This window comes from Micromonospora sp. PRAS1, from assembly GCF_059553435.1.
In genome coordinates, this window is the sequence record NZ_JCANNB010000017.1 from 1 (window position 1) to 57,671 (window position 57,671).

The window sequence follows — 57,671 nt, forward strand, 5'->3', positions numbered from 1 at the left end:
ACGGACGCTCAACAACCGCAACAGCCTCGGGCTCAGGAGCCTGCTCCAACACCACGTGCGCATTCGTGCCACTGACCCCGAACGACGAGACACCGGCGCGGCGCGGACGGTCCACCTCCGGCCAGGGACGGCGCTCGGTGACCAGACGGACTTCACCTGAGGACCAGTCGACGTGGCTGCTGGGCTCGTCCACGTGCAGCGTGGCGGGCAGGACGCCGTGCCGCATCGCCAGCACCATCTTGATCACCCCGGCGACGCCGGCGGCGGCCTGCGTGTGACCCAGGTTCGACTTCACCGAGCCCAGCCAGAGCGGCCGGTCGGCCGGACGGCCCTTGCCGTACGTGGCGAGCAGGGCCTGCGCCTCGATCGGGTCACCAAGCGTGGTGCCGGTGCCGTGCGCCTCGACCGCGTCCACGTCGGCGGTGCCCAGCTCACCGACGGCCAGGGCCTGCCGGATGACCCGCTGCTGCGACGGCCCGTTCGGTGCGGTGAGGCCACTGCTGGCCCCGTCGGAGTTGACCGCGGTACCACGAATGACGGCGAGGATGCGGCGGCCGTTGGCGACCGCGTCGGAAAGCCGCTCGACCAGCAGCATGCCGACGCCCTCGGACCAGCCGGTGCCGTCGGCGGCGGAGGCGAACGCCTTGCAGCGTCCGTCGACCGACAGCGCCCGCTGCCGGCTGAACTCGACGAAGGCGTCCGGAGTGGACATGAAGGTGACGCCTCCGGCGAGAGCCAGCGAGGACTCACCCGAGCGCACCGACTGCACCGCCCAGTGCAACGCCACAAGCGACGACGAGCAGGCGGTGTCCACCGTGACGGCCGGCCCCTCCAGGCCCAGGACGTACGAGATCCGGCCCGAGGCCACCGCCGCCGAGCTGCCGTTGCCGAGGTGACCGTCGAGATCGGCTGGCGGGTTGCTCAGCCGGGTCGCGTAGTCGTGGTAGATGACGCCGGCGAAGACGCCGGTACGACTGCCCCGCAGCACGGTGGGGTCGATGCCGGCGTCCTCGACGGCCTCCCACGCCGTCTCCAGCAGCAAGCGCTGCTGCGGGTCCATTGCCAGTGCCTCCCGGGGGCTGATCCCGAAGAAGGCCGGGTCGAAGTCCATCGCGCCGGTGAGGAATCCGCCGGATCGGGTGTAGCTGGCACCCGGCTGGTCCGGGTCGGGGTGGTATAGCGCCGACAGATCCCAGCCCCGGTCGGTCGGCATCCCGGTGATGGCGTCCTCGCCGGCCTGTAGCAGACGCCACAGGTCGGCGGGGTTCTCGACGCCGCCGGGGAACCGGCACGCCATGCCGACGATGGCCACCGGTTCGCTGTCGCGCTGCTCCCGCTCGCGCAGCGCGCGCCGGGTGTTCCGCAGGTCCGTGGTGGCGCGCTTGAGATAGCCGAGCAGCTTTTCCTCGTTGTTCACCAGTTACCCTTCAGTGCTGCCGAGGTCATGACCAGCGAGACGGTGGATGCGGAACCGGCGGTGCCGGTGACGGGCAGAGCGTGACCGCTCAGCCGAGCGGGGCGACGCCAGCGGCCCGGCTGTGGTGCCCCGCGACGAGCGCCTCCAGATCGGCCACCAGGTCGGCCGGGGTGGTCGCGCTGCGGGCGGTCTTCTGGAGGTCCGCGGCAGCGGCGGCGAACGACGGCTCGTCCAGGAGCCGCAGCAGTCCCGCGCGCAGTCGCTCGGCGGTCAGTTCCTCCTGCGGTACGACCAGGGCGGCGCCGCGCTCGGCGTACTTGCTGGCCTGGATCGCCTCGTCCCACGACCAACCGGGAATGACCAGCTGCGGCACCCCGTGCATGAGCGCGTTGAGGCGGGTGCCCCCACCGCCGTGGTGCACGATCGCCGAGCAGCTCGGCAGCAGGGCGTCCATCGGGACGAAGTCGACGGCGCGGACGTTCTCCGGAACCGTGACACCTTCCAGGACGTCCCCGGGGATGGTGGCAACCACCTCGACGTCGAGACCGTCCACGGCCTCCAGGACGGTGGAGACGTTGATGCCCTCGCCCCAGTGGTCGTCGATCTCGCGCAGGGACAGGCCCAGGGTGATGCAGACCCGCCGACGGTTGACGGGCTCGGTGAGCCACTGCGGGATCACCGAGGGGCCGTTGTACAGCACCGGGCTGATCGACCGGTAGTCGTGCTCCACCGGGAACCGCATCCACTCGGGGCTCGGGTCGATGCTGAACTCCCCGAACATCAGTTCGCGGGCGAACGGGGTGTCGTGCCGGGCCAGCTTGCGGGTGAGCATCTCGACCATCGGGTCAGCCAGCGGGTCCTCGCGGACCGCGGCCGGCTGCTGGGGCAGGCCGTCGCTGAAGATGCGGTGGATGCGGGCCGTCTGGTCCAGCCCGAACAGGAACCGGACCTGCGGCACCCCGAGGACCTGCGCGACGATCGGGCCGGCGTAGGTGGTGGCGTCCCAGACCACCACGTCCGGCTTCCACCAGCGGGCGAAGCGGAGCATGTCGTCGACCATCGGGTCGTTGGCCAGGTAGTCGTACGCCGCCACCGGACCCTGGCACCACACGCGCAGGACGTTACGGGCGTAGTCCCAGGTGAGCCGCTCGGGCCGGATCTCGGTGATGTCGTACTCGGAGCCGTGCACGGTGTCGCCGTACTCGGCCTGCCGGGCGTCCTCGACCATGTCGAGTTGCTTGCCGACCGCGACTGCGGGCAGCCCCGCGCCGGTGATGTCCGGGACGAGCTCGGGTCCACTCGCGACCACCACCTCGTGGCCCGCGGCACGCAGTGCCTGCGCCAGCGGAACCATCAGGTAGAGGTGGGTGTTGGCGGCGAGCGTGGTGAGAAGGACGCGCATGGGGTCTCCCAGGGACATGGCGATGCCATCAGAAGTTGGTTTGGCAGCGACGTTAGCCAGGCGTGACCTGCGCTCGGGACCCCTAAGGACCCCTACCCACCCCATGCGTACGGGGGAACGCACGAGGTGGGTAGGGAGCTTGCCGTGAGGCGGTGTGCAGTTGTGGTGGCCGGGGCCGGAGGGCTCAGACGTGCACCTCGTCCTCGCTCCGTTCGGTCGGGTCGGGTACCCGTACCCGGCGCAGGACGAGCAGGGCGGCGACGGCCATCACGCCGACCATGCAGGCGGCGGTGAGGGCGATGGCTTGGGCGCTCTCCACGAAGGCGGCGTCGGCCACTGCGACCAGTTGCCCGGCGACCTCGGGCACGGCGGCGGCGATCTCCTTGGCGGCGGCGATGGTCTCCGCGGAGGCGGCGGTCAGCTCGGGGGGCAGGCCGGCCGGGGCGTTCTCGAGGAACTGGTTACGGTAGACCGCGCCGCCGATGCTTCCCAGCACGGCGATGCCCAGGGCGCCACCGAACTCGGTGCAGGTCTCGGACAACGCCGAGGCGGCGCCGGCCCGCTCCGGTGGGGCCGCCGCGACGACCATGTCCACCACCATGGTCACCACGAAGCCGATCCCCGCGGCCGCGACCATGTTGCCGGCAATGACGATCGCCAGGGTGTCGGTGCCGAGCTGGAGCAGGATGAGGAAGCCGACACCGGCCAGCACCAGGCCGAAGACGAGGACGTACACCTGCCGCACCCAGCGGACCACGACCGGACCGAGCGTGGCGCCGACGGCCGAGGCCACCGCGCCGGTCAGGGCCCACAGGCCGGCCCGGAACGGGCTCATGCCGAGCACGATCTGGAGGTACTGGGTGGTGAACAGGGTGACACCGGCCATCGCCACGAAGATCGACAGGTTCGTCAGCAGGGCGGTGCTGAAGGCGGCGTTACGGAACAGCCGCACGTCGATCATGGGATCGGCCCGGCGGCGCTGCCGCTGTACGAAGATGATGCCGAACAGGACACCGGCCAGGATCGTGGCCACCGCGACCACGCTCAGGCTGCCGTCTTCCGCGATGGTCTTGATGCCGTAGATCACCGGAAGCACGGTGAGCAGCGACAACAGCGAGCTGAGCAGGTCGAACCGGCCGGCCTGCGGCGCCTTGAACTCGGGCAGCAACAGCATGCCGACGACGAGTAGCAGCACCATGATCGGCGCGTTGATGATGAAGACCGATCCCCACCAGAAGTTCTCCAGCAGGGCGCCGCCGACCAGCGGCCCGAGCACCATGCCGGCCGACACGCTGGCCGTCCAGACCCCGATGGCGGATCGGCGCTGGTTGTCGTCGTGGAACATGTTCCGGATCAGCGACAGCGTGGAGGGCATCAGCGTGGCGCCACCGATGCCCTGGAGCGCCCGCGCCATGATCAGCATCTCGGCCGTGTTGGCGTAGGCGGCCACGACGGATGCCCCACCGAACGCCACGGCGCCGAACATCAGCAGCTTTCTACGGCCGATCCGGTCGCCGAGGGTGCCCATGGTGAGCAGCAGGCCGGAGAGAAGGAAGGCGTAGATGTCCAAGATCCAGAGCAGCTGACTGCTGGTCGGACTCAGATCCGCGGTCAACGCCGGCAGGGCGATGAACAAGACAGAGACATCGATGGAAATCAGCAAGACGGGCAGCGTCAACACGGCGAGTCCGAGCCACTCGCGTGAACCTGCCCGGTTGGTCGGTCCGGCCATGCGGCAACTATACAAGCGTCTTACTCATACGTACATATAGCCTCAGCCGCGGTGCCCGGCGGTGCGGCGGCGCAGGCCGCGCGCACCGCCGGGCACGGCTACCGTTCGCAGGCCGCGGAGGGCTCCTTGAGCACCACATCGGCCTGGAGCACGGCGGACAGATCGGTGCGCCGGGTCACGTCGAGCTTGCGATAGGCCCTGGTCAGGTGCTGCTCGACGGTGCTGACCGTGACGAACAGCTTGCGGGCGATCTCCCGGTTCGTCTGGCCGGCCGCGGCCAGCACCACCACCCGACGCTCAGCGCTGCTCAGCCCGGCCGCCGCTCCGTTGGGCGGGGCGGACCACTCTTCTTCCGGCTGCGCGACGGCGCCGAGCGGCGTGGGTCGCACCGGACCGCCCGGGTCGAAGGCATGACACCGGTTGGCGATGCGGTCGGCGGTACGCAGCACCATCCGGGCCCGGGTGGAGTCACCCACGGCATTGAGCGCCTGACTGAGGTCGGCCAGTGCGTGCGCCAGCTCCAGCCGGTCACCCGACTCCTTCAGTGCCCGGACCGCCTCGTTGAGCAGCGCCGGTTTCTTGCGTTCGTCGCTGGCCGCCGCCAGCAGCCGCAGCGCGACCCCGCGGGTGCGGCTCGCCCCGGGACCCAGCCGGGCGAGTTGCTCCTGCGCGAGCCGCCCGGCCTGCCGCTCCTCCCCCAGCTGCAGGCAGGCGCTGGCCGCCTCGGCGCGCCAGGCCACCAGACCGGGCACGTCGAATCCCCAGCGGCTCATCAGATCCCCGCAGGTACGGAAGTCGCGCAGCGCCGCGCGATGCGACCCGTTGGCCAGGTGGAAGCGACCGCGTGCGTGCAGGTAGTGCAGGCCGAGCGGGGTGTCGAACACGATCGCCGGTACGGTCATGCGCAGGTAGTCGACGGCCTCCCCGAGCTTGCCGGCCGCGGTGGTGGCACGCAGCATGGTGCCCAGCGGCAGCGCGACGAAGACGCCCCAGGCGGACGGCTCCATCAGCTTGAACGCGTCGAGGACGCACTGCTCGGCCCGGGGCAGTTCGCCCTGCCGCACGGCGATCTCGCCGCGAACCGCAGTGAACAGCGCCTGCCAGGTGGTGGCCTGCCGGCGCTGCGCCTCCTCGATCAGCGGATCGCACCACTGGGCCGCGGTCTCCAACTGATCGCCGAAGACCAGCGTGAGCAGCGCGACGGTCAACGGGCCGACGGTGATGTCGGCGAGGCTCGTCTGCTGCAACAGCTGCTCGGCCTCGCGCAGGATGCCTTCGCCGACACCGAGTGAGCCGACGCTCAGCAGAATGGCCCGGGTGTGCTGCTGAGTGGTGAGCAGACGGTGCGGATCCGACGCCGACGTGTCCGGGCCGGCGAACCGGGCGGCGTGCGCCGGGTAGCAGAGGTTGTACCAGAGCCGGGCGAACTCCAGGTCCTGCCGGGTCGCGTCGTCCTGGTCGGCCCGCGACCGGGCGGTGGCGAAGAGCTCGGCCGCCTCGTCGACCCGCCCGAACCAGAGCAGGTGCGCCAGGGGCAGCAACGCGGCACCGCCCGGAAGCCGGCCCTCGGCGACGTCGGCCACCATCGCGTCCAGGTGCCGCGCCGCAGTCGCCGCGGGATCGTGCCGCCACTCCAGGCGGGCCAGCAGTTGCCGGACGGCGGCCCGGTCGGTCGGATCACCGTCCACCTGCTCCGCCCAGCGCAGGCAGGCGAGTGCGAATTCGAGATCGCCGTCCGGCACCGCCCGCTCGGCGGCCTGCCGCAGCACGGGCAGTACCCACTCCCCCTCCGTGTAGCCGGCGGCGAGCACGTGCCGGGCGATCTGGCCTGGGGGTGCTCCGCAGCGGTGCAGGAACCGGGCCGCCTCCCGGTGCAGGGCAATCCGCTCCGCCGAGGTCATGCTGTTGACGACGGCGGCGGCGCACCGGGCGTCCGGGTAACGGCCGTTGGCGAGCAGACCGGTGCGCTCCAACGCGTTCACGGCTTCCCGGACACCGGCCGCGTCGAGTTCGAGGAACCGACCGGCCTCCTCGACGGTGGTGGCGCCGGGCAGAATCGCCAGAGCCCGGGCGACGTCACGCAGTACGGCGTCGGCGCGGAACAGGACGCCCATCACGGCGTGGGCGAAGTTGTCCCGTACCACCAGCCGGACCGGTCCGGCTGGACTCGCCTGCCGGGCGTCCTGGATCAGGGCCTTGGCCAACAGCGGGTTACCGCCGCTGATCCGGTGGACGTCCGCGCTGATCTCGTCGGCGACCCGCTCGCCGAACTCCTGCGTCAGCAGCTCCGTGACCCCGGCCGGGGAGAGGCAGCCGACCCGCAACCAGGCGTAGCCCGGCTGGCCCAGCAGGTCCCGGCGCAGCGGTGGATAGGCCCGTTCGGTGGAGTTGTCGCCGGCCAGCACCAGGAACACTGGCGCCGTGGCGAGCCTCCGGACGAGATAGGACACACACTGCCAGGAAGCCTCGTCGACGTGGTGCGTGTCGTCGATGGTGATCAGCAGCGGGCCGGTCTCGGCCAGCCGCAGCAGCGTCAGGGCCAGCCCGCGCACCTTGGCCGCCGTCGCCTGCCGGATGGCTCCGACGTCGGCGCCGTAGACCGACCAGGCTCGGGAGACGTCGGCCAGCACGGCGTCCACCCGTTGCAGCTCGGCCAGCGGAAGATCCGCATGGTGGAAGAGCTGGCCGATCACCCCGGTCGGCAGGTCCCGTTCAGCCTCCGACGCCGTCGCGCCCAGATGCCGCCCACCCGAGTGCACGACGTGTTCCACCACCGTGCGCAGCAGTTCCGTCTTACCGCTGGCCACGGAACCCGTGATCAGCGCCGTACGGCCGCGCCCGGAAGCGCTTTCGGCCGCTAGCCTCCGCAGTAGCGCTATTTGGTCTTGGCGCTCTACGAGGGTCATTTCGACACACCACCCCGCTTAATTTAGTAACGACGTGGAACACGAATTCCCAATCGCCCGAGCACCAGCAGCGCCGAACCGAACAGCCTACTTTAGAAATGGGTCCCGACCATTTCTGCAGCTATTCCGAGTGATTGGATGCCCTGTTCCTGCGGTCTGTTGGGGGCAGTATGCCATTGATCTTTGCGACGGCGCAACGTGGAGCCAAACCCGCAGACCCGCATCGTTATTCAACCTGAAGACGGACGTTGAGGACGCCGACCACCAAAGCCCAAGGACTGGAACATTCGGTCATAACGTTAACAAAAGTCGGAGCTATTAAGCCGGAGAGTAACAGCGATTTATACGCTGAGCAGAGCTCTTCCGTTGCAGATGTTGTTTTATACGTACGTACGTGCACGAAACTGCGGGTAGCAACGCAACCTGAGAAAATGTTGAGAGCCCCCGGCCGTGTTTCGCCAATGTGTCGTGTCTCCGACTGGGTGGAAGCGGTCCCAGCCGCCGCCACCGCACATCCGGCCAGCACAAATGCGCTGACGCGTAGCGGGATCCGTCCACGTCTGCCGCCGGCATGAGCGGACGCGCGCGACCCGCCCGCCGGGGCCGGGCGACCGCCGCTTATCCGGCTGCCGGGTCGGGGCGACCCGGGAAGTCGCCGCAGGCGGGTGAGGCGGAGTCAGGCGCCCCGGCGCAGCGGTTCCCACCAGGCCCGGTTCGCGCGATACCACGCCACAGTGGCCGCCAGCCCTTCGGCGAAGTCAACCGCCGGCACGTAACCGAGTTCGGTAGTCGTCCGGCCGATGTCGAGCGAGTACCGCCGGTCGTGCGCCTTGCGGTCCGGCACGTACTCCACCATGTCCCAGCCCGCCCCGCAGGCCTCCAGCAGCCGGGCGGTCAACTCCTTGTTCGTCAGCTCGGTGCCGCCGCCGACGTGGTACACCCCGCCGGGGCGACCGCGCTCGGCGGCCAGCGCCACGCCGGCGCAGTGGTCGTCGACGTGCAGCCAGTCGCGCACGTTGCCACCGTCGCCGTAGAGCGGTACGCGCCGGCCGTCGAGCAGATTCGTGACGAACAGCGGGACGACCTTCTCCGGGAACTGGTACGGGCCGTACGTGTTCGAGCCGCGGGTGATCACCACCGGCAGTCCGTGGGTCCGGTGATAGGCCCGAGCCAGCAGGTCGGATCCTGCCTTCGCGGCGGAGTACGGCGAGTTGGGCTCCAGCGGCCGGTCCTCCGTCCAGGAGCCGGAGTCGATCGAGCCGTACACCTCGTCGGTGGAGACGTGCACGAATCTGCTGACTCCTCCGGCCGTCGCGGCCTCAAGCAGTACCGAGGTGCCGAGCAGGTTGGTGGTCACGAACGGCGCGGCGCCCTCGATCGACCGGTCCACGTGCGACTCGGCCGCGAAGTGCACGACGAGATCGTGACCGGGCAGCACCTCGCCGACCAGATCCGCGTCGCAGATGTCGCCCACCACCACCCGCAGCCGGGGCGAGTCGGCGACCGGCGCCAGGTTCGCCAGGTTCCCGGCGTAGGTCAGCTTGTCGAGAACGGTGACGTCCGCACCCGCCAGGCCGGGGTAGCCGTCGGCCAGCAGCCGGCGGACGAAGTTGGACCCGATGAAACCCGCGCCTCCAGTGACCAGAATCCTCACGGCCGCAGCCTATGGCGTGCCGGGCGGCCGATCCGGTCGCGGACCCAAGACAGGGGTGCCCGGCACCGAGAACAGGGGTCGACGGGGAAAAGCAGGGGAAGCCGGGCGGCTGATCCGGCGGATACGCTCCCGCCGTGCGGGGAGTGCTTCTGGCCGGCGGGACAGGATCCCGACTCTGGCCCATAACACAGGCCATTTCCAAACAACTCATGCCAGTCTTCGACAAGCCAATGATCTACTACCCGATGTCCACGCTGGTCATGGCGGGCATGAGCGAGATCATGATCATCACCCGGCCGGAGGACCAGCACCAGTTCCGGCAGCTGCTCGGTGACGGCAGCCAGTGGGGCCTGCGGTTGGAGTACGGGGTGCAACCCCGACCCGAAGGCATCGCCCAGGCCTTCCTCATCGCCGAGGAGTTCCTCGCCGGTGACTCGGTGGCGCTGATCCTCGGCGACAACATCTTCCACGGCGGCGGGCTCGGCCGGATGCTGCAGATGCAGACCAAGGTCGAAGGTGGCGTCATCTTCGCCTATCCGGTGGCGAATCCGGAGGAGTTCGGCGTGGTCGAGTTCGACGAGAACGGCACGGCGATCAGCCTGGCGGAGAAACCGGCCGAGCCGAAGTCCCGGTACGCCGTGCCGGGGCTCTACTTCTACGACGCCGAGGTCGTGAAGATCGCCACCACGTTGCAGCCCTCGGCCCGGGGCGAGCTGGAGATCACCGCCGTCAGCGAGGAGTACCTGCGCCGGGGACGCCTGCACGTCCGGGTCCTCGACCGGGGTACCGCCTGGCTGGACACCGGCACGTTCAACTCGATGGTGGCGGCCGCCGAGTACGTCCGGGTCATCGAGGAGCGCCAGGGCTTGAAGATCGGCTGCCTGGAGGAGGCCGCCTGGCGCGCCGGCCTCATCGACGACGACGACCTGCGCCGGCTCGCGAAGCCGCTGCGCAAGAGCGGCTACGGCGACTACCTGCTGCGGCTGCTCGACTGGACGGAGCCGTCCTATCCGGAGCCGGTGATGTGGCACCAGCAGTGACCCGTGGCCGATGCCTTACCTGCCGCTGACGAAGCCCATCGAACCCCCGAGGAGGTCTCGCATGAACGACTTCGCGCATCCACCACTGACCCCGGAAAGCGGAAACCCGGAGGCCGGTGTGACCGCCACGGCGGACCCGGACGACCTGGACGTCGTACTCGAGGGCGGTCCGGCCGACCTGCCGACCGCGCTGCGCCGACGTCGGGCCACCCGCACCACCGACCGGATCAAGGTGATGTTCCGCGGCGGGTACGAGCATTTCCACCGGGATGCCGGTGCCCCGGCGACGGCACCGGTCGTCTACCGCTGGGCCGGCCGGACCCGGATCGCCGAGTAACGACACGAGGAAGACGGTGACGACAGTGCTCTCTGAGCCAACCAACAGGTGGATCCAACGGCTCACGCCGCAGGCGACGGGCCGAATCCGGCTCGTCTGCTTCCCGCACGCGGGCGGAGCCGCCACCTATTACCTGCCGCTGTCCCGGGCGCTGCCGCCGGACATCGACGTCCTGGCGATCCAGTATCCGGGCCGGCAGGACCGCCGCAACGAGCCGAGCCGCACCTCCATCCCTCAGCTCGCCGACGAGATCGACACCGTCCTCCGGGCACACCTGCACGGTCCGTACGCCTTCTTCGGCCACAGCATGGGTGCGGTGATCGCACACGAGGTCACGCAGCGGCGGCGCGTCGCCGGGCTCCCGCTGCCGGAGCGGCTCTTCGTCTCCGGGCGGCGGGCGCCGTCACAACCCCAGTTCCGGCCCGAGTCCCCCCGCACCGACGGGGGGATCCTGGCGGAGCTGCGCGAGGCCGGTGGCACCCACCCCATGTTCCTCGAGGACGAGGAGCTGCGCGCCGAGCTGTTGCGGATCATGCACGCCGACTACCGCGCCATCGACACGTACCGGTGGACGCCGCAACCGCCGGTGGAGTGCCCGATCACCGCGCTCACCGGTGACGACGATGCGCAGGCCCCGGTGCCCGCGGTGGCCAGCTGGTCCGCGCACACCGCCGGCGGGTTCGATCTGGAGGTCTTCGAGGGCGGCCACTTCTATCTCGACAGGCATCGGCAGCGGGTGGCCGACCTGATCGCCGACGCGCTGCGGACGGTGCCAGCCGGAGCAGCCGGTGAGGCCAGGCTCGGCTGACGACGGCAGCCGCCGATCGCGACGACGCTGCTTCGTCGAGGCGCCGGGCCCGGGTGACTTCCCGGGTCCGGCGCCTCGACGTACCCAGGTCGGCGCCATCCTGCTCCCCCGGGCCGCCGCCATCGAGTTGGCCCGCAGCCGCACCGCCACCGGCAGCGACCGGCCGTAGGCCGCGCCTGGCACCCACACGGCCCGACGCCGACGCAGGCTGAGGATCGTCGATGTTGCCGGAGCGGGTCCCGCCGTGCTGGAATGGCTCCTATCGCCGCAGCGCGGGGGCAACCGCGCTGAGAACGGCGAGCATGGGAGCAGCGCAGTGCCGGCAGCGCGTCGCTTTGGCAGACGATCGCGCGCCGCATCGCCGGGCCATCTTCACGACGACGGGCAGGCGTCCCCGCCGTCCGTTTCCTCCGGTACGTGTCTCCGCGACGAGCGACGGGTTCGACGTCCGGCACGCCGGAGGCGTCCGATGCGATCTGCCAGTGCACCAGAACCGGCGACGAGGTGAGAAGCGATCATGATTTCCCGGGAGAGTTTCGCGGGGTGGTACCGGAACCGTTTCGTGTGGGTGGCGGTGATCCTGCTGGCGGTGTCGGTCGGCGCGATCGTACTGGTCAACTCGGCCGGGCCGGAGACGAAGCCGGCGGATCTGCACGGGCAGTTGGTCAGCCGGATGCGCAGCACGCTCGAGCAGGCCGACCCGGGGCAGCACAACCACGCCGGGCACGGGATCCAGCAGGTCGGCACCGAGGAGACGAAACCACCGGTGATCTGCGGCGTCCACGTCTACGGCTACGAGCCGGCCGAGGTCACCGAACTCGCCGACGTGCAGACGGTCTACGGCTTCCACCTCTGCGGTGTCGCCGAGCAGAAGCGCCCCTGGGACGTGGCGGTCAAGCTGGCCGGCCCGGTGATCGTGGACATGTCCAGTGAGCCGCCGGGCATCCAGGTGGTCGAGGCGACCGAGGACGTCAGGTTCATCGACCGGCTGCACCAGATGTTCCCGGAGAAGTACGCGGCCCTGGCGGCCCAGGAGGCGTTGGGCGCGTCGGAGATGGCCGACCTGCGTCGCCGGTACGACGCCGCGGCCGGGCTCTGACGGCATGCCCGAGGCGGCGGGACGGCCGCACCCGCGCAATCGTTCAAGACCTCGGTGCCGAGGCTGACATAGCCTGCCGCCATGACACTCGACGGCAAGATCGCCCTGGTCCCCGGCGGCTCCCGCGGTATCGGTCGGGCGATAGTGGAACGGCTGGTCCGAGCGGGCGCCCAGGTGTACTTCACCCACCGGAGGGAGCCGCCGGCCTCCGATGCGGTAGGCATCCGGACCGACCACCAGGATGTCGCCAGTGTCGAGGCGATGTTCGCGGCGGTCGGCGACCGCCTCGACATCCTCGTCAACAACGCCGCAGTTATGCACACGGACCGGTGGCTGCGGGCCCTGCTGGACTGAGGCTCGACGGGATGGTCGCACGCCGCCGGGCGAAGGGCCCAGTACCTTTGCGCGTCCACGGGGCCGCACGCCGCTGACTCCGCAGCCCCGTGCGGGTACGCTCGCGGTCGCGTCCGGTACACACTCGACCGTGGCAGTCGCGCCGCGTCCACCGTCGTGGGCGAGGCAGAAGGGGCGGAACAGGGATGAGGAACCACCTCGATCGAGACGTGCCGTCACGCGCAACCGTGTACCAGGCCTCGTCGACCCAGCGCCGCTTGATCATGATGCGGCACGCGCCGGGCGGCGTGCCTGCCCAGATCGTCGGCACCCACCTGTTGATCCGTGGGCCGCTGGACGTCGAACGGCTTCGCGACGCGCTTATCGAACTCACCCGTCGGCACACCATCCTCCGCACCAACTACGCGTTCTCCGAGACCGGCGAGGTGCTCGCGGTCGTCCATCAGGACGAGGGTCCGGGGGTGTTCACGGTCGCGCCGCAGACCGGGATGTCCGACGAGCGCGACATCCGCAAGCACGTGAACAACGCGCTGCACGAGGCTGTCGACCGGTTCACCTCGCCGGATCGCCACTCGATGCTCCAGGCGATCCTGATCCCGCACACGGAGGACGTGCACAGCCTCCTCCTGATCATCGATCACATCGCGCTCGACGAGCGCTCGAAGGCGATCCTCCAGCGTGAACTGGCCCAGCTCTACGCCGGGCGGGCGGCAGATCTCGCCGAACCGCAGCCCTACGATCCGTCCGCCGTGCGGAACACGTTTCCGAGCGTCGAGGAAACCCCGGAGATCCTCGATCTCCTCACGCCGCTGCCGCCACGGTTCCTGACCAGCCTCGACCCGCAGGCCGATCCGGAGGCGTTCCGGCCGGTGGTGGCCACGCGCATGCTCGGTACGGAGATCCACGACCGGATGGGCGGCACGGCCCGCCGGCTGCGCTGTACCCGCTTCGTCATCCACGTCACCGCCCTGATCTGGGCGTTCAAGCAGTTCTCCGGGACCGACGACATCGGCATCGTCACGGCCGTGGACACCCGGCTGCGGCCGGCGGACTTCGACACCGTCGGCTTCTTCCAGAATCTCGTCCTGATCCGCTCGCGCTCGCCCCGTTCGGCAGGACTGGAGCGGACCCTCGAGGAGTGCCGGTCGGCCGTGCGCGACTCGCTTTGGCGGCGGGACTACCCCATCGCGTCGCTGGTCTCCCACGCCGCCGCGGAGCGCGAAGGGGTCCCCTGTCGCAATCCGCTCTACCAGGTCGCGTTCGCGTACGCGCGGGAGGACGTCGATCTGGGCTGGGCGCTCGACGGAGTCGACGTGGAGTCGGTGGAACTCGAGTATCCGCAGGCCGCCTCCGAGCTGCTCGTCCACGTCACCGAGTCGGGATCGGACACGAAGGGGCTGCTGCTCGGCGCGGCGGGCGCGCTCGGACCGGACGACCTCGACCGGCTGCTGACCCTGTGGCGGGACACCGTCGGCGAACTCACGGGGGACGCTTCGGCCGAGCATCGTGAGGCTGCTGCCGCGCGGTGAAGCGCGGCAGCACCGGCATCGCCGCTCTCACCTCGACGGCGCGGAGCTTGACTGGTCGACGCTCAGGTAGCCGTCGCGCTGTGCGTTGTACAGCTTCGCGTACAGCGGCACGTCGAGCAGCTGTTCGTGCGGGCCCACCGCGGCCACCCGCCCCTGCTGCAGGAGGATCACCTCGTCGGCGGCGGGTGCCAGCGACATCCGGTGGGTGACGATGACGACGATCCCGGCCCGCTGTCGCGCGACGGCACGGGCCCGGGCCATCAGCCGGTCGAGCAGCAGTTCCTCGGCGATCGGGTCGATGGCCGCGGTCGGCTCGTCGAAGAGCAGCAGCGCGGCGTCCGCGCGGAGGAAGCCTCGGGCGAGCGCCACCCGCTGCCATTGGCCGCCGGAGAGGCGACGTCCGTTCGTCATGCTGCTACCCAGCGGCAGCTCGGGACCGCCGTCCCGGACGAGTTGTCCGAGCCCCACGTCGTGCACCGCGTTTTCGACGTCGGTGTCGGTGAACCGGTCGTCGCCGAGCCGGACCGCGTCGCGCAGTTCGAACTCCAACTCGGCGAAGTCCTGGGTGATGTACGTGGTGCCGGGTGACTGCCCGTGCGTCGGGTCCCGGTCGGCCGTACCCACGCTGCTGAGGCGAATCCGGCCGGACGAGGGCGCGATCAGGCCGCTCAACACGTTCACCAGGGTCGTCTTGCCGCTCCCGTTCGCGCCGACGAGGGCGTAGATGCGGCCCTCGACGAGCCGCAGGGAGATCTCCTCGATCGCCGCCGTCCGGGCACCTGGGTGGCGATAGGAGACGTCCTGCAGCTCGATGGCGGAGATCTCGCCGGCCGGCCGGTGCCCGGTCGGGTCGCGGCGCAGCCGCGTGCGTACCCGATCGAGGGCGCGGACCACGCGGATCGAATCCGCGCACGAGGCGAGATAGCGGGCCAGCGCGCCGACAAGCGACGTGGTCGTCGAGAGCAGCAGCAGCGCGGCCAGGGTCGTGGCCAGGCCGGCGGTGCCGTCGGCGAGGGCGCGCACCAGACCCGCCACGCCGACCGCGAGCGCCGCGCTCGTCAGCACGACGCCGAGCATCGTCCATCGGGCGCCTCGCCACAGGCCCGCCGTCCGCGTCGTCTCCGCTGCCGTGGCGGCGGCGCGGTGCTCGTCCAGGAGGAATTGCCTGCCCCGGGAGAGGAGCAGTTCGTCGGTGTGTTTCTCGTCGGTGCCGAGGTTGGCGAGTTCGGCGCTGACGCGGGCGTTCGCCGCGGCGGCCTGGTGGGCTGCCCCGACCGCCGCGTCACGCCGACGGACACAGAGGTACGCGCCCACGGCGGCGAGCGGCATGAGCAGGAGCCACGGCGTGGCCAGCACCGTGATGACCACTGTGATGGCCAGTCGGACGGTGGTGCCGAGGATGAGACCGACCACGTCGGCGCCCTCGGTGAGCCGGGCCTGCTCGGAGCGGACGATGTGCAGGTCGTCGACGAACGGACGCTCCGAGAAGTGCTCGATGGACCTGGCGTCGTAGAGCGCGCGCTGCACGTCCTCGTCGATGAGCCGGTTCGTCTGGTCGATCAGCACCGCCGATACGGCGAGCGAGTAGCGGCCGAGCAGCACCTGCGCGACCAGGGCCAGACAGGCCAGGCCGAGGAAGAGCCCGCTCCACCGGGATTCCCCGGCGATCCATTGCGCCACCATGATCGCGATCGCCAGGGACGCGGCGACGGTGGCGATGGGCCGCACCGTGAAGGCCAGGATGGTGACCCGTGCGGCACGCCGATCCGCCCGGAAGGAGAGGCGTAGCAGCTCGCGCAACGCGGCCCAGAAGGTCACCTGGCCACGCTCCCCTCGCTAGGCGTCCGGTAGCGGTCGGCCTGGGCGTGGAACATCCTGGCGTACGTGCCGTCGTCGTCCATGAGCGTCTCGTGCGTGCCGCGTTCGCTGATCACACCGTCGTGGAGGACCAGGATCTCGGCCGCTCGACGGACGCCCGCGAAGCGGTGCGACACCATCACCGTCGTCCGACCCGGGCCGGCGAGTTCGCCGAGTTCGGCGAAGAACCGTGCCTCGGCCGCTGCGTCGAGTGCGGCCGTCGGCTCGTCCAGCACCAGCACCCGCCGGTCGTCGTCCACCATCCCGGTGAGCGCGCGTGCCGTCGCGAGGCGTTGCCACTGCCCGCCGGAGAGGCCACTTCCCTCGCCCATCGCGGCAGTGAGGCGTGGCGCGTCCGGGCTGAACAACTCCGGGTCGAGGTCATCGAGTAGGGCGCGTACCCGCGGTTCGCGTACCCCGGCGCTGCCCGCGCGGCCCAGCGTCACGTTGTCGTGCGCGCTGGCCGGGTAGCGGACGTACTGCTGGCCGAGGAAGGCGAACGAGTCGCGCCAGGCGACGCGGAGCGCCTCGGTGGAGACCTCGACGCCGTCGCAGAGAATCCGGCCGGCGTTCGGAGTGAGCAGCCCGACGAGCAGTTTCAGCAGGGTGGACTTGCCGGCTCCGTTCGCGCCGACGATCGCCAGGCTCCGCCCGAGCTCCACCTCGAAGCTCAGCTCGGAGAAGACCGGCTCGGCGGCGCCGGGATAGCGGAAGGTGACCCGTTCGAAACGGATCCGGCTGCCCGGTGCCGCGCGGGGCGCACCGGTGTCGGTGACGACCGGACGTGCCGGGGGCGATGTCGCGCGGCGAACCCGGTCGAACACCTCGGCCCCCATCGCGGAGTAGACCACATCCATGGTGACGCCGAAGACGAGCATCAGCGCCACCAGCGAGGCCACCGCCATCACCAGCTGGCCCGGTGCCAGACCGGCCCGCAACAACACGAACAGGGCGAATGCCATCGCGGTCACCGCGAAGGCCAACGCCACCAGCAACGGCGGCCCGAGCCGGGTGGCCGGTCGGGCGGCGTGCGCGGCCATGCGGAACTTGCCGATCACCCAGTCGGCCGCGTGGAAGAGAATCACCTCGCGAGCCGTGCGGCGATGAAACGCCAGGCCGGCGAGGTACACCGCGCGGGCGCTTTCCCGGTCCGCCGAGTACGCCGCCGACTGCTCGGCCGCGTAGTCCTTCTCCATGGTCGCCGAGAGCACCAGGAACGCGACGAAGACCGGTACGCCGGCGAGCGGCTCGACGAACACGAGCACGAGGCCGGGTATCACCGCCTGCGCGCGCAACAGCACGTACCGCACAGTCGACACGACAAGTCGCCGCAGCGGCGGTGCGGCGCCGACGGCGTCCAGCGCCTCCCGCAGGGCTGGCGATGTGGCGCCGGGGTCGGACAGCCGCGCCCGGATCAGGGCCCGCTCCGACTTCTCCTGTATCCGGCCCCCGTACCGGTCGGCGAGGACGTCGATCGCCACGTTGCAGAGCTGGTCGACGAAGAAGAGGATCACGAACATCGCGCCGGCCAGCACGACCGCCGACGAGCCGCTGGCCGCGCCGCCCAGGACGAGACCGATCGCCACGATCGACGCGGCCGGGACCGTCGCCGCAGCCAGCAGGAGCAGGATGATGCCGAGCGTGAACCCGGGGAGCAGTCTCCAGCCCAGGGCGAAGAGACTCCACCGCAGCCGCCGGCCGATCGTGGCACCGAATGCGCGTGCGGAACTCACCTGGCGAGTCCGCTCACGACCTCGTCGACGATCGAGTCGAGGGAGTCCGCCATCAGCAGGTCCAGCGGGTCCAGGCTCACTCCCCACCGCTTGTCGATGACGCCGGCGACGGCGACCAGGTCGACCGAGTCGATCCCGAAGTCGAGCAGCCCGACCGTCATCAGCTGGTCGTCGCTGAGATCGGCGAAGTCTCCGCGCTGCCGGACCACCTCGATCAGTCCGCTGGCGATCTCCTGGCGTCCGGGCCCGGATGCTGCCGTGCCGTCGCCCGGGTGGGCAGCTCGGCCGGCACCGGAGTCGGCTGCCGCGGGTGCCGGGGTCGGGGCGGGCCGCGCGGCACCGCCGAGGGTGAGCGCGGAGTGCGCCCGGCCGGTGCTGTCGCGCCCGTCGCCGGTCTCGCCCTGCGGCGCGCGTTCGCCGGAGATCACCAGGTGCACGCTCGTGCCGCTCGCTCCAAATCCACTGATGCCGACCCTAGGGCTGTCCGACTCGAACGCGACGGGCTGCGCGGACGGCTGGGCGATCCATTCCCGGGCGTCGGCATTGAGTTCCGTGAAGTGCACCGTCGGCGGCATCCAGCCGCGCCTGACGCCGAGAAGCACGTTCACCAGGGACGCGATGCCCGCAGCCGTGTCCAGGTGACCCAGCGCCGGCTTCACCGAACCCACCGGAAGAGGTGCCCGACGCGTGCCGAACACCTCGTGCAGCGCGCCCAGTTCCACGAGGTCACCCACCGTCGTTCCGGTACCGTGCCCCTCGACGTAGGCGATGTCGTCCGGCCCGACGCCCGCGTCGTCCATGGCCCGCCGGATGACCCGTACCTGCCCGTCGAAGGCCGGTGCCGCGTAGCTGGCCCGCTGCGCGCCGTCGCTGGCGGAGTAGATCCCCTCGATGACGCCGTGGATCGTGTTGCCGTCGGTGACGGCGTCGTCGTAGCGCCGGAGCACGAACACTCCCCCGCCGCTTCCGCCGACGGTGCCGTCGGCGCGGGCGTCGAACGCCCGGCACACCCCAGTCGGCGAGAGGATTCCGCCGCGCTCCCACTGGTAACCGCGACGGTCGGGAAAGTACAGCGCGGCGGCACCGGCGAGGACGGTGTCGGTCCGCCCGCTGCGCAGCAGGAGCACCGCGTGCTCCACCGCCGCCAGCGCGGTGGAACACGCGGTCTGTACGTTCACGCTCGGACCGATCAGCCCCAGCCGGTAGGAGACCCGGCCGACGCAGTGGTCACTGCTGTTGCCGACGAGGATCTCCGGGAAGGCGGCCTGGTCCCGCAGCGCCCGGTCGCGCTGCAACCGGGTGGTGAAGTACGAGTCGAGCGACTGGCCGGCGTACAGGCCCATGCCGATGCCACCGACCACGCCGATCTCGCGGCCCCGGACGCTTCCCGGGCTCATACCGGCGTCGTGCAGTGCCCCGATGCAGCAGTCGAGGAAGAGCAGGTGCTGCGGATCCGTGATCGCGATCTCGTGCGGGGTGAGTCCGGTCAGGTGACGTGCGGTGTCGGGGGTCCACGCGGCCCGGGCCGAGCGCGTGACGTAGCCGTCGCGGCTGAAGTCCTCCTCCGGAACTCCGGCGGCGAGCAGCTCGGCACGGGAGACGTCCGCCACGGCGCTCGTCGCCGACCTCAGAAACGAGTCGATCTCGGCACGCTCGCACCCGGCCGGTAGCCGGACGTCGTACCCGACGATCGCGATTCGGCCGCTCACCCGGCACTTCCCTTCCGGCGGTCGTCGACGTGGTCCGCGAGTGCCGCGAGGTTCGCGAAGCGCATCAGCTCCAGCACGCCGATCCGCTGGCCGGTGTGCTCGGCGGCAGCGCGGGCGAAGTTCGGCAGGTCGACCGAGGTCAGCCCCATGTCGAACCAGCTCACGTCGGGTCGTACGGCTTCCGCGCCCAGGAACGGACGCAGTACGAGCGCGAGCTCGCTGGTGGTCGGTGACCACCCGGTCTCGGCGGCGTTCCCGGTGGGCGGGGCAGCGACCGCGGGCGGCGACAACTGGGCGGCGGCGTCGCGGCGCGGGAGGATCGTGGTGTCCTCACGCAGCCCGAGCAGTACGGAACGGGCCGGCTGGGCCAGCAGGCACGACGCGATGTCCATGACGCTTACCTCTTCCAGCCCCAGGGCCTGCGCGACGGCCACCTCCGCCTCGTCGGCCTGCCGGGCCTCGCGCACCGAGGGCACCGACACGACGGTGACCGGGAGCAGGGCGGCCTGTCCCGCGATCACTTCGGCGGCGGCGCAGGCCGCCGAATAGGTTTCGACACCCGTGCCGGCGATGTGCGCGTTGACCGAGGAGACGACCGCGAGCTGGGCGTCCAGGGCGTGCGCGAGTTCCACCGCGGTGCGTACCCCGTCGGTCTTCGGACCCAGGAGCCGGTCGAGCGCCTCCTGGGGCGCGGGCCTCGGCTGCCCCGCCAGGTGGACGACCAGGGTCTGCTCCGAGGGTGCCCATCCGATACCCGCCAGCAGCTCGCTCACGGCCGTGGCCGAGCCGAGGTCGACGAAGACCCGGGTGTTCCCGTCCGCCGGGGTGCTGCCCGTCCGGGCGCGGTGTCCGACAAGCGTGACGCGGACGCCACGGGCGGCCAGTTCGGCGCCGAGCGCCTCGCCGAGTCGCCCCGTGCCGCCGAGCAGCACGACGTGGGCCGCGCGTGGGACGTCGGTGTCGATCGTGATCGGATCCAGGACGCGGTGCCAGCGGTCACCGCGCGGACCGACGAAGAGGTCCGCGACGGCCGAGCGGGTCTGCGCCGCCCGCGTCGACTCCTGCGCCAGGACGGCTTCGAGTGCCTGCTCGTCCACGACGGGGTGGGTCCAGACGGTCTGCACGGAGCGCGCGCCCGCGCCGCGCGCGATCGCGCGGAGGAACGCCGCCACCGGATGTGACCGGGGCAACCGCCGGGCGTCCGCCTCGTGGGCCTCGACGACGATCACGACGTCCTGCCCCCGCAACCGGTCCGGCTCAGCCGCCTGGCGCCAGTGCTCCAGCATCTCGTGCAGGTACGACGGCGGATAGCTGGCCACCGCGGAATGGTGCAACCCGCGCCCGCGCAGCACGGTCGGCTTACCCGGATCTCCGGCCCAAGCTTCGGCCCCGGCCCAGGCCCCGCCCCCGGCTTCGGCCCCGGCCCAGGCCCAGCCCCCGGCTTCGGCTTCGGCCCCGCCCCCGGTCCAGGCTTCGACTTCGGCCGGTTCCGGCCGGGCGACCCACTGCAACTGCCACAGTGGAGGCGGGTCGGGGTTGACGAACCGCTGCACCAGTTTGGCCTTGCGGACCTTGCCGATGCTGGTCCGTTCGATGGCGGCGGGCGGGATGTCGATCACCTGTGCGACCGGTACACCGATGATCGTCTCGATGCGGCGTTTGACCGCGGCACGCACCGTCGACGCGTCCCCGTCGACCGCGCAGAACAGGGCGATCTGATCGCGTTCGACACTGCCGGCACGGTAGGAGGCGACCACGCAGGTGCCCGCGACGACGCCGTCGAGTTGCTCGACTTCGGCCTCCAGGTCGGCGGAGTTCCAGGTCACGCCGTTCGCGACGATCCTGGTGCCGTCTCTGCCGACGAAGTGCACGCCGTTGTCGTCGATGCGGGCGAGGTCTCCGGTGCGGAACCACCCGTCGGCGCTCCTGGCGAGGTCCCCGCCCACCAGATAGCGCTCCAGCACCGGCGAGCCACGAACCTCCAGGTGCCCGACTCCGAGCCCGTCCTCCGCGACGTCGGCCGCCGCCACGATCCGGACCTGCACACCGGGGAGCGGAAAGCCGACGGAGACGGTCGGCGACACGTCGGCGAGCGGGTCGTAGTGCGGCGAGTACAGCACTCCGGAGCAGGTCTCCGCCATCCCCCAGGCCGGCGCGATGGTGCCCTTGGGCAGGCCCAGCCGGCCCAACGTCTCCTCGAAGCGCGCGCAGTCCTTGGCGGAGACGGCCTCGCCGCCGTTGAGACAGAACCGGATGCTCGTCAGGTCGACCCGGCCGTCGGCGGGGATGTCCTGCGCCACGTTGGCCAGCATCCGGTAGGCGAAGTTGGGCGACCAGACCGCGCTGACCCGGTGCTCGGTGACGAGCCGGAACCACTCGCGGGGATCGGTGAGGATGCGCTCGGTGGCAACGGAAAGGTGCTTGGCCGCGATCACGGCGTCGCGAACGTGGGCCATCAGGATGCCGCCGACGTGCGAGAGCGGCATCCAGTTGAAGCCGACGGTGGTGGCGTCGAGTTCGTTGACGGCCACGGCGCCGAGCGCCATGTCGACGATCCCCCGGTGCCGCTGCGTCACCACTTTGGGCGTGCCCGTGCTGCCCGACGTCATCAGGTGGATCCGCGATCGCGGGCCGTCGTCGGACGCTTCGGGACCGGCACCTTCGCGCTGGCCCGCCGGGTCCAGGTCGAGCGGGACCGGGTCGACACCCCACCCCGGCGCCGCGGTGATGACCCGGAATCGGGCACCCCGGGCATGGACGAGTGCGCGTACCGGGGCGTTCTCGGCGAGGGCCGCCAACCAGTCGCCGTTCGCCGCGCGGTCGTCGAGGAGTTCGGCCGGCACCAGCAACGGTTCGATACCGGCGACGACGCTGCTCCAGAAGAGCGCGAGCAACTCCGACGGTTCGGTCGCGGCCACGACCGCGACCGAACCGCGGTCGAGACCCGTACGACGGAGTTCGTCGGCGATCCGGTGGATCCGGGCCCGGAAGGATCGCCAGGTCTCCTCCCGCTGCGTGCCGTCGGAGTCGATCGTGGCAACGGTGGTCGTGCCGGCCGCGGCCCTGTCGAGCACGCCCGACAGGCTCTGCGGCGTGCCCTCGGTGCGCACCGTGGCGAGTGGCTGGCCCGAGAGCTCGGATATGACGCGGTGCTGGTTCTGCATCTTTATCGACTAACCACCGGACGTCCGTCGCGCAGGATCTCGAACTGCGTCTGCGGATTGTTCGCCGGGCTGACGACCTTGTCGCCCCACGGGTCGATCGCGATCCGGTTCATGCCGTCCGGGGCGTACTCGACGACGAGCGCCTTGCGGGTCCAGTTCCGGAAGTTACCTCCGGTCATGTGCGGGAGCAGACCCGCGAAGACCACGATGGAGCCGGCCCGCATCGGCAGCGGAATCATGCCGGCCGGGTCCTCGGCGAAGACCCGGTTGCCGAACTCGCCCTTCTCGTGCACCAGCGGTCCCACCCGGTGCCCGCCGGGAAGCACCCACATGCATCCCGACTCCTCGTCCGCGTCGGTGAGCGCGATCCAGGCGGTGACGATCTGCCCGGGCTTGTCGACGAACGTGTAGCCGGTGTCCTGGTGCCACGGGAAGGCCAGACAGGAATTCGGGCTCTTGTAGACCGACTGGTCCCAGTAAAGCCGCACGTTCGGCCCGATCAGGTCGTACATCATGTGTTGCAGCAGCGGCAGCGCGATCAGCTCGCGCAGCGGCGTCGAATGCCGCGCGAGCTGCACGTTGAACGACACCTTGCCGGCCTGGGTGATGTTGTTCCTGCCGCCGGCGTTCTTCGCGACCTGCACCCGCTCCGCTTCGAAGCGATCCAGGTCGGCGACCACATCGGCGAGGAAGGCCTTGCTCAGCACGTCCTCGACCACCACATATCCGTCGCGGTCGTACGCCTCGGCCTCGGCGTCACTGAGCACCCGCTTCCCGCTGCCGATCGACCGCCACAGGAAGCCTTCGTTGAGCGGGTGACGCCGGAACGACGGCCAGAGCGAGGATTCCAGCCCGAGCCGCTCCTGGCAGAACAGCGCCCAGTCCGCACGGGTGTCGTTGACGATCGGCCCCCGTCCGGTCGCGGTGGACACGGCGAGGTTGGCGTCCACGATCGCCGGCGCGCTGTCGGGGATCAGCCCGTCCGCGAAGCCGTACTGGGCGGCCAGCCGCGCGTCCGGCTCCACCCAGGCAGCGAACTCGCGGAGCGTACCGACCGTTGTCTTGACTTCCTGAACCATCTCTCCACCCCTCGATCGAAGCAACCTGACGTGTCTCAGATGCGCGCCCGCACCGCGTCGCTCAGCTGCCCCACCGTCGGATTGTCGAAGATCAACGCCACCTCGAGTTCGGTACGCAACTCCTGATTGAGGATCGCCATGATGCGGATCGCGTCGATCGAATCGCCGCCGAGATCGAAGAAGTCGTCGTCGTCCTCGAACTGGGCGGACCCGTCCAGCACCCGCTTCCAGATCCCCCGCACCAGTTCGGGGACATAGCTGTGGATGTCCGCGTCCGTCGGCCGGCGACCGTCACCGTCGTGCTCCGGGTCCACCTCACCCACGTACTCGTCGACCAGGGCGCGAAGCGCCGCCATGACCTCGACCCGCTGGTCGGCGCGGAGCGCGCGGAGCACATGCGACAGCGCCGCGTCGAGTTCCTCAGCCGACGACGGGGTGAGGGCGAGCTTCTCCTGCGGGCCCACGGCCGCCCAGCGGCTCAATGCGAAGACCGTGCCGGAGCCGTCGGATGCTCGGCCGGACCGGCCCGATCCGGCGATGACGAGCGCACCGGCGGCATCCGCCTGGCGAACCCGGCCCGCGACGCCCACCATCCCGGCGACCAGCAACGCGACGGTGGCGTCGAAGGCGCTCTCGACGTCGACCACCACCGACTCGGCGCCGAGCGACTCCGGCTCCTCCGCCGCAAGGATCCGCGCGGAGGAGCGTGCCTTTGCCACCACCAGGTCGAGCGGACAGGCCCGGCCATCGAGTCGCACCTGCTCGGCACCGCGGTCGCCAGGTGCCGCGCAGAGGCCGCGGACGAGCCGGGCGAGCGCCTGCGCCGGGACGCGCTCAGCGCGCTCCACGCCGTCGTTCGCGCGGGCCGGCCCGTCGCCGGCCTCGACCGCCTCCGGGACGAACCGCTCCGCGAGGCCACGGAGCAACCGCACGAGCAACAGTTCGCCCTGGTCCTGCGGGAGGAACGCCTGCGCCGCGTCGATGGACAACTCGACGTCGCCGCCCGGCCGCTGGGTGAAGGTCACCGCGAGCGGGAACCGGACCACGTCGGTGGGCATCGACACCTCGTCGACCTGGTGACCGCGGAGCGCGAACGATTCGAGGTTGTCCCACGACACCGACACCGTTGGCGTCTGCACCCGCCGGGTCACGTTGTTAAACACCTGCCGGAAGGTGAGCGAGGCGTGTTCGACCCCCGACATGATGGCGCCCTTCACCGAGGGGTGCGGCCCCTCGCCGACCATCGGCCCCAGCCAGAACGGCACCAGCACGGCACCGCTGCCGTACTCCACCACGGACGGCTGCGCGGGGAACGCGTACAGGTGGTGCCGGCCGAGCGTGTCGTCGATGATCTCCGCGGCCGCGCGGAGGGCTTCGGCGAAGGGCGTCGAGCGTTCGGTCCGGGCGTACGCCGCGAGGCCCGCGCGTAGGCCCGAGGCGAGCCGGCCCGACACCCGGTATCCGCGCCGATCCAGGGTCCGCGCGTCGAAACCGGCGTCGAAGACCTCGTCCGGCAGGGTGTCCAGCCACCGGTTCCAGTACGTGCGGTCCCGTTCCCTGGCGTCCTGATCGAACTGCGCCACCGGCGGAATCGACTGCACCTGGACCGGTTCGCCCTCGTAGCGCGCGGCGACGGCGTCGAGCAGTTCGGCGAAGCGCATCCCGTCCAGGACGATGTGCGAGACGCGCAGGTTGACGAAGACGCCGTGCTCCGCTCGCTGGCAGGTCATCCGTACGGCACAGCGGGCCACCGGGTCCAGCGGCTCGGCGGACGACCGTACCTTGACGGCCGCCGCGAATGCCGCTACCGACTCCGCGACGCCGTCGATCAGCTGCCAGCTCTGTCGATGCGCTGCGCCGAACGGCTCCACCCACCCGTCAGCGCCGTCCGGATTGATGCGAAGGCGGTAAGCAGGCTGCGCCGCAATCGTGTCGAGATAGGCGCGCTCCAGCCGGCCGAGATCGGTTTCCGGGGCGATGAGAAAGGTGCGGTCGATGACGTACGCTTCGCGCGTCTCGGCGCTGATCTGGCAGGCGGCCCAGATCTCGCGGGCGGCCCGGCTGATCGAGACGGGAAAGCTCGTGGCTGCCACCGCCGCCGCAGCTGCCGTGGCCGGTGCCGGTGCCGTGGCCGCCTGCGGGTCCGCCGATGACGGCGCTTCGGCGGGGGTGTTCGCCAGCCGGTCGCTGAGCCGGCCGAGCGCCTGCACCGTGTCGGTCCACGCCTGCCCGGGCGGCAGGAAGTCGACCAGACACGCGATCTCCGTGACGCCGAGCCGGGCCAGCGCGCCGGTCAGATCCGACCACGCCTCCTCGGGGCCGACGAGGGACAGCCCACCGCGCAGCCGGTTCGCGGCGGCCTTCATCCGCGGTTTCCAGGTCTGGAGGGAGATGAGTTCGGGGTTGTCGTGCGTGCTGCGGAAGGTGGCGAACATGTAGCGCTCCAGCGCTTCCATGTTCCGCTCCTCCGCCGCCGCGTCGGTGGAGACCGCGGCGTGCAGCAGAACGGTGACGTCTCCGCCGTCCGACGGGAGGCCGCCGTCGCGTCGTCCCTGCCGGTAGCGGTCAAGATTGGCGGTGAGCTGAGCCAGGTCCTGCTGGATCAGGTTGGTGAGCACACCGCGTCCGGCGCGGCCCGCCTCGTAGAACGAATCGGGCGATCCCACGCAGGCCTGCCAGAGTCGAAGCTCGCTCAGCGGGCGCGGGTGCAGCCGTACTTCCGCCTGCTCGCCGGAGTTGCCGTCGATCGCGACGGCCTCGCCCCGCCAGAGCCGTTCCAGTTGGGCGATACGCGTGCGGAAGAGTTCCCGGCGTTCGGCATGCGGCGCGTCGGAGAGCACGAAGTCGCGCTTCATCCAGCCGGAGGCCACGCCGAGCGCGACCCGCCCACCGGAGGCGACGTCGACCATCGCCCAGTCCTCCGCCACCGAGATCGCCGAGTGCAGCGGCAGCACGCTGCTGCCGGCCCGGATCCCGATCCGCGAGGTGCGCATCGCGACCATCGCGCCGAGCACCGCCGGGTTCGGCGAGAACCCGGCGAAGTCGTCGAAGTGCCGCTCGGGCAGCCAGACGTTCTCCAGGCCCTCGGCCTCGGCGAGTTCGACCAGGTCGAGCAGGCGGGAGTAGATGTCGTGCTCGCCGTTGCCCGCGAAGCCGAAAAGGGCCAGACTCACCGCCGGGGACCGCCGGTCTCCCCGCTGGGCGTCCGCGTCGTCGCCGTGCACGAGCCGCTGGGTCGCGCCGACGACCGCCTCGACAACCGCCTGCCGGACGTCCGCGGTGTGGGCGGGCGACAGGAAGCAGTTTCCGGTCTCCGGGACGAGCACGCCCTCGGCGATCATCATCCGCCGGAATTCGTGGAACGCCTTTCCGCCGTACGCGAAGCTCGTCGAGCCGGCCGGGACGAACCGGAAGAAGGAGCCGGTGCCCAGTACCCGGACGCCGACACCGGAGGTTTCCAGAATCCGGGCGATCTCCGCCCGCAGGTCGTCGCCGGCCGCGTTGAGTTCGGCGAGGACGGCTTCTCCGTCCTTGGCGAGGTGCTGGAGGACGGCCCGAGCCGCAGCCATCGACAGTGGATGCTTGGCGTAGGTGCCGCCGGTGAACGAGACGCGGTCCGGGTCGGCACGTACCTCGTCGGTCCAGGGTCCCCCGTCGATCAGGTCCATGATCTCGGCACGGCCCGCCACGGCGGCCAGGGGCAGGCCCGCAGCGAGCGTCTTGCCGTAGGTGGCGAGGTCCGCGCGGACACCGTAGATCTCTTGGAAGCCCCGAAGGTGGAACCGGAACCCGGTGAGCACCTCGTCGAACACGAGCAGGGCGCCGGCCTGCTCGGTGAGGCTGCGCGCCAGTCGCGCGAAGGCCCCGAGGTCGATGTCCGGTGACTGGTTCAGTCGGGGCTCCATCACCACGGCGGCGACCTCGTCACCGTGCGCGGCCATGAAATCGGTCAGGTGCTGCTCGCTCACGGGCAGCACCCGGACGTCGTCCGCGGCACCCGGGGACACGCCAGGGAAGGACGGGGTCGCCAGGTGCTCCCGGCGCTTACCGGGGCGCGGGCTGAAGAGCGTCGAGTCGGAGTGACCGTGATAGGCGCCCTGCAGCAGGACGACGAGCGAGCGGCCGGTGTAGGCGCGGGCGAGACGGATCGCGGTGAACACCGCCTCGGTCCCGGTGACACAGAAGTTCACCCGGTCCATCTGCGTCAGCTCGCAGAGCAGCCGTGCCACCTCCACGGTCTGCGTGACCTCGGCACCGATGTGGAGTCCCCGCTCGATCTGCTGTTCGACGGCTTCGCGGACCGGAGCGGGATTGTGGCCGAGGAGGTGTGCGCCGTACCCCATCGTGAGGTCGACGAGCTTGCGGCCGTCGACGTCCCACACGTGCGCGCCGCTCGATCGGGTGATCCAGATCGGATAGGAGGCCGCGCGCTCCTCGTGCTCGCGCTGGGCGATCTTCCGGTTGTTGCAGAGATGTCCCTGGCTCCGCCGGCTGAGGGCACGCGAGGCTGCGGTGGCCGTCGCGTAGTCCTTCCCCCGGTCCCGCTGGTGCTCCGGCTCCACCGCCGGTGCGACCGTCACCGCCGGCGCGGTCGTTGCCGGGGTCGGCACCGAGAGCGTGGCCGTTGCCGGGGTCGGCACCGCCGGCGCGACCGTCACCGGCGTGGTCGGCGCCGGCTCGACGGCACGGGCGGGGCTCGGCGTGGCGGGCGCGGACAGCGCCGCAGCGTCCACCCGGGCGGGCTGCACGGCAACGTCACCGGAAGCTCCGAACTCGGAGATCCACCGCGCGACCGCACGGACCGTCACGACGGTCTCCAGCAACTGCTGAACCGAAAGGTCGACCCCGAATCGCGACTTCACCTCCCGCGACAACTCCACCAACACCAACGAATCAGCGCCCAGATCCAACAACGGGACCCCACGGTCCACCGACCCCGGATCCAACTCCAACAACCGCTCAACCAGACCGGCAACCGCGTCCTCGACATCGCCGCCACTCGGCGTGGCGGGCGCGGACAGCGCGGCGGCGTCCACCCGGGCGGGCCGCACCGCAGCGTCACCGGAAGCCCCGAACTCGGAGATCCACCGCGCGACCGCACGGACCGTCACGACGGTCTCCAGCAACTGCTGAACCGAAAGATCGACCCCGAATCGCGACTTCACCTCCCGCGACAACTCCACCAACACCAACGAATCAGCGCCCAGATCCAACAACGGGACCCCACGGTCCACCGACCCCGGATCCAACTCCAACAACCGCTCGACCAGACCGGCAACCGCGTCCTCGACCCGCAATCGAACCCCTCCATTCGCCTACGCGCAGAAGCGTGAGCCGCCGAAGGCGCGATTCAGGCCGCTCACAGATGGTGAAGTCACCCGCCGCCCCCGCGCAGCGAATGGGCTTCACGTTAGCACTCGACACTGGCCCACGGAACGCCTCGCCAACAGTTGCCGGATGCATCACGCGCTGTTCTGGCGTAGCCTCTGGACAGTGACGAGGAACTGACTGCGGGAGCCATGTCCGATAATGCACAGGTGATGCTGATACGGCCTAGATCATGCCGCTGCCTTCATCACGGCAACCTCGTCCGAGGAGTTGACAAACCAAACGGCGCACCGTTCACAGCACTCGGGAAACGATTGCGTGGGCATTTGTTCCGGACAGGCCAAAAGCGCTGACGCCGACGCTAGAAATGGTGTCCGGACAGGCGAACTCGCCGAGCGTGGGTCGGATGTTGTGGTCCGCCCAGGGAATCAGTTCGCTGGGTTGCCCCGGGTTCTTCGTGGCGGGTGGACGCTGCTGTTCGAGAACCTCGAGGGCGACGACCAGCGAGAGCAGACCCGAAGCGGCCTCAAGATGCCCGAACTGGGGTTTGTTGGAGCCGATGAGCAGCGGAGCGGTGCGATCCGCGGTGCGATAGGCCGCCGCGAGGGCGGCGACTTCGATGGGGTCACCGAGGGGGGTTCCCGTGCCGTGCGCTTCGACGTAGCCGATATCGCTGCCGGGCAGGCCGCTCATCCGCAGCGCGCGTTCGATGACGTCGCGCTGGGCGTGCAGGTTGGGGACGGTCAGGCCGGCTGTGCGGCCGTCGTGGTTCACCGCGCAATGCACCCGACCGAGCGAATGCGTCCCCGGCCGTTCGGGCGCGAGCACCACTGCCACGACGCCCTCGCCCAGGGTGAATCCGTCGGCCTCCGCCTCGAAGGCGCGGCAGGAGTCGGAGGGCGACAGCGCCCCGGTGGCCGAGCGGATCAACTTCCCGAAGTCGCTTCGCACCAGGTGGCTCGCGATGACGAGGGAGAGATCGGCATCGCCGCTGAGCAGAGCAGTGATCCCGTGCCGGAGCGCGACGAGCCCCGACGAGCAGGTCGTGTCGACCTGCCAGCTGGGACCGTGCAGGTCGAACGTGTAGGAGACCCGGCCGGCGGCCGCGCCACGGGCGTTGCCGATGCCGAGATACGAACGGTTGGCATCGGGGATCTGGTCCACGTCGAGCGTGTGGACGAAGTCCGACTCACTCATCCCGACGAAGACACCGGTCTGGCTACCCGCAAGGTCCTTGGGCGATATTCCCGCGTCCGCCAATGCACGCTCGGCACAGTCGAGAATCAGTAGCTGCTGCGGATCCATGACGCGGGCCTGACGTGGCGCGATCCGGAACCGCGTCAGATCGGTACGCAGTTCGTCGTCAGGAAACATCCTGACTCGCTCACACTGATCCTCGTTTTCGAATAGCGCCACCCCGAGATCTTTCCGGCTCCGCATGCCTCCGGGAAGAAACAGCGAGGCTCCGACGACGTGTACGTTCAACCTTTTCCCCTCTATCTGTTGCCCCGAGCGGTCGCCGGGTGACCGATCCCGGCGCCGTTCTCAGTCCTCGACACGCCGCACCAATATCGCGGAGTCGACGGCCCGGCCGGCGAACGCGAGTTTGTTCGCGTCCAGCTTTCCACTCAGCGTCAGTGGAATGCTTTCCAGTACGGTGAAAGCGCGCGGTATCGCCGACACGGGCAGCGCCTTCCTGAGGAAGTTCCGCAACGATTTCGAATCCGGCGGTCTGGCCGGATCTGCGACGACGAGGTACGCGCCGAGCCCAGTGTCCTCGTGATGGACGACTACTGCGTCACGCACATCCGGATAGCCGCGCAGCGCGGATTCCACCTCGCCGAGCTCGATCCGCTGCCCGTGCAGCTTGATCTGGCGGTCCTTGCGCCCGAGGAACTCGATGTCGCCGCTGGCGAGCCGGCGCACCGTGTCGCCCGTCCGGTAGGCGATCGCAGGCGGTACGCCGGCACCGGGTGGCCGGAACTCCAGCGGGAGCGGTACGAACCGTACGCGCGTCTCGTCACGTGACCCCAGATAGCCCAGCGCCACGCACTCCCCCCAGACCAGCAGTTCTCCTGTCTCGCCCGGCCGCACCGCCCGGAGCTGCGCGTCCACCACTTCGACCGAGACTCCGTCGATCGGCTTGCCGATCGGCACGTGAGCGCTCGCGCGGTGCTCCGTTCGGAATGGATCGACCGGGTAGGTCAGCACACCGATGGTGGTCTCGGACGGACCATAGTGGTTGAGCACCTCACAGGTGCCGACCTTCGTCACCCGGTCGACGAGGTCCCAGGAGAGCCGCTCACCACCGAAAATCATCAGCTTGCTGGGCAGAACATCGCCCGCTGCGGCGTCCAGGTGCACCGAGATGTGCGACGGTGTCGACTTGAGCACGTCGATCGAATGGGTACGCAGGTAGTTTCCGAACGCCAGCGGGTCCATCATGGTGGGCTTGTCCACGAGATGGACTGCGTCGCCCGAGACGAGCGCCGGAAAGATCGCCGTGTGACCGAGATCGGTCGCGAAGCTGGTCACGCTGGCGCACGACAACGGACGGCCCGCCGGTCTGACCCGGGCCAGCACGGAACCGAGAAACCGGGTGTAGTTGTCGAGCGCCCGGTAGGGCACGGCCACCGACTTGGGCGCACCGGTCGTACCTGAGGTGAAGACGATGTATGCGGCGTCATCGGCATCCGGCGAGCCCAGCTCGGGGCCGGCGGCCACCTCGGCGAGGGCCGGTGCCCGCAACGTCGGCACGCCGGCCCCGGTGGCCGCCTCATCCGCGTCCGCCTCGACGACGAGCCACGCCGCGAGGGAGGCCCGGATCTGGGCGCGCCGCCGGTCAGCCGGGTCGTCGACGTCGACGATCACGAACGGCGCCCTGAGCCACATCGCCGCGAGGGCGGTGACGACCTGGCGGATGCCGCGACGGAGTGCGATGGCGACGATGTCGCCGTCGAGAACTCCGCGACGCCGCAGCTCATCCGCTGTGGAGCCGACATGCTTGACGAGTTCGCGGTAGGTGAGCGCCCCGTCCCCAGCCACCAGCGCGGGACGCTGAGGGTACCGCTGAGCATTCCGCACCAGCATCTGGGTGATCCAGGTCATCGCCATGAACCTACCGTCGGGTCAGCTGCACCGCTACTGCGCCCCGGGCCGCGCGGCCTCCGTGCCTCCGGCGTCGACACCCCGGCCGGCCGACCTCTTTCGCAGATGCTTCGTCGCAGGCCCCGGTGCCACCGAACGTGAGTAGCCTGCCCTGACAAGGAACTCGGAAGCATGAAGGAGACTCCGTGTACGACCCGGCTCGCGGCTTCCCTCACGTGGTCGTCGAACTCGCCTACGCGGACCCCGATCGTGCTGTCGACTGGCTGGTACGGGTCTTCGGGTTCCGCCTGCTGCTCCGGCAGCCGGCCGCCGGGGCCATCCGACACGCCGATCTGGACACCGGCGGTGGGATCGTCATGGTCCGGCGTACCGACGAGCCCTACCCGGTCACCTGCACCGGCGGGCACACCTGCAAGCAGATCATCGTCTGGGTCCCGGACGTCGACGAGCACTTCGTGCGCTCCACGGCGGCGGGCGCCGACATCGTGCAGCCCTTGCGGGACAAACCGTGGGGACTGCGCCAGTACCTGGTCCGTGACCTGGAAGGTCATCTGTGGGAGTTCACGCGACACCTTCGTGACGTACCGCCACGCGAGTGGGGGGCGGTGGCTGTCACCTAGCCGTTTCCCGCGCAGCACCCGGCACGGGCACCACACCGTCGGCTTCTTCGGCTTCCGGTTCGAGCGGAGTGCGTCGCAGCGCGTGGCCGGACGCGCTGTCCGTCACGACAGTGCTCAGCCGCCGCGACCACAACGGGATCACATCATGCTCTCCTCGCACACGGTCATCGTCCTGCACGCCCACCCGGACGACGAGGCAATCTTCACCGGGCTGACCATGCGCCGGCTGGCCGACGCCGGCGCCCGCGTCATCCTCGTCATGGCCACCGATGGTGCCGCCGGTGTCCCACACGTGCCGTTGTCCCGCGGTGAGAGCCTGCGCAGCCGCCGTCTCGCCGAACTCGAACGCGCGTGTGACCTGCTCGGCGTAGCCAGCTTGGAGGTGCTGGGCTACGCCGATTCCGGTGCGCACGGCGGTCCCTACCGGGCCGGCACCCTCGGCGCGGCGTCCGCCCCGAAGGTCGCCCGGCAGGTGGCTCGGATCGCCAGCCGAGAGGGTGCGAGCACGGTGGTTCACTATGATCCCGGCGGCATCTACCGGCACGTCGACCACGTTCAGGTGCACCGGGTGGGCGCTCTGGTCACCCACCGCCTTCAGCTGGCGGGATACCAGGCCACCGTGGATGCCTCGGCGCTGCGTGCGGGGCCGCGTCACGTGTTGCAGCGGGCTGCCGGCGACCTGACGGACGTGGGGGTCCCGGCGTCCCGGATCTCGCTCGCCGTCGATGCGGAAGGCGCCGACCTGCTCGCGAAGATGGCCGCGATGGCCACCCACGCCAGCCAGGTCGGGGCTGCGGACCTCGACCCCGCATGCTTCGCCGCCGCCTACGGCCGGGAATGGTTCGTCCGCGAGGGCCGCACCGGCGCCCTGGACGCCCTCCTCGCCGCGCCCGCCGGACCGGCAGAGGCCGTGCACCGCAGCCTTCAACTCGACCGTACGGCAAGCTGAGGCGCTGCGGTCAGCGCCGGCCCGCACTGGTCACAGGCCGCTGGCGTTTCTGATGATGGCCTCGGCGGAGGCCGCGTACGCCAGCATGTAGCCCCGACCCCACACGGTCCGGATCGCCAGGTCGATCGGTAGGAGCCGACGACGCAACCGCATGATGTGCAGGTCGAGCGAGTTCCTGTTCAGCGCGGGCGTCTTGATGGCGAGGCACTGCACGAACTCGATGCGGTACACGACCTCGCCGAAGCGTTCGATGAGCAGCCGCATCAGCTCGGCCTGGGTGTTGGAGATGACGATCGAGTGACGGCCGAAGGTCAACGTCCCGGTGGAGTCGACGGCCGGCAGCCGGCGGCTGTTGAAGCGTTGCTGTAGGGCCTTGACCCGCGCCTCCAGGTCTTTCCGGGACACCGGCGGCCGGACCCAGTCCTCGACCGGGTCGTTGCTTATCGGCGGCTGCGCACCACCCTCGACGACGAGCAGCCGCGGCACTCCCTCCTTCCGGCAGCGGGTTCTCAGGTCCGCCTGCGCAGGCCAGCGGATGAAGACGACATCGGAGTTCCGACCGCCCACAAGCAAATCCCCCAAAACATCTCGCGAAAGGCCCTGCTCCCGTCACCATCGGCGACGGGTCGCGGTCAACGAATCCTTCAAGGCGTCATGGACACGGATCCGTGGCGGCATCGCCTCGACTGTGTGTCCATGGCGGCCTCGACCTCCTACGGGACGGAGGCCGGCTCGGCTCGGCCGGTGCTCGCACCTGCGCAGCCGTAGCGCCGGTCGCCTCCATCACCGCATCCCCCGCAGGCGAGATATCCAATGACGATTCCCAATACTCAACGCGACCATGGGATCACGCAACATGCATGCCACAAGGATGAAAGAACTTCGCCAGGGCTGGTCAGGGCAGGGCGGAGCAGCCACGCGGCGGTCGGGTCTGCGCTGCGGGGATGCGCGGGCGCGCCCGTGGCGAGGGGTGAGCGACTGAAAGGTAACGGCCGCTTCCACGAGGCGGTGACCGGCCACCAGTGCAGGCGGCCGGTCACCGGGTCAGCCGGGCCGTCAGGCCCCTACGTACGCCGCGAGGTGTTCGCCGGTGAGGGTGGCGCGGCTGGCTACGAGATCGGCCGGAGTGCCTTCGAAGACGACGCGACCGCCGTCGTGGCCGGCGGCCGGGCCGAGATCGATGATCCAGTCGGCATGGGCCATTACCGCCTGGTGGTGCTCGATGACGATCACCGACCGGCCGGAGTCGACCAGCCGGTCGAGCAGACCGAGCAGTTGTTCGACGTCGGCGAGGTGCAGGCCGGTGGTCGGCTCGTCGAGCACGACGACGCCACCCTCGTCCGCCAGGTGTGCGGCCAGCTTGAGCCGCTGCCGCTCGCCGCCGGAGAGCGTGGGCAGTGGCTGGCCGAGGGAGAGGTAGCCGAGCCCGACGTCGGCGAGCCGTTCGAGGATGGTCACGGCGGCGGGCGTACGTGCCTGACCTCCAGCGAAGAAGCGTCCGGCCTCGGCCACGGACATGGACAGCACTTCGCTGATGTCGCGTCCGCCGAGACGGTACTGGAGCACGGAGTCCTGGAACCGCCGGCCCTCGCAGTCGTCACAGGTGGTTGCCACGCCCGCCATGATCGCCAGGTCGGTGTAGATGACGCCCGCCCCCTTGCAGGTGACACAGGCCCCCTCGGAGTTCGAGCTGAACAGCGCCGGCTTCACGCCGTTCGCCTTGGCGAACGCCTTGCGGATGGGATCGAGAAGGCCGGTGTAGGTGGCCGGGTTGCTTCGACGTGAGCCCTTGATCGGCCCCTGGTCGATCGTGGTCACGCCGTCGCGTCCCGACACCGACCCTTCGACAAGCGAGCTCTTGCCGGAGCCGGCCACGCCGGTCACCACGACGAGCACGCCGAGCGGGATGTCGACGTCGACGTCGCGCAGGTTGTGTTTGCTCGCGCCACGGATCTCGAGCGAGCCCGACCGGGTACGCACCTTGTCCTTCAGCGAGGCCTTGTCGTCAAGATGGCGGCCGGTAAGCGTGTCGGCACTGCGCAGCTCCTCGACGGTGCCTTCGAAGCAGATGGTGCCGCCCGCGGTGCCGGCGCCGGGGCCGAGATCGACGACGTGGTCGGCGATGGCGATGGTCTCCGGCTTGTGCTCCACGACGAGCACCGTGTTGCCCCTGTCGCGCAGCCGCAGCAGGAGTTTGTTCATCCGTTCGATGTCGTGCGGGTGCAGCCCGATGGTCGGCTCGTCGAAGACGTAGGTGACGTCGGTCAGCGGTGAACCGAGGTGTCGGATCATCTTGACCCGCTGTGCCTCGCCGCCGGAGAGCGTGCCGGAGGCCCGGTCCAGCGAGAGGTAGCCCAGCCCGATGCTGACGAACGAGTCGAGCGTGTGCAGGAGCGAGGAGAGCAGCGGCGCGACGGATGGCTCGGCCAGGCCGCGAACCCATTCGGCGAGGTCGTTGATCTGCATCGCGGAGGCGTCGGCGATGTTGCGGCCCTCGATCCTGGATGCCCGGGCCTGCTCGTTGAGCCGGGTACCGCCGCAGTCGGGGCACGCCGTGAACGTGACCGCCCGCTCCACGAAGGCGCGTACGTGCGGCTGAAGTGCCTCGATGTCCTTGCTGAGCAGCGTCTTCTGGACCCTTGCGACAAGTCCTTCGTAGTTCGTGTGGTAGTCGCCGATCTTCAGCCGGGTCGGTTCGCGGTAGAGGAAGTCGTCGAGCTCTTTTGCTGTGTACTTCTCGACGGGCTTGCCGGGATCGAGCAGCCCGGAGCCGGCGTAGAGCCGGTGGTTGTAGCCGCCGACCTGGTAGCCGGGCACCCGGATGGCGCCCTCGTCGAGCGACCTGGTGGCGTCGTAGAGCTGGCTGAGGTCGATGTCGTTGACCAGGCCCATGCCCTCGCAGCGCGGGCACATGCCGCCGGCGACGTCGAAGCTGCGTTGTTCCTCGACCGCCCGGCTGCCCTGGCCGACGGTGACCGCGCTCGCGACGCTTATCGAGGGAATGTTGAACGAGTACGACCGGGGGGAACTCAGCCGTGGCTCGCCGAGCCGGCTGAACAGGATGCGCAGCATCGCGTTGGCGTCCGTCACGGTGCCGACGGTGGAACGCGGATTGTTGCCGATCCGCTCCTGGCTGACGATGATCGCCGTGGTGAGGCCGTCGAGCACGTCTACGTCGGGACGCGACAGAGTGGGCATGAACCCTTGCACGAACGCGCTGTAGGTCTCGTTGATCAACCGTTGCGACTCCGCGGCGATCGTGTCGAACACCAGGGAACTCTTTCCCGAGCCGGACACACCGGTGAACACGGTCAGCCGGCGCTTCGGGATCTCCAGCCGGATGTCCTTGAGGTTGTTCTCCCGGGCCCCGACCACCCGGATGAGGTCATGGGTGTCCGCGACGGGTGAGAGATCGTCTTGGCTCTGCCTGGGCGACACGACGGTCATGGGGCCTCCAAAGCTGTTCGGCACGCGACGCGGAGTCGGGTGTGGCACCGGACTGAGCACGCCCCCGACTTGCCACCCCAGTTGTATACCTAGACATCCAATGAAGACTTTGCCCGTGCCTAACGCGCCTCGGCATCGCGGAAGTTTAAATTGCGGGCCCGCAGGTGGATGCCGCCTCCGGCGGGCCCGCGACGTACCTCAGGCTGCCTGCATCGCCGCACGCAGGCTCTTGGGCCGCATATCGGTCCAGTTCTCCTCCACGTACGCGACACTCTCCGCTCGACCGGCCGGCCCGAACACGATGCGCCAGCCCTCGGGTACGTCGACGAAGGTGGGCCACAGCGAGTGCTGCTCCTCGTCGTTCACCAACACGTGGAACTCGCCGTTCTCGTCATCGAACGGGTTCACGCTCATCTTTCCTCCGTAGCTGTCACGTCCGCCTCCAGGGCGGGGCGGAATCCGGGTCATCGGGCCGAACTGACGATCTCGTTGACGATACGGCTGATCATGGCCGCGTTCTCCGGCCACATCATTTCGTTGTGGGCGCATTCGATGTCGAAGCGCCGCACGGCCCCCTTGGTGTACTCCCGCCACTGGACGTCCAGTTCCACCTCGAGTTGCCGGCGTTCCCGGGTGCCCTGGTCGATGAGGGCGGCAAAGAAGATCAGATCGCCCTGGAACGGCGGCGAGGTGAATTGCGTCATCAGCTCGGTGTGCTCGATGAACAGGGCGGTCGACGTCTGCACGAGCGACTCGAATTCCGCCATTCCCGCGAGCGGGCCCATGTAATGCGCCAGGTACCTGCGCACCAGCTTCTCGTCGGGAGTCTGGAAATCGGCGAAGTAGCTCGCCGGACCCGAGTCGAGGACGGCCAGCAGTTCCACCTCGCAGTCCCGGCGCTGAAGCTCGGCGGCCACCGCCTGGGCGATCGGGCCCCCCAGCGACCAGCCCAGGACGTTGTAGGGGCCCTCCGGCTGGACCCGCAGGATCTGGTCGACGTAGTCATCCACCATGCCCTCGATCGAGGTCGCCCGCGGGTCCCCGACGAAACCACGAGCCTGGAGGCCGTAGATCGGCCGGGAGCGGTCCAGGTGCTGGGCGAAACCGAGATAGGCCCAGGACAGGCCGCCGCCCGGCGGCACCAACCAGATCGGCGCCCGGTCGCCGTCGGTCCGGATCGGCAGCACCACCGAGAAGGGGTCGTCGAACTCGACGCCCTCCCTGCCGGCCGCCAGCTGCTCGGCGACCTCGGCCACGCTCGGATGCTGGAAGATGGTCCGGACCGGAATGTCGAAACCCAGCTCCGCGCGGATCCGCCAGATGAGCCGGATGACCTGGAGAGAACTGCCACCGCAGTCGAAGAAGTCGTCCTCGATGCCCACCCGGTCGACGCCCAGCACCTCGGCGAAGAGACCGGCCAGTTCCGCCTCCAGGGGCGTACGCGGCGAGCCGTACTCCCGGTCGGCCTGCTCCGTCTCCGGCAGGCTGCTCTGGTCGATCTTTCCGTTGGCGGTCAACGGCAGCCGTTCCATGACCACTATGTCGCTCGGCACCAGGTGATCCGGCAGCTCCGCCGCCAGTTCCTCGCGCAGCCACGACGGCAGCCGCGACACCCGGCGCGCCGCCGCTGGCACGTTGGTCAGCTGCCGGAGCTCGGTCTCCATCGGCCGGTACACACCGTCAAGGCAGTGCGCGCTGTCGGCCGGGATGATCACCGCCTCGAACCAGCCGGGTGCCTCCGCCGACCAGGTGCAGTGGACCGAGTAGCCCTGCTGCTCGCCCCAGATCTGCAACTCGTGCGGGTCCAGGGGCGTGCCGCTCGGTGGGCCGCCCCCGGACCCCGCTCCCCCAGCGGTCTCGGTGGGCACGCCGCACTGAACCGCCTCGCTCACCAGCCTGCCGTTCGGGATCCGGGCCAACCGCAGGTGACCGCCGTGCCGGGCCAGCGCGGTCGCCAGCTCGGACAGGCCGGACACCTCCGCGCCCCAGTTCGCCGTCCGCACGTCCGCGAGGTGCAACGGTTGGCTCGGCTGCTTGTGCAGGACGACCTCGTAGCGGTGTCGGGTGAGTTCGTTCTGTTCCGCGCCCGGCTTCAGCCGGATGTCCACGGCCACCACGTCGCGCCGGCTCCGTGCCCACTCGGTGAAGAATCCCGGATCGACTACCAGTTCCTTCTCGGCCAGGACGGCCCGCTCGACCGCCGCCCGGACGGCCGACGCGCTGTCGCCCGGGTGTTGCGCGTGATGGACGGCCGTCAGGAACGCCCGCAGGGTGTGGTGGTTCCGGACGTCGCCGACGAGGATCCGGCCACCCGGCGCGAGCCGGTCCAGGGCGACGTCCAGCACCCGGGAGAGATAGGCGGCGTCCGGGAAGTACTGCACGACGGAGTTCAGGATGACGGTGTCGAAGTACTCCACCGGCAGTTCGTCGGCGACGTCGGCGTGCTGGCAGCGCAGCGACACCTTCTCCGTCAGGCCCGGATCCGCGCCGACCTGGACGTCCAGGCGCTCGATGACCGGCAACGAGAAGTCGGTGCCCCAGTACGCCTCCGCCTCGGGTGCCAGCGGCCCGAGCAGGAGACCCGAGCCGACCCCGATCTCCAGGATCCGGCGCGCCCGCAGGCCGCGTACCTGCTCGACGACGTGGTCGCGCCACCGGCGCATCTCCGACAGCGGGATGTTGTCGCGGGTGTAGGAACTCTTCCACCCGGTGAAGTCGTTGCCGATCTCGGTCGCGTCGACCTCGGTCTCGTCGTACATCGAGTCGTAGATCGCGCGCCACTTCTCGACATGTTCGGTCGAGTCGTCCTCCGAGCCCGCCGGCATTTCCGGGACCACGTAGGCCACCAGCCGCCGCTCGCCGAGTCGGTCCGTACGGGCAACCACGACCGCCTGCGCCACGCCGTCCCGTTTCCGCAGCGCCGCTTCGACCTCTCCCGGCTCGACCCGGAAACCGCGGATCTTCACCTGCTCGTCGACGCGGCCCAGGAATTCGAGTTGCCCGTCGTGGTTCCACCGGACCAGGTCGCCGGTGCGGTACATCCGCTCCCCCGGGCGCCCGAAGGGATCGGCGACGAAGCGCTCGCCGGTCAGATGTGGCCGGTTCGCGTACCCGCGGGCCACCCCGTCGCCACCGACGTAGAGCTCTCCGACCACGCCCTGCGGCACCTGGCGGAGCCGGTCGTCGAGGGCGTACAGGCGGCTGCCCGCCATGGGCTCGCCGATCGGCAGCGGGTCCTTGCAACGCGCCGGTGCGGACATCCGGTACCGGGCCGCGAAGGTGGTGGTCTCGGTGGGACCGTACCCGTTCACCACGGTGAGCGTGCCGTCGTCGCGCACCAGCCGTCGCACGGCCGCCGGGGAGAGCACGTCGCCGCCGGCCCACACCTCGCGCACCTGGGCGAAACACCCCGGATGGTGCTGCGTGATCAGATCGAACAGTCCGGCCGGGAGCCACAGCGCCGTCACGTCCCGCTCGGCGACGAGCGTCGCCAGTCGGGCAGCGTCCAGCTTCCCCGGCGGCGCGACCACGGCCGCCGCGCCGTGCAGCAGCGGCACCCACATCTCGTACGTGGAGGCGTCGAAGGTCGGCGGGGCGTGCACCAGTACCCGCTGCTGGGCAGCGCCGACCCAGCACGGGTCGAGCGCGAGAGCGAGTACGTTCCGATGGCTCACCTCGACGCCCTTCGGCGTCCCCGTGGAGCCGGAGGTGTACATCAGGTAGGCGAGGTGTTCCGCGCCGACGTCGGCGGTGTCCGGCGGGAACGTCGGGTAGCCGGCCAGATCCTCCTCGGCCAGCCGTTCGTCGATCACGAGGGCCGGGTCGAGGTCGGCGAGTACCAGGTCGATCCGGGCCCGCGGCCAGGTGGGTTCCACCGGCACGTAGCAGGCGCCCGCCTTGAGCGTGCCCAGCACCGCCGCGACAAGCATCGGGGACCTGTCCATGATCAACGCCACCCGGTGCTGTGGACGGACGCCGCGCGCACGGAGATGGTGGGCGATCCGGTTGGCCCACCTGTCGAGTTCGCCGTACGTCCAGCTCTCCTCGCCGTCGGCGGCCACCAGGGCGACGGCCTCCGGCTGCTCGGCGGCCACGGCGGCGAAGCGCCCGGGGATGGTCCCGACGACGCGCTCGGAGCCCCGGACTCGGCCGGTCCACTGCTCAAGGGCGGCCAGGTCGTCCCGGGTGCGGATCTCCACGGCGCCGATCGGGGCGTCCGGAGCGGCGACCCACTGCCGCAGCATGTGCCGCCAGCGCTCCAGCAGCGCGGTGACCGTGTCCCGGTCGAACAGTTCCGTGGCGTACTCGGCGACTCCGGCGATCCGGCTGGTGCCCTCGCCGGTGCTCTCCTCCAGCAGGTTCAGGAACAGGTCGAACCGGGAGATGCCCATGTCGACCGGCTCGTGGGACACCTTCAGTCCGGGCAGGTCGAAGGCCGGCTGCACGTTGTTCTGCAGGGCCAGGCAGACCTGGAACAGCGGGTGGTGCGCGGTCGAGCGCACCGGGTTCAGCGCCTCGACCAGGTGCTCGAACGGAATGTCCTGGTGGTCGTAGGCGGCGAGGCTCACCTCCCGGACCCGCTCCACCAGCTCGATCAGGCTGGGGCCGCCGCTGGTGTCGACGCGCGCCACCCAGGTGTTGACGAAGAAGCCCACCAGGCGGTTGAGCGCCTCGTCCGTCCGGCCGGCGATCGGCGACCCGATCGGGATGTCGTTGCCGGCGCCGAGCCTGCTGAGCAGGCCCGCGAGACCGGCCTGGAGCACCATCGACACGGTGGTGCCGGTACGCAGGGCCAGCTTGCGGATGTCCTCGGTGAGCGACTCGTCGAGGGCCACGGGTAGCGTCTCGCCGGCGAAGGACGCGACGGCCGGGCGGGCCCGATCGGTCGGCAGGTCCAGCGACTCCGGCAGGTCGGCGAGCTGCCCCGTCCAGTAGTCCAGCTGCCGCCGGTACAGGCCGTGCGGATCGTCGCCGCCGAGGAGGTCACGCTGCCACAGCGTGTAGTCGGCGTACTGGACCGGCAGTGCGGCCCACTGCGGTCGCTGCCCGTCGCACCTGGCGGCGTACGCCTCGGTCAGGTCCTCGGCCAGCGGGCCCAGTGACCAGCCGTCCGCCGCGATGTGGTGCAACGGGAGCAGCAGCACCGCGTCGTGTTCGCCGACGTGGAACAGCGCGGCGCGTACCGGTACTTCGGTGGCCAGGTCGAACGGCTGACGGGCCGCCAGGCGCAGCGCCTCCTGGAGGCCGGACTCGGCGACCTCGTGCTCCTGCCACGGGATCTCCAACCCGTCCGGGTCGAGAGTCCGCTGGTACGGCACCCCGTCCACCTCGTCGAAGACCGTGCGCAGCGACTCGTGCCGGACCACGACATCGTGCACCGCCTGCCGCAACGCGGGCACGTCCAGCTTTCCGCGCAACCGCATGGACAGCGGAATGATGTAGGTCGGCGACGGTCCCTCGAACCGGTGGATGAACCACAGCCGTTGCTGCGCGAAGGAGACCGGGAGCCGATCGGGTCTCGGCCGCGGTCGCAGCGGTGGCCGGACCTTCCGCTGGTCGGTCAGGTGGGCCACAAGTTCGGCGACGGTCGGCGCCTCGAAGATCGTCCGGATGGGAATCTCGACGCCGTGCGCGGCGCGGATCCGGCTCACCACCCGGGTGGCCAGCAGCGAGTGGCCGCCGATGGTGAAGAAGTTGTCGTCCACCCCGACCCGGTCGAGCCCGAGGACACCGGCGAAGATCTCGCACAGCGACTGCTCCTCGGGGGTGGCCGGCGGCCGGCCACGGCTGGCGGCGGCGTACTCCGGCACCGGCAGCGCCGCCCGGTCCAGCTTGCCGTTCGTCGTCAGCGGCACCCGGCCGATCGGCACGATCGCCGACGGGACCATGTACTCGGGCAGCGTCTTGGCCAGGTACTCCCGCAGCACCGCAGGGAGCGCGGTGATGCCCGCGGCGGCGGCCGGGTCGTTGATCCAGGTGCCGGCGGCGGCCACCGGGACATAGGTGCCCGTCAGGGCCCGGTGCCCGGTGGTGGCGTCGGTGAACAGGACCGCCTCGAACTGGTCGACGGCGCTGCCCGACCAGGTAAGCGCGACCTGCCAGCCCTGCCGGGCGGCCCAGGCCGCCATCTCGTGCGGGTCAAGCGGCGCCGGCGTTGGCGGCTCGGACTCCTCCAGCCCCAGCTCGCGCGCTGCCGCCACCTCCTGCGTGACACGCGCGTTGGGGATGCCGGCGATCCGTACCACCGGCCCGTCCAGTGCGCGGATGCGACCGGCCAGCCCGTCCAGGTCGCCGTCCCACTCCAGGCGCGGGACGGCCTCCACCGCACGAGGCCGGCCCGCCTCCGCTGCGCCCGGCTTGTGCACGACGACCTCGTAGCGGTGCCGGGTCAGCTCGTTGGCGAACGCGCCCTCCTTCAGGCGCACGTCGACACCGGCCGCGCCCGCGCGCTCGGCCCAACGGTGGAACCACTCCGGGTCGATTACCAGCTCCTTTTCCAGGAGCAGGCCCTGTTCCACCGCGCTGCGCAGTTGTGCCGGCGGCACGTTGCCGTGCTTGGCCCGCTGGACGGCCACCTGGAAGGCGCGCAGCGAGCGGGCCCGGCGGATGTCGCCGAGCACGAGCCGCCCGCCCGGCTCCAGCATCGCCCAGACGCCGTCGAGCACCTGCTCCAGGTAGCGCTCGTTCGGGAAGTACTGCACTACCGAGTTGAGCACGACGGTGTCGAAGATCCGTGGGATCCCGTTCAGGTCGTCCGCGCGTCGGCAGAGCAGCCGTACCCGCTCGGCCCAGCCCGCCTCGGTCACCTGCCGGCCCAGCCGTTCGATGACCGGCTCCGAGAAGTCGGTCGCCCAGTACGCCTCCACGCTGCCCGCGACACGTGCGAGCAACAGACCGGTTCCGGCGCCCACCTCCAGTACGCGCCGCGGCGTGAAGCTGAGGATCCGGTCGACGGCGGCGTCCTGCCACTCGCGCATCTGCCCGACCGGGATGGGCTCGCCGGTGTAGCTCGACACCCAGAGGTTGAAGTCGTCGCCGAAGTCCTGGTCGGTGACCTCCAGATAGCCCTGGTCGTAGATCTCCTGCCATTCGCGGACCTGTTCGTCGGCGGCGACCACGCTCTCCACCGTGTTCAGGTCGGGCAGGACGTAGGAGACCAGCCGCAGGTCGCCGGCGGCGTCCCGGCGGGTGATCGCGATGCCCTGGCGCACCGCCGGGTGACGGCCGAGGGCGTACTCGATCTCGCCCAGTTCGATGCGGAACCCCCGCACCTTCACCTGGCCGTCGGCCCGACCGAGGAAACAGATGTTCCCGTCCGGGAAGAAGCAGGCGCGGTCACCCGTACGGTAGATGCGCTGGCCGGGTACCCCGCCGAACGGGTCGGCGATGAACCGCTCGCTGGTCAGGTCGGGACGGTTCACGTACCCGAGGGCGATCACCGGCCCGCCGATGTAGAGGTCGCCCTCCACTCCGACCGCGCACGGCTCCAGCTTCTCGTCGAGAACGTAGTAGCGAGCGTTGTCGATGGGCCGCCCGTACGGGATGCTGCGCCACTGGGGGTCGATCGCGCCGACCGGGAAGAAGTTCGACCAGACGGTCGCCTCGGTCGCGCCGCCGAGGCTGATGATCTCGGCGCGCGGGAAGACCGCGCGGACCTGGTCCGGCAGGGCGAGCGGGGTGTAGTCGCCGGAGAGGAAAACCAGGCGCAGATCCCGCACCCCCGGGCTGCCTGCGGCCTGCGGCAGCAGCGGGACCAGTTGGTTCAGCGTGCCCGGCACCGAGTTCCAGAAGGTGATCGGCTCCGAGAGCAGGACGTCGAGCAGCAGCTCCGGGTCGCGCTGCTGGATGGCGTCCGCGAGGTAGAAGCCGCCGCCCGCCCCGAGCAGGCCGAAGATGTCGAAGACCGAGAGGTCGAAGTCGAGCGAGGTGACGCAGAGACTCACGTCCTCGGGGCCGAAGTCGAAGGTCCGGTAGCACCAGTTCAGCAGGTTGTGCACCGGCCGGTGCGCCACGGTGACGCCCTTGGGTTTCCCGGTGCTTCCCGAGGTGAAAATGATGTAGGCCGTGTTGTCGGCACTCGCCACCGGCTCGGGATTGATCTCGCCGTCCAGGGAGAGCGCCAGGCCGGCCCGGCCGACGTCGAGGAGTTCCACGCCCTCCGGTGGCGTCCACTTGTTGGTGTCCTCGGTGGTCAGCACCAACGTCGCGGACGCGTCGGCCAGCATGCCGGCGACCCGGTCGGAGGGCAGTGTCGAGCCGATCGGCAGGTACGCTCCGCCGGCCTTGAGCACGCCGAGGACGGCGGCGACCATGAGCGGGCCGCGCCGGACGGCCACGCCCACCACCGTCTCCGGCCGTACGCCGCGCCGCTTGAGGGTCCAGGCGATCCGGTTGGCCTGCCGGTTCAGCTCGCGGTAGGTCATGGTGCCGCCGGCCCAGCGCACGGCGATCGCGTCGGGCCGCGCGGCGGCCTGCCGCTCGAACGGCAGGTGGATCGGTCCCGGGCAGGGGAAGCTGCGGTCGGTGTCGTTCCAGCCGTAGAGGATCTTCTCGCGCTCGTCGGCGTCGGTCGGCCGCGTGCCGCGCGTCGCCGGCACCGGGGGTACGTCGAGGGCGGCGAGGCCGAGGTCGGGGCTCTCGACCACCTGCTCCAGCACGCGCAGGTACCGGGCCGCGATCGCCTCGACGGTGGCGCTGTCGAACAGGTCGGTGGCGTATTCGAGGTCGACGGTCACCGACCGGCGCGCGGGGTGCGGCATCAGGTTGAAGAACAGGTCGAACTTTGCCGTGCCGGTGGCGACCGGCTCCATCGAGGCCGTCACGCCGGGCAGGTCGAGTTCCTGGCGGACGCTGTTCTGCCAGGCGAGGGTGACCTGGAACAGGGGGTGGTGCGCGATCGAACGCTCGGGTCGAAGCAGCTCCACCAGCCGCTCGAAGGGCAGGTCCTGGTGGTCGTACGCGGCGAGGGCCTTTCGCCGAACCTGTTCCAGGACCTGCGTGAACGAGTCGTCGGCGGTCAGCCCGACCCGCAGCACCCAGGTGTTGACGAAGAAGCCCACGAGGTCCTCGAGGGCCTGGTCGGTACGGCCGGCGATCGGTGAGCCGAGCGTGATGTCACGGTCGCCGCCGAGGCGGTGCAGCAGGACCACGAGCGCGGCCTGGAACACCATGGGCACGGTCACCTGGTACGACTGGGCGAGCCGCTCGGCCTTGTCGAGCAACTCCTCGCAGACCTCGAACCCGTGGTTGGCACCCTGATAGCTGGCCCGGGCGGGACGCGGCCGGTCGAAGGGCAGCGCGATCGGCCGGGAGACGCCGTCCAGTTCCTGCCGCCAGTAGCGCAGCTGGGACGAGAAGATGCTGTCCGGGTCGGACTCGTCGCCCAGCAGCTCACGCTGCCAGAGCGCGTAGTCGGAGTACTGCACCGGCAGTTCGTCCCAGTTGGGCGCCACCCCGGCCGCGCGGGCGCGGTAGGCGGCCGAGAGGTCCCGGGTGAAGGGGCCGAGCGAGCCGCCGTCGCCGGCGATGTGGTGGATCACCACCGCGAGCAGCGCGACGTCCGGCTCGGGACGCAGCAGGTACGCCCGGATCGGCAGCTCCACCGACAGGTCGAAGCCCTCCCGGACCGACGCGGCGACGATGCTGTCGACCTGCTCGGCGGAGACCCATCCCCAGTCGGTCCAGGGCAGGCTCAGCTCGGCCGGCTCGATGATCCGTTGCCGCGGCTGCCCGTCGAACTCGTCATAGACGGTACGCAGGATCTCGTGGCGGGACAGGACATCCATGAAGGCGGCGCGCAGCCCGTCCCGGTCGATCCGTCCGCGCATCCGGATCAGGATCGGGATGTTGTAGGTAGCGGTCTGGCCCTCGAACCGGTTGATGAACCACATTCGTTGTTGCGCATACGAGACGGGCGCCATGCTCCTGTTACCTTTCGGTCATTCTGCGCAGAGGCTTCCGGACTGAGGTCGACAGACCGCTCCACTGCCGGGCGAGTTCGGCGACGGTCGGTGCGGCGAAGATGGTGCGGATCGGAACCTCGACCCCCAGCTCGGAGCGCAGCCGCGCGGCGAGCCGGGTGGCCAGCAGCGAATGCCCGCCGAGGGCGAAGAAGTCGTCGTCGACGCCGACCCGCTCCGCACCGAGGACTTCGGCGAAGATCCCGCAGAGGGCGACCTCCCGGGCGGACTCCGGTGCCCGGTACCTGGCACTGCTCGCCTCGGGGCGGGGCAGTCGCGAGCGGTCCAGCTTTCCGTTCGCCGTCAGCGGGATGGCGGGCAGGGTGACCACTGCCGACGGGACCATGTAGTCGGGCAGCCGCTCCCGCACGAACTGCTGCAGCGCCCGGGCCGGCGGGGTCTCGGCGTCCTCGGCGACGACCACGTACCCGACGAGCCGCTTGTCGCCGGGCTGGTCCTCCCGGACCGTCACGACGGCCTCACGGACCGCGGGATGCTGGCTCAGGGCGTGCTCGACGTCGCCCGGCTCGATCCGGAAGCCCCGGAGTTTGATCTGGAAGTCGGCCCGGCCGAGGAACTCGATCTCCCCGCGCTCCGACCAGCGGGCCAGGTCCCCGGTGCGGTACATCCGGGCACCCCGGGGACCGAACGGGTTGGCCACGAATCGGCCGGCGGTCAGCCCCGGTTGCCGGTGGTAGCCGCGGGCCAGGCCGTCCCCCGCGATCCACAGGTCCCCGCCGACCCCGGGTGGGACGGGTCGCAGCGCCGGATCCAGGATCAGGATCTGGGTGTTGGCGATGGGCGTACCGATCGACGGCGGCCTGCTGGTCGCCACGTCCGCGAGGGTCGACCAGACGGTCGTCTCGGTCGGCCCGTACAGGTTGACCACCTGTGCGGCATGCGCGCGGAGCTGCTCGGCGAGCGGTCGGGGCAGGGCCTCGCCGCCGGTCAGGACGCGTACGCCGGCCAGCCGACGCACGTCGTGCGTCGCGAGCATCTGCCACAGCGCCGGGGTCGCCTGCATGACGGTGACGCCGGCCTGCTCGACGAGGTCCAGCATGGCTTGTGGATTCGCGACGTGGTCGCGGTTGGCGAGCACCACGCGTGCCCCGTTCGTGAGCGGCAGGAACAGTTCCAGCGCCGCGATGTCGAAGGCGATCGTGGTGACGGCGGCGAAGCGGTCCTGCGTCGACAGGCGCAGGGTCCGCTGCATGCTGGCCAGGAAGTTGGCCAGGGCGTCGTGGCCGATGACCACGCCCTTCGGCTTGCCGGTCGAGCCCGAGGTGTAGATGGTGTAGGCGGCCTGGCCGGGCGAGGCGGCGATCGCGGGGGCGTGGGCCGGGTAGCGCGACAGGTCGGTCCGCTCCAACCGGGTCTCGTCCAGCACCAGCGCGGCCGCGCAGTCGTCGATCACGGACCGCACCCGCGCGGCGGGATAGTCGGGATCCACAGGTACGTAGCATCCGCCGGCCCGCCAGACCGCAAGCAGCGCGGCGACCAGGTCCGCCGAGCGGGGCAGCAGGACCACGACCCGGCTCTCGGCACCGATCCCCTCCGCGATCAGCCAGTGCGCCATCCGGTTGGCCCGCTCGCTCAGCTCGGCGTAGGTGAGGCGCCGCTCCCCCGCCGTCACGGCCACCGCGTCCGGTGTCGCTGCCGCCTGCCGGGCGAACTGCTCGGGCACGGACTCCGCCGGCACCTCCAGCGCGGTGTCGTTCCAGTCGTGCACCACCAGTCGCCGCTCGGCCGCGGAGAGCACGTCGATCGCGGCGATGCGGGTCCCCGGGTCGGCCGCGAACTGCCGCAGCACCCGGGCGAAGCGGTCCGCGATCGCCTGCACGGTGTTCGGCGCCAGCACGTCGGGGTGGTACTGGAGGGTCAGGCTCAACAGCGGGTCGGCCGCCGCGAGCACGGTCAGTGGGTAGTGCGTCGGCGCGAACGGCCGGATGCCGGTGACGGTCAGCTCCGCCGACGCGCTGGCCTTCGACAGCGCCGCCCGGTCCACCGGGAACGACTCGAAGATGACGATGGTGTCGAAGAGGGTGGTGAGACCGGTGGCCCGTTGGATGTCGCCGAGCCCGACGTGGTAGTGCTCCAACGTCCTGGCCTGGGCATCCTGTACCGCTTGGAGCATGCCGTCGAGGCTGTCGGCGGGCGCGCACCGCACCCGTACCGGCACGGTGTTTGTGAACATTCCGACGACCGTGTGCGCGTTCGGCAGTTCGGGCGGGCGTACCGTGACGGAGCTGCCGAAGAGGACGTCGGAGTTGCCGGTGAGCTGGGCGAGCACGACCGCCCAGGCACCCTGCACGAGGACGTTCGGCGTGATGCCGCAGTCCGCGGCCCGACGCACCACGGAAGCCGCCTCCTGGCGGGTGAGCCGGACGTCGACCTGGCCGATCCCGGTGCTCGTCGCAGCCGGTTCGGCGGGGGCGAAAGCTGCGGCCAGGAGGGTGGGCTGCGTCGCGTCGGAGAGTTCCGCGACCCAGGCCGCGAGCGCCTCGTCCGCGTTCTGCCGCGAGTGCCAGCGAAGGAATTCGCGGTAGCCGTGCTCGACCGGTTCCAGTTCGTCGGCCCCGCCGGCGTAGAGGTGCATCAGCTGCTGCTCGATGAGCGGCAGCGACCAGCCGTCGAACAGCACGTGATGCGCGGTCAGCGCGAGTTCGGCCTGGGTCGGGGTGAGGGTGATGAGGCGGAACCGGAGCAGCGGTGCGCTGTCGTGGCGGAACTGGGCCTCCCGTTCCTCGGCCAGGATCCGGGCCAGTCGCTCCTCGGCCTGCGGTCGACCGGTGAGGTCGACGTGCGCGAAGGGCACCTCGACGCCGTCCACGACCACCTGCACCGGTTCGCCTGTGGACTTGGTCAGGAAGGCCACCCGCAGGTTGGGATGCCGGTCCAGCAGGGTCTGGGCCGCGGCACGAAGACGCGCCGCATCCACCGGTCCGCTGATCCGGAAGACGAACTGGGTCTGGTACGACGCGGCGGCGCCGTCGCCCAGCATGCTGTGGTAGAGCAGCCCGTGCTGGAGAGGGGTAAGCGGCCACACGTCGTCGATCCGCCCGAACCGGCGCTGCCAGTCGTCCAGATCCTGCTGCCGCACCTGCACCAACGGCACGTCGGACGGGGTGAGCCCACTCGCGCCTGTGGCCGCCTGCGCGTGGATGCCGCGCAGCGCCGCCTGCCAGTCGTCGGCGAGGCGCCGAACCTCGTCGGCGGCGAGCACCCCGGTGGCGTACGTGAAGAGCGCGTGCAGCTGTTCACCGTGGCCGGTGTCGACGACCAGAGAGTTCAGTTCGAGTGCGGAGATCAGCGGCTGGTCCGGATCCGGTGCCGCGACGAGTTCGGCGGATTCCGGCGCGGGTGTCCAAGCCGCCTCGCGGTCCGTCCGGGACCGGTCGAAGGAGAACCGACCGAGGTAGTTGAAGCCGACCTCGTCGGCGGGCAGGTCACGGAGGATGGCCGCGGTCGCCTGGTTGAAGTACCGCAGCAGCGGGTAGCCGATGCCCTGGTCGGGCAGGACGCGCCGGCACTCCTTGACCCGCCGCAGTGCCTCCGCGGCGGCCGGACCGCCGTTGATCGCGTCGGTGAGGTCGAGGCCGGACAGGTCGAAGCGGACCGGATGGACCGTGGTGAACCAGCCGACCGTACGGGTCAGGTCGGTGCCGGGAACCAGTTCCTCCTGGCGTCCGTGCCCTTCCAGCCGGACGACTCCGGCGCTGCGGTGCCGGCGGTTGGCCAATGCGAGCGCGAGGGCGGTGAGCAGCACATCGTCGACACCGCACCGGAAGGTGGCGGGTACCGAGGTGAGCAGGGCCGTGCTGAGCTCGGCCGGAACCTCGACCCGCAGCGTCTGCGCCGTCCTGGTCAGGTCGACCGCCGGATCGAGGGGTCGGGCGCCCAGCGGGTCGCCGGACGGTGCGAGGATGCCGCGCCAGAGTTCCAGTTCGGCCACCCGCTCGGGCCGCACCGCCTCGTGCGCGAGTTCGTCCAGCCAGGACCGCAGCGACGTGCCCACCGGGGCCAGTGCCGGCGTACGCCCGGATCGCAGCTGCGCCGAGGCTTCGGCGAGGTCCGGCACGAGCACCCGCCACGACATTCCGTCCACGACCAGGTGGTGGGCGGCGATGAGCAGTCTCCCGGGTACGCCGTCCGGCGGCGCGAACCAGACCATGCGGATCATCTGCCCGGCCGGGGCGCTGATCTGACCGATCGCCTTCGCCGCCTCGTCGGCCAGTAACGCCGGCCACGAGGGACCGCTCCACTCCCCGGAACAGGGCACCCGCCGGATGAGCTGGTCGACCTCCACCGATCCGGGCGGCTGGATCAGCAGCTGACCGTCGGCCAGCCGGGAGCGCAGCACGTCGTGCCGGTCCAGGACCGCGCGAGCCGCCCCGGTGAGCAGGTCGAGGCTCATCGCCGCCGGCAGCGTCAACACCAGCCACTGAGCCAGCCGGTCCAGGCCCGGTCCACGTTCGGCGAAGAGCCGCGCCATCGGCGGAAGTGGGATCGGGCCGGCGTGGTCGCGTTCGCCGTCGGCCGCAGTGGCGACCTCCGGTGCCTCCGCCGGCACCGCCACGGTCGCCAGGGCGGCGACGGTGCGGCATTCGAAGACGGTACGCGCGGTGAGCGCGAGGCCGCCGGCCCGGGCGAGGGCCACCACCCGCATCGCCGAGATGCTGTCGCCGCCCAGGGCGAAGAAGTCGTCGTCCAGACCGATCCGGCCGGCGCCCAGCACCTCGGCGAACGCATCCGCCAGGAGGCGTTCCTCGACGGTCCGGGCCACCCGGTGGGCCCGCCGGGTGGCCTGTGGTTCGGGCAGTGCGGCGCGGTCCCGCCTGCCGTCGGCCGCGAGCGGCAGCCGGTCCAGCACGACGATTGTGGCGGGTACGAGGTGTTCGGGCAGCCGGGCAGCGACGAAGCGCCGCAGCTCGACCACGTCCAGCCCGGCGCTGAAGTCCACGTCCAGGCCGGCCGCGCCCATCCGCCCGCCGCTGGCGGGTACCACGTAGGCGATCAGCTGGGTGCCGCGGTCGGGGCCGTCGGGCCGGGCGGTCACGGCGGCCTGGTCCACTCCCGGGTGTGCGGTCAGGGCCACTTCGATCTCGAAGAAGGTGGCCCAGAAGCCGCGTATCCGCACCCGCTGGTCGGCGCTGCCGGCGTATTCGAGCTCCCCGTCATCGGTCCAGCGCGCCAGATCACCGGTGCGGTACATCCGGGTGCCGACGGGGCCGAACGGGCAGGCGACGAAGTGGTCCGCGGTCGCGGCCGGGCGGTGCAGGTAGCCGCGGGCCAGTCCCACGCCGGTGACGTACACCTCGCCGACCACTCCCGGCGGTGTCAGCTGGAGTTGGCTGTCCAGCACGTAGACGCCGGCGTTCCAGATCGGTCGTCCGAGCGACACCGTCGGTGTGCCGGGTCGGTGGTCCCAGGACGTGACGCCCGGCGCCGCCTCGATCGGGGCGTAGCGGTTGTGCACCGGGACGTCGCAGATCTCGTGGAACCGTGCCGCCAGGTCGGCCGGGAGCGCCTCCCCGCTGCACATGACGTGCCGCAGGCCCCTGCCGGCGGTGGCGGCGGCCTCGTCGCGCACCAGCTCGGCGAGCACGGAGGGGACGATGTGCACGGTGGTGGCACCGGTCCGCCGGATCATCGCGGCGAGCGCGGATGCGTCCCGGTGGACGTCCTGAGGCGACATGACGATCGTGGCACCGGCGACCAGGGGCCAGAAGATCTCCCATACCGAGGCACCGAGGGTCGCCGGGGCCTTGTGCAGCACCCGGTCGCTGACGTCCAACCGGTATCGCTCCTGCAACCACAGCAGCTCGTTCACGAGGGCGGTGTGCGTCACCACGACGCCGGCCGCCGGGCCGGGTGACCCCGACCGGTACCGCAGGTACGCGGCGTGCTCGCCGGTACCGCCGCCGAGCGACGTGGCGGCCGGCGACGCCTCGGCCGCTGCGGTCGTACGCTCGATGACGCTGGCTTCCCACCGCGGCTGCGCTCCGTCCAGGGGCGTGATGGCCAGCCCGTCGGTCCCGGCGACCGTGAGCAGCAGCGCCGGCCCTGCGTCGCCGAGCATGAACTCCACCCGGTCCGCCGGGCAGTCCGGATCGATGGGCAGGTAGGCGGCGCCGGCCTTGAGGACCGCGCACAACGCGACGGCCAGTTCGATCGACCGGGGCACGGCGACCGCCACGAGACGTTCCGGTCCCGCGCCGCATTCGGCGAGTCGGCGGGCCAGGGCGTCGGAGCGGGCGGCCAGCTCCCGGTAGGTCACTGCGGCGTTGTCGTGCACGACGGCGGTCGCATCCGGTGTGGCGTGCGCCTGCCGGTCGAGCAGCACGGGCACCGTCACGCCGTCCAGTTCGACTACCGGGCCGGCACCGCGGTCGAGCAGCGCGGCTCTTTCCTGTTCGCCGATGGCGCTGATGTCGCGAACCCGCGCCCGTGGGTCGGCCAGGGCCGCCCGGACGAAGGTCACGAACATCTCGACCAGGCCGGCGATGTCCTGATGGGTGTAGAGCTGCCCGGGCGCGTCGAACCGGATGTACAGGTCGCTGTCCGGGCCACCGTCCACGTAGGTGGAGATCCGGACCTCGTCGGGCAGACCGAACGTTCCGCCCACGAACCTGCCGACGGCACCGGCGAGGTCGAGTTCCCGCAGGAAGGGGATGACGTTGACGACCGGGCCGAACGGGCTGCGTACGTCACCCGCGTGACCGGCCGCGCGCTTGATCAGGGAGACGTTGTATTCGGCGTACCGCAGCACCCGCAGCCGCTCGAGACGCACCGACTTCGCCAGGTCGACGAAGCCGCCTGCCGCCGGTACCTCGATCGCCAGCGGCAGCGCGTTGGAGTACAGGCCGCAGGCCTGTTTCAGCTCGCCCCTGCGGTAGTTGACGGTGAAGGAGAACATCGGCTTGGGCGTGTTGCAGAGGCGTTGCAGGAAGCCGGTGGCGGCCGAGGTGAGCAGGTCCGGGACGCTCGTGCCGGTCGAGTCGGCAGCCGCTTGCCACCGGGCGACCTCGCTCGCCGCGACGCTGGCGGTGTAGCTGGCGACGCCGAGCGGTGCGGTCAGGCCGTCCCAGAACCCGACGCCGTCCGCGCGGGTCGCGGTCGCCCGCATCCCGGTCGGTAGTCGGGCGGCCGTGCCGTCGGCGGTGACGTAACCGCGCCAGAACCGCGCCGCGTCCGTGAACCGTTCGGAGGACCGGTACGCCGTCTCCCGCTCGCCGGCGATCTCGGCGGAGGTGTCCGGCCGATCCGGCACCGGTGCACCAGTGCGCAGGGCGCGGTAGATCTCCGCGACCCGTTGGGAGAGCAGGGTGAACACGCCGTACGCGTCGGTCAGGATGTGATGCATGATCAGGCACAGCAGGTGATGCCCGTCGCCCAGCCGGACGGATCCGATCCGGAACAGCGCATCCGCACCGAGGTCGAACGGGCGACGAATCTGTTCGGTGAGGAATTCCCGAGCCGCGCCTGAGGGGTCGGCGGCATCGCTCACGTCAATGCGGAACGGCTCCCACGCGTCCGGTTTCCGGGGGACGATGCGCAGCTCGTCGCTCTCCCGCCGGAAGTTCACAAGCAGCGCACTCGCCTCGCCCAGCGCGGTCCGCAACGCGTCCTCGAGATCAGGCAGGTGCAGCTCACCCTGGACATCCCAGATGGTCGTGGTGCTGTTCGGCACCTCAGGTGCAAGATTCTGTTCCAGCCACATTGCCTCCTGCGCCGACGAAACACCGCCGTAACCCATCCAGACTCCCGAATAAGTAACTCTCGATCGTCACTGACTCGCGGCGGAGCGCAGTTGGGTCGTCCCGTACGCAGCTCCCCAGCCACGGCCGGCGGAAGCCGCCGTCGTTCGTGAGCCCCACACTATGAACGGGTTGTTGAGTCCTCAAACGGCCTGAAAGATGTCGGCCAGAACCGACCCGGCGCCAGCGACCCGTTGCCCGATCAGCCATGTCTTACCGATTTCTTTCGCGAATGACCTGATTGACGCCAGAACGACGACGATCCAGTGCAAAGCGGTAACTAACGAGAAGGACGGATCGATGAGCTGGATGCGGAAAAAAGGCTGGATACGCACGCTGACCACGGTCGAAGAGCCCGCCGTGCGCCTGGTGTGTTTTCCGCACTCAGGGGGTTCGGCGACTGCCTTCAGCGATTGGGCGAACGCGATGCCACCAGGGGTCGAACTCGTGGCCGCCCAGTACCCCGGACGCGGTGACCGGTTCGCCGAGCACCTGGTGGACGACGTGGCCGAGATGGCCGGGCACATCGTGGCGGAGTTGCTCGAGCTGCCCTGCCGCGACCAGGTGCTGTTCGGGCACAGCCTGGGCGCCATGGTGGCCTACGAGACCGCCATGTTGCTCCGGGACATGGGCGCGGAGCCGAGGAGGCTCTGTGCCTCGGCCTGCCTGCCGCCCGGCCAGATGAAGAATCGGGACGTCCACCTGAAGCCCGATGACGAGTTCTGGGCGACCATCTGCGCCCTGGGCGGCATCGACCCACAGATCGCCGAGATCGCGGAGCTACGCGAGTTGTTCCTGCCGACGCTCCGCTCGGACCTGCGCGCGCACGCCAACTACCGGCCGGGCTCCGCGACCACGCCGCTGTCGTGCCCGGTGAGTTGCTACCACGGCGTCGGTGACCCGCTTGTGGACGAGGCGCGGCTGACGCAGTGGGCCGACGTCACCACGGGCGAGTTCCGGCTGACGGTGCGCCCGGGCGGCCACTTCCATGTCTCCATCGATGTCGACGGTCTGGTCGCGGACATCATGGGCCGGGAGTGGGCGTGAACCTTACCCCCGGTGCTCGACCATCGGTCCGACCTGCCCTGCTCTGCCAGCCGGTCGAGCAGGGCAGGCGCCGGCACCGCGTTGACGGGCGGTGGCCGGCCGCTACCGGTGACCATGGGGCCGGCTGGTGGAAGCCAGGCCCTGGCGAATGGCCGCAGCCAGCTCTGCCGGTCGGCCGAGGAGCAGGTTGTGGCCCCCCGCCAGCGACACGACCCGGAACGGCCCGGTGGTCAAGGTCGACCAGGCATCGATGTGGACCGGGTCGATGGTGTGGTCGTCGCGACCGTAGACGGCCACCGTCGGCGCGGCGACGGCCTCGACCGGCCCAGCCGCGAACAGCTTCCACTCATAGGTCTCGACGAGCTGGTAGTCGGCGCGTACGGCGGGCTCGTAGATGTCGAGCAGTTCCTCGTTGGCGATGATCTCGGGCGGCAGGTACCCGTCGGTCACCACCTGCTTGAGGAACTCCTGTCGCGGCAGTTCCCAGGTGGGCGTACGCCGGACGCTGCCGGGCGCCGGGTGCGAGGAGACGGCGAGTCCCCGCAGCTGGGCGGGATCCATCCGCCGCGCCACCTCGTAGGCGATCGCCGAGCCGGAGCAGTGGCCGTACAGCACCACCGGCCGCCCCTGCGCATGGCGCAGCAGTTCGCTGGCGAGTTCGTCGGCGAGTTGGGACATGACCGTCACCACCGGGTCGCCGAGCCGCGACTCCCGGCCCGGCAGGCGCACGCCGAAGGTGTCGAACGCGTCGCCGAGTTCGACGCAGAGACCGTGCACTGTGGCCACCCCGCCGCCGGCGTGCGGAATGGCGTACAGGGCACACTCCTTGAGCTGGCTGCGGGAGACACCTACGAACCAACGATTCTTCGTTCTCGTTCCCATGCAGGTGAGGATTGCCGCGCCGAAGCCCGTACGCGCCAACCCTGACTGACCTCTGAAAGATCCGCAGACAACGGCGGACCACCGCGGTGAGACTGGCACCGGCCGGGACCGGCCGGGCACGGTCGAGGACCGGGCGGCCGCGGCCGGCAGTTGCAGAGGCAGGGCACCGGGAGAGGACCGGAAGCGAGTGGTGAACGACATCGGATCGGCCGAGGTGGCGAACCCGGATCGCGACGGCAAGGATGGCTCCGCGCGGGGGCTGCTGCGCGCCCACGTACGGGCCGGGTGGGCCGACGCGCTCCAGCACGAACGCTTCGACGACGACGACGACTTCTTCGCCATCGGCGGGCACTCCCTGCTGATCGCCGAGATCATGGCCAAGCTCGGCGCGCTGGCCGGGGCCCGGCTGTCGCTCAAGCTCTTCTTCGACCATCCGACGGTCAACGAGCTGACCGACGCGTTGGCCGCCCACGAGGCCTTCGGGTCGCTGGCCCGATGAGCGCCCCGCCGGCCCTGCCTCCGGGTGTGCCCTGGGGCGTCTGGAACCAGACCGCACGACAGTTCCGCGCCGACGTCACGATTCCCGACCTGCTCGCCGAGGCAGCCGCACGGCACCCGGACCGCCCGGCGATCGTGACCTCCGACAAGCAGGTCCTGACCCACGGGGAGCTGGACCGGCACGCCAACCGGCTGGCCCGGCTGCTGCGCGAGCTCGGCGTGGGCCGGGGCGACACCGTGGCGCTCTTCGGCGAGC

Annotated in this window: 32 protein-coding genes (1 of these 32 running past the window's edge); 12 read left to right on the forward strand and 20 right to left on the reverse strand. The window is 70.5% G+C overall.

Annotation, left to right across the window (positions count from 1 at the left end):
- The 5 genes from AC507J_RS17740 to rfbB all read right to left on the reverse strand — a co-directional run.
- Positions 1-1,417 (reverse strand): type I polyketide synthase (locus AC507J_RS17740; RefSeq protein ID WP_496290266.1); only part of this gene is annotated, 1,417 nt, incomplete at its 3' end.
- An 88-nt stretch (positions 1,418-1,505) separates the two neighbouring features.
- The gene (locus AC507J_RS17745; protein ID WP_496290267.1) at positions 1,506-2,819 is read right to left on the reverse strand and encodes an activator-dependent family glycosyltransferase; all 1,314 of its coding nucleotides are present in this window, start codon (positions 2,817-2,819) and stop codon (positions 1,506-1,508) included.
- Positions 2,820-3,003: 184 nt separating this feature from the next.
- The gene (locus AC507J_RS17750) at positions 3,004-4,551 is read right to left on the reverse strand and encodes an MFS transporter (protein ID WP_496290268.1); all 1,548 of its coding nucleotides are present in this window, start codon (positions 4,549-4,551) and stop codon (positions 3,004-3,006) included.
- A 98-nt stretch (positions 4,552-4,649) separates the two neighbouring features.
- Positions 4,650-7,457, reverse strand: a complete 2,808-nt coding sequence (locus AC507J_RS17755) for an AAA family ATPase (protein WP_496290269.1) — start codon at positions 7,455-7,457, stop codon at positions 4,650-4,652.
- Positions 7,458-8,133: 676 nt separating this feature from the next.
- Positions 8,134-9,111 (reverse strand): dTDP-glucose 4,6-dehydratase, encoded by a 978-nt coding sequence (gene rfbB / locus AC507J_RS17760; RefSeq protein ID WP_496290270.1) that lies wholly within the window; start codon positions 9,109-9,111, stop codon positions 8,134-8,136.
- Positions 9,112-9,245: 134 nt separating this feature from the next.
- Here rfbB and rfbA point away from each other — a divergent pair, with 134 nt between their 5' ends.
- From rfbA to AC507J_RS17795, 7 genes are all read left to right on the forward strand, one after another.
- On the forward strand, positions 9,246-10,151 hold the full coding sequence (gene rfbA, locus AC507J_RS17765; RefSeq protein WP_496290271.1) for a glucose-1-phosphate thymidylyltransferase RfbA: 906 nt from the start codon (positions 9,246-9,248) through the stop codon (positions 10,149-10,151).
- A gap of 61 nt (positions 10,152-10,212) precedes the next feature.
- Entirely contained in the window at positions 10,213-10,488 is a 276-nt protein-coding gene (locus AC507J_RS17770) for a DUF5988 family protein (RefSeq protein WP_496290272.1), read from the forward strand.
- Positions 10,489-10,513: 25 nt separating this feature from the next.
- Entirely contained in the window at positions 10,514-11,296 is a 783-nt protein-coding gene (locus AC507J_RS17775; protein ID WP_496290273.1) for a thioesterase II family protein, read from the forward strand.
- The gene (locus tag AC507J_RS17780) at positions 11,277-11,465 is read left to right on the forward strand and encodes a hypothetical protein (RefSeq protein WP_496290274.1); all 189 of its coding nucleotides are present in this window, start codon (positions 11,277-11,279) and stop codon (positions 11,463-11,465) included. Before AC507J_RS17775 ends, AC507J_RS17780 begins: the two co-directional genes overlap by 20 nt.
- A gap of 348 nt (positions 11,466-11,813) precedes the next feature.
- On the forward strand, positions 11,814-12,395 hold the full coding sequence (locus AC507J_RS17785) for a hypothetical protein (RefSeq protein WP_496290275.1): 582 nt from the start codon (positions 11,814-11,816) through the stop codon (positions 12,393-12,395).
- Between the two features lie 81 nt (positions 12,396-12,476).
- Entirely contained in the window at positions 12,477-12,749 is a 273-nt protein-coding gene (locus tag AC507J_RS17790) for an SDR family NAD(P)-dependent oxidoreductase (RefSeq protein ID WP_496290276.1), read from the forward strand.
- Between the two features lie 209 nt (positions 12,750-12,958).
- A complete protein-coding gene (locus AC507J_RS17795; protein WP_496290277.1) occupies positions 12,959-14,278 on the forward strand; it encodes a condensation domain-containing protein in 1,320 nt (439 codons plus the stop codon).
- A 27-nt stretch (positions 14,279-14,305) separates the two neighbouring features.
- Here AC507J_RS17795 and AC507J_RS17800 read toward each other — a convergent pair whose 3' ends face one another.
- The 8 genes from AC507J_RS17800 to AC507J_RS17835 form a co-directional block, all read right to left on the reverse strand.
- Entirely contained in the window at positions 14,306-16,096 is a 1,791-nt protein-coding gene (locus tag AC507J_RS17800) for an ATP-binding cassette domain-containing protein (RefSeq protein ID WP_496290278.1), read from the reverse strand.
- On the reverse strand, positions 16,093-17,868 hold the full coding sequence (locus tag AC507J_RS17805) for an ATP-binding cassette domain-containing protein (RefSeq protein WP_496290279.1): 1,776 nt from the start codon (positions 17,866-17,868) through the stop codon (positions 16,093-16,095). The genes AC507J_RS17800 and AC507J_RS17805 overlap by 4 nt, the downstream gene beginning before the upstream one ends.
- Positions 17,865-19,577: a beta-ketoacyl synthase N-terminal-like domain-containing protein gene (locus tag AC507J_RS17810; protein ID WP_496290280.1), complete on the reverse strand. Its 1,713-nt coding sequence runs from the start codon at positions 19,575-19,577 to the stop codon at positions 17,865-17,867. The genes AC507J_RS17805 and AC507J_RS17810 overlap by 4 nt, the downstream gene beginning before the upstream one ends.
- Positions 19,574-22,741 carry an AMP-binding protein gene (locus AC507J_RS17815; RefSeq protein WP_496290281.1) on the reverse strand — a complete coding sequence of 1,056 codons (3,168 nt, stop codon included), beginning with the start codon at positions 22,739-22,741 and terminating at the stop codon, positions 19,574-19,576. Before AC507J_RS17815 ends, AC507J_RS17810 begins: the two co-directional genes overlap by 4 nt.
- A 2-nt stretch (positions 22,742-22,743) precedes the next feature.
- Positions 22,744-23,820 carry a phytanoyl-CoA dioxygenase family protein gene (locus tag AC507J_RS17820; RefSeq protein ID WP_496290282.1) on the reverse strand — a complete coding sequence of 359 codons (1,077 nt, stop codon included), beginning with the start codon at positions 23,818-23,820 and terminating at the stop codon, positions 22,744-22,746.
- A 35-nt stretch (positions 23,821-23,855) separates the two neighbouring features.
- Positions 23,856-29,117: a MupA/Atu3671 family FMN-dependent luciferase-like monooxygenase gene (locus AC507J_RS17825; protein WP_496290283.1), complete on the reverse strand. Its 5,262-nt coding sequence runs from the start codon at positions 29,115-29,117 to the stop codon at positions 23,856-23,858.
- A gap of 325 nt (positions 29,118-29,442) precedes the next feature.
- Entirely contained in the window at positions 29,443-30,522 is a 1,080-nt protein-coding gene (locus AC507J_RS17830; protein WP_496290284.1) for a beta-ketoacyl [acyl carrier protein] synthase domain-containing protein, read from the reverse strand.
- Between the two features lie 171 nt (positions 30,523-30,693).
- Complete coding sequence (locus AC507J_RS17835) at positions 30,694-32,256, reverse strand: amino acid adenylation domain-containing protein (RefSeq protein ID WP_496290285.1); 1,563 nt, start codon at positions 32,254-32,256, stop codon at positions 30,694-30,696.
- A gap of 185 nt (positions 32,257-32,441) precedes the next feature.
- Between AC507J_RS17835 and AC507J_RS17840 the strand changes: the two genes are divergently transcribed.
- Both AC507J_RS17840 and AC507J_RS17845 read left to right on the forward strand, forming a co-directional pair.
- Positions 32,442-32,876 carry a VOC family protein gene (locus tag AC507J_RS17840; RefSeq protein ID WP_496290286.1) on the forward strand — a complete coding sequence of 145 codons (435 nt, stop codon included), beginning with the start codon at positions 32,442-32,444 and terminating at the stop codon, positions 32,874-32,876.
- A gap of 145 nt (positions 32,877-33,021) precedes the next feature.
- A complete protein-coding gene (locus tag AC507J_RS17845) occupies positions 33,022-33,825 on the forward strand; it encodes a PIG-L deacetylase family protein (protein WP_496290287.1) in 804 nt (267 codons plus the stop codon).
- A gap of 30 nt (positions 33,826-33,855) precedes the next feature.
- On the opposite strand, the gene AC507J_RS17850 is transcribed toward AC507J_RS17845, so the two are convergent.
- The 6 genes from AC507J_RS17850 to AC507J_RS17875 all read right to left on the reverse strand — a co-directional run bounded on the left by AC507J_RS17850 (position 33,856) and on the right by AC507J_RS17875 (position 55,323).
- Positions 33,856-34,311, reverse strand: a complete 456-nt coding sequence (locus tag AC507J_RS17850) for a winged helix-turn-helix domain-containing protein (RefSeq protein ID WP_496290288.1) — start codon at positions 34,309-34,311, stop codon at positions 33,856-33,858.
- Between the two features lie 570 nt (positions 34,312-34,881).
- Positions 34,882-37,272, reverse strand: a complete 2,391-nt coding sequence (locus AC507J_RS17855) for an ATP-binding cassette domain-containing protein (protein ID WP_496290289.1) — start codon at positions 37,270-37,272, stop codon at positions 34,882-34,884.
- A 198-nt stretch (positions 37,273-37,470) separates the two neighbouring features.
- On the reverse strand, positions 37,471-37,686 hold the full coding sequence (locus AC507J_RS17860; protein ID WP_496290290.1) for an MbtH family protein: 216 nt from the start codon (positions 37,684-37,686) through the stop codon (positions 37,471-37,473).
- A gap of 50 nt (positions 37,687-37,736) precedes the next feature.
- A complete protein-coding gene (locus AC507J_RS17865; protein WP_496290291.1) occupies positions 37,737-47,192 on the reverse strand; it encodes an amino acid adenylation domain-containing protein in 9,456 nt (3,151 codons plus the stop codon).
- Between the two features lie 7 nt (positions 47,193-47,199).
- On the reverse strand, positions 47,200-54,987 hold the full coding sequence (locus AC507J_RS17870) for an amino acid adenylation domain-containing protein (RefSeq protein WP_496290292.1): 7,788 nt from the start codon (positions 54,985-54,987) through the stop codon (positions 47,200-47,202).
- A gap of 144 nt (positions 54,988-55,131) precedes the next feature.
- Positions 55,132-55,323 (reverse strand): hypothetical protein, encoded by a 192-nt coding sequence (locus tag AC507J_RS17875; RefSeq protein WP_496290293.1) that lies wholly within the window; start codon positions 55,321-55,323, stop codon positions 55,132-55,134.
- Between AC507J_RS17875 and AC507J_RS17880 the strand changes: the two genes are divergently transcribed.
- Positions 55,298-56,035, forward strand: coding sequence for a thioesterase II family protein (locus AC507J_RS17880; RefSeq protein WP_496290294.1), 738 nt, complete (start codon positions 55,298-55,300; stop codon positions 56,033-56,035). The genes AC507J_RS17875 and AC507J_RS17880 overlap by 26 nt on opposite strands.
- 102 nt (positions 56,036-56,137) lie before the next feature.
- On the opposite strand, the gene AC507J_RS17885 is transcribed toward AC507J_RS17880, so the two are convergent.
- On the reverse strand, positions 56,138-56,917 hold the full coding sequence (locus tag AC507J_RS17885; protein ID WP_496290295.1) for a thioesterase II family protein: 780 nt from the start codon (positions 56,915-56,917) through the stop codon (positions 56,138-56,140).
- A 190-nt stretch (positions 56,918-57,107) separates the two neighbouring features.
- Between AC507J_RS17885 and AC507J_RS17890 the strand changes: the two genes are divergently transcribed.
- Together AC507J_RS17890 and AC507J_RS17895 are read left to right on the forward strand one after the other, a co-directional pair.
- Positions 57,108-57,416 carry an acyl carrier protein gene (locus tag AC507J_RS17890; protein ID WP_496290296.1) on the forward strand — a complete coding sequence of 103 codons (309 nt, stop codon included), beginning with the start codon at positions 57,108-57,110 and terminating at the stop codon, positions 57,414-57,416.
- On the forward strand, positions 57,413-57,671 hold the 5' end (the start) of the coding sequence (locus tag AC507J_RS17895; RefSeq protein WP_496290297.1) for an amino acid adenylation domain-containing protein. 2,078 nt of this gene lie beyond the right edge of the window; the window shows 259 of its 2,337 coding nt (coding positions 1-259); it begins with the start codon at positions 57,413-57,415; its stop codon lies beyond the right edge, outside the window. The genes AC507J_RS17890 and AC507J_RS17895 overlap by 4 nt, the downstream gene beginning before the upstream one ends.

Coding starts and splice junctions, on each gene's coding strand:
- AC507J_RS17745 (WP_496290267.1), bottom strand. CDS start 2,819: ATGCGCGTCCTTCTCACCACGCTCGCCGCCAACACCCACCTCTACCTG.
- AC507J_RS17750 (WP_496290268.1), bottom strand. CDS start 4,551: ATGGCCGGACCGACCAACCGGGCAGGTTCACGCGAGTGGCTCGGACTC.
- AC507J_RS17755 (WP_496290269.1), bottom strand. CDS start 7,457: ATGACCCTCGTAGAGCGCCAAGACCAAATAGCGCTACTGCGGAGGCTA.
- AC507J_RS17770 (WP_496290272.1), top strand. CDS start 10,213: ATGAACGACTTCGCGCATCCACCACTGACCCCGGAAAGCGGAAACCCG.
- AC507J_RS17785 (WP_496290275.1), top strand. CDS start 11,814: ATGATTTCCCGGGAGAGTTTCGCGGGGTGGTACCGGAACCGTTTCGTG.
- AC507J_RS17790 (WP_496290276.1), top strand. CDS start 12,477: ATGACACTCGACGGCAAGATCGCCCTGGTCCCCGGCGGCTCCCGCGGT.
- AC507J_RS17815 (WP_496290281.1), bottom strand. CDS start 22,741: ATGCAGAACCAGCACCGCGTCATATCCGAGCTCTCGGGCCAGCCACTC.
- AC507J_RS17820 (WP_496290282.1), bottom strand. CDS start 23,820: ATGGTTCAGGAAGTCAAGACAACGGTCGGTACGCTCCGCGAGTTCGCT.
- AC507J_RS17830 (WP_496290284.1), bottom strand. CDS start 30,522: ATGTTTCCTGACGACGAACTGCGTACCGATCTGACGCGGTTCCGGATC.
- AC507J_RS17835 (WP_496290285.1), bottom strand. CDS start 32,256: ATGACCTGGATCACCCAGATGCTGGTGCGGAATGCTCAGCGGTACCCT.
- AC507J_RS17845 (WP_496290287.1), top strand. CDS start 33,022: ATGCTCTCCTCGCACACGGTCATCGTCCTGCACGCCCACCCGGACGAC.
- AC507J_RS17855 (WP_496290289.1), bottom strand. CDS start 37,272: ATGACCGTCGTGTCGCCCAGGCAGAGCCAAGACGATCTCTCACCCGTC.
- AC507J_RS17860 (WP_496290290.1), bottom strand. CDS start 37,686: ATGAGCGTGAACCCGTTCGATGACGAGAACGGCGAGTTCCACGTGTTG.
- AC507J_RS17865 (WP_496290291.1), bottom strand. CDS start 47,192: ATGGCGCCCGTCTCGTATGCGCAACAACGAATGTGGTTCATCAACCGG.
- AC507J_RS17870 (WP_496290292.1), bottom strand. CDS start 54,987: ATGGGTTACGGCGGTGTTTCGTCGGCGCAGGAGGCAATGTGGCTGGAA.
- AC507J_RS17880 (WP_496290294.1), top strand. CDS start 55,298: ATGCGGAAAAAAGGCTGGATACGCACGCTGACCACGGTCGAAGAGCCC.
- AC507J_RS17885 (WP_496290295.1), bottom strand. CDS start 56,917: ATGGGAACGAGAACGAAGAATCGTTGGTTCGTAGGTGTCTCCCGCAGC.